64 protein-coding genes and 1 other annotated feature (2 of these 65 running past the window's edge) are annotated in these 57,671 nt (G+C 42.7%); of the genes, 10 read left to right on the forward strand and 54 right to left on the reverse strand.

Annotated elements, in window-relative coordinates; all coding sequences use genetic code 11:
* From CW370_RS07700 to CW370_RS07730, 7 genes are all read right to left on the reverse strand, one after another.
* On the reverse strand, positions 1-92 hold the beginning of the coding sequence (locus tag CW370_RS07700) for a YqgQ family protein (protein ID WP_004399107.1). It extends 124 nt beyond the left edge of the window; the window shows 92 of its 216 coding nt (coding positions 1-92); it begins with the start codon at positions 90-92; the stop codon falls past the left edge of the window.
* 109 nt (positions 93-201) lie between these two features.
* A complete protein-coding gene (gene yqgP / locus CW370_RS07705) occupies positions 202-1,725 on the reverse strand; it encodes a rhomboid protease YqgP (protein WP_029946228.1) in 1,524 nt (507 codons plus the stop codon).
* Between the two features lie 89 nt (positions 1,726-1,814).
* Positions 1,815-1,988: a hypothetical protein gene (locus tag CW370_RS07710; RefSeq protein WP_003230126.1), complete on the reverse strand. Its 174-nt coding sequence runs from the start codon at positions 1,986-1,988 to the stop codon at positions 1,815-1,817.
* Between the two features lie 66 nt (positions 1,989-2,054).
* Positions 2,055-2,618 (reverse strand): 5-formyltetrahydrofolate cyclo-ligase, encoded by a 564-nt coding sequence (locus CW370_RS07715; RefSeq protein ID WP_029946229.1) that lies wholly within the window; start codon positions 2,616-2,618, stop codon positions 2,055-2,057.
* An 85-nt stretch (positions 2,619-2,703) separates the two neighbouring features.
* Positions 2,704-2,853 carry a 50S ribosomal protein L33 gene (gene rpmG, locus CW370_RS07720; protein WP_003153056.1) on the reverse strand — a complete coding sequence of 50 codons (150 nt, stop codon included), beginning with the start codon at positions 2,851-2,853 and terminating at the stop codon, positions 2,704-2,706.
* Between the two features lie 83 nt (positions 2,854-2,936).
* A complete protein-coding gene (locus CW370_RS07725; RefSeq protein WP_024571929.1) occupies positions 2,937-4,016 on the reverse strand; it encodes a glycosyltransferase family 4 protein in 1,080 nt (359 codons plus the stop codon).
* Complete coding sequence (locus tag CW370_RS07730) at positions 4,013-4,483, reverse strand: hypothetical protein (RefSeq protein ID WP_024571928.1); 471 nt, start codon at positions 4,481-4,483, stop codon at positions 4,013-4,015. Before CW370_RS07730 ends, CW370_RS07725 begins: the two co-directional genes overlap by 4 nt.
* Positions 4,484-4,662: 179 nt before the next feature.
* On the opposite strand from CW370_RS07730, the gene CW370_RS07735 reads away from it, so the two are divergent.
* Together CW370_RS07735 and CW370_RS07740 are read left to right on the forward strand one after the other, a co-directional pair.
* On the forward strand, positions 4,663-5,016 hold the full coding sequence (locus CW370_RS07735; RefSeq protein ID WP_014477348.1) for a hypothetical protein: 354 nt from the start codon (positions 4,663-4,665) through the stop codon (positions 5,014-5,016).
* Complete coding sequence (locus CW370_RS07740) at positions 5,013-5,477, forward strand: endolytic transglycosylase MltG (protein ID WP_024571927.1); 465 nt, start codon at positions 5,013-5,015, stop codon at positions 5,475-5,477. Before CW370_RS07735 ends, CW370_RS07740 begins: the two co-directional genes overlap by 4 nt.
* 28 nt (positions 5,478-5,505) lie before the next feature.
* Here the strand turns inward: CW370_RS07740 and pstB (CW370_RS07745) are convergent, their stop codons facing one another.
* The 9 genes from pstB (CW370_RS07745) to CW370_RS07785 form a co-directional block, all read right to left on the reverse strand.
* A complete protein-coding gene (gene pstB / locus CW370_RS07745; protein WP_024571926.1) occupies positions 5,506-6,288 on the reverse strand; it encodes a phosphate ABC transporter ATP-binding protein PstB in 783 nt (260 codons plus the stop codon).
* Between the two features lie 10 nt (positions 6,289-6,298).
* Complete coding sequence (gene pstB, locus CW370_RS07750) at positions 6,299-7,108, reverse strand: phosphate ABC transporter ATP-binding protein PstB (protein WP_015384102.1); 810 nt, start codon at positions 7,106-7,108, stop codon at positions 6,299-6,301.
* A 20-nt stretch (positions 7,109-7,128) separates the two neighbouring features.
* The gene (pstA, locus tag CW370_RS07755; RefSeq protein ID WP_024571925.1) at positions 7,129-8,013 is read right to left on the reverse strand and encodes a phosphate ABC transporter permease PstA; all 885 of its coding nucleotides are present in this window, start codon (positions 8,011-8,013) and stop codon (positions 7,129-7,131) included.
* Complete coding sequence (pstC, locus tag CW370_RS07760) at positions 8,013-8,942, reverse strand: phosphate ABC transporter permease subunit PstC (protein ID WP_015714268.1); 930 nt, start codon at positions 8,940-8,942, stop codon at positions 8,013-8,015. Before pstC ends, pstA begins: the two co-directional genes overlap by 1 nt.
* Positions 8,943-9,010: 68 nt before the next feature.
* Positions 9,011-9,913 carry a phosphate ABC transporter substrate-binding protein gene (locus CW370_RS07765; protein ID WP_004398774.1) on the reverse strand — a complete coding sequence of 301 codons (903 nt, stop codon included), beginning with the start codon at positions 9,911-9,913 and terminating at the stop codon, positions 9,011-9,013.
* 154 nt (positions 9,914-10,067) lie between these two features.
* Positions 10,068-12,221, reverse strand: coding sequence for a penicillin-binding protein 2A (gene pbpA / locus CW370_RS07770; RefSeq protein ID WP_024571924.1), 2,154 nt, complete (start codon positions 12,219-12,221; stop codon positions 10,068-10,070).
* A gap of 113 nt (positions 12,222-12,334) precedes the next feature.
* Entirely contained in the window at positions 12,335-13,627 is a 1,293-nt protein-coding gene (locus CW370_RS07775) for an MFS transporter (RefSeq protein ID WP_003230095.1), read from the reverse strand.
* A gap of 106 nt (positions 13,628-13,733) precedes the next feature.
* Positions 13,734-14,342, reverse strand: coding sequence for a superoxide dismutase SodA (gene sodA / locus CW370_RS07780; RefSeq protein ID WP_004398583.1), 609 nt, complete (start codon positions 14,340-14,342; stop codon positions 13,734-13,736).
* Positions 14,343-14,520: 178 nt separating this feature from the next.
* Positions 14,521-15,003: a DUF456 domain-containing protein gene (locus tag CW370_RS07785; RefSeq protein WP_004398518.1), complete on the reverse strand. Its 483-nt coding sequence runs from the start codon at positions 15,001-15,003 to the stop codon at positions 14,521-14,523.
* A 109-nt stretch (positions 15,004-15,112) separates the two neighbouring features.
* Between CW370_RS07785 and CW370_RS07790 the strand changes: the two genes are divergently transcribed.
* From CW370_RS07790 to ispG, 3 genes are all read left to right on the forward strand, one after another.
* Positions 15,113-15,874: a DUF1189 domain-containing protein gene (locus CW370_RS07790; RefSeq protein ID WP_015384107.1), complete on the forward strand. Its 762-nt coding sequence runs from the start codon at positions 15,113-15,115 to the stop codon at positions 15,872-15,874.
* Between the two features lie 94 nt (positions 15,875-15,968).
* On the forward strand, positions 15,969-16,268 hold the full coding sequence (locus CW370_RS07795; RefSeq protein ID WP_003230087.1) for a LysM peptidoglycan-binding domain-containing protein: 300 nt from the start codon (positions 15,969-15,971) through the stop codon (positions 16,266-16,268).
* 122 nt (positions 16,269-16,390) lie between these two features.
* A complete protein-coding gene (gene ispG / locus CW370_RS07800) occupies positions 16,391-17,524 on the forward strand; it encodes a flavodoxin-dependent (E)-4-hydroxy-3-methylbut-2-enyl-diphosphate synthase (protein ID WP_010886567.1) in 1,134 nt (377 codons plus the stop codon).
* A 25-nt stretch (positions 17,525-17,549) separates the two neighbouring features.
* Here ispG and CW370_RS07805 read toward each other — a convergent pair whose 3' ends face one another.
* Entirely contained in the window at positions 17,550-17,939 is a 390-nt protein-coding gene (locus CW370_RS07805; RefSeq protein ID WP_010886568.1) for a DUF308 domain-containing protein, read from the reverse strand.
* A 132-nt stretch (positions 17,940-18,071) separates the two neighbouring features.
* On the opposite strand from CW370_RS07805, the gene CW370_RS07810 reads away from it, so the two are divergent.
* On the forward strand, positions 18,072-18,653 hold the full coding sequence (locus CW370_RS07810; protein WP_024571923.1) for a nucleotidase: 582 nt from the start codon (positions 18,072-18,074) through the stop codon (positions 18,651-18,653).
* A 42-nt stretch (positions 18,654-18,695) separates the two neighbouring features.
* Here the strand turns inward: CW370_RS07810 and zur are convergent, their stop codons facing one another.
* Together zur and CW370_RS07820 are read right to left on the reverse strand one after the other, a co-directional pair.
* Positions 18,696-19,133, reverse strand: a complete 438-nt coding sequence (zur, locus tag CW370_RS07815; protein WP_024571922.1) for a zinc uptake transcriptional repressor Zur — start codon at positions 19,131-19,133, stop codon at positions 18,696-18,698.
* 137 nt (positions 19,134-19,270) lie between these two features.
* A complete protein-coding gene (locus CW370_RS07820; RefSeq protein WP_003230077.1) occupies positions 19,271-20,152 on the reverse strand; it encodes a YitT family protein in 882 nt (293 codons plus the stop codon).
* Positions 20,153-20,267: 115 nt separating this feature from the next.
* On the opposite strand from CW370_RS07820, the gene CW370_RS07825 reads away from it, so the two are divergent.
* Positions 20,268-20,522, forward strand: a complete 255-nt coding sequence (locus CW370_RS07825) for a DUF2624 domain-containing protein (protein WP_003230076.1) — start codon at positions 20,268-20,270, stop codon at positions 20,520-20,522.
* A 26-nt stretch (positions 20,523-20,548) separates the two neighbouring features.
* Here CW370_RS07825 and CW370_RS07830 read toward each other — a convergent pair whose 3' ends face one another.
* On the reverse strand, positions 20,549-21,442 hold the full coding sequence (locus CW370_RS07830) for a deoxyribonuclease IV (protein WP_009967756.1): 894 nt from the start codon (positions 21,440-21,442) through the stop codon (positions 20,549-20,551).
* A gap of 9 nt (positions 21,443-21,451) precedes the next feature.
* A complete protein-coding gene (gene cshB / locus CW370_RS07835) occupies positions 21,452-22,768 on the reverse strand; it encodes a DEAD-box ATP-dependent RNA helicase CshB (protein ID WP_015483443.1) in 1,317 nt (438 codons plus the stop codon).
* A 168-nt stretch (positions 22,769-22,936) separates the two neighbouring features.
* Here cshB and CW370_RS07840 point away from each other — a divergent pair, with 168 nt between their 5' ends.
* Together CW370_RS07840 and CW370_RS07845 are read left to right on the forward strand one after the other, a co-directional pair.
* A complete protein-coding gene (locus CW370_RS07840; protein ID WP_101169546.1) occupies positions 22,937-23,680 on the forward strand; it encodes a YqfQ family protein in 744 nt (247 codons plus the stop codon).
* A 122-nt stretch (positions 23,681-23,802) separates the two neighbouring features.
* Positions 23,803-24,747: a 4-hydroxy-3-methylbut-2-enyl diphosphate reductase gene (locus tag CW370_RS07845; protein WP_014477361.1), complete on the forward strand. Its 945-nt coding sequence runs from the start codon at positions 23,803-23,805 to the stop codon at positions 24,745-24,747.
* A 22-nt stretch (positions 24,748-24,769) separates the two neighbouring features.
* Here CW370_RS07845 and CW370_RS07850 read toward each other — a convergent pair whose 3' ends face one another.
* From CW370_RS07850 to rpsU, 25 genes are all read right to left on the reverse strand, one after another.
* Positions 24,770-25,891 (reverse strand): Nif3-like dinuclear metal center hexameric protein, encoded by a 1,122-nt coding sequence (locus tag CW370_RS07850; protein ID WP_024572415.1) that lies wholly within the window; start codon positions 25,889-25,891, stop codon positions 24,770-24,772.
* Positions 25,884-26,534 (reverse strand): tRNA (adenine(22)-N(1))-methyltransferase TrmK, encoded by a 651-nt coding sequence (trmK, locus tag CW370_RS07855; protein WP_015714276.1) that lies wholly within the window; start codon positions 26,532-26,534, stop codon positions 25,884-25,886. Before trmK ends, CW370_RS07850 begins: the two co-directional genes overlap by 8 nt.
* Positions 26,535-26,790: 256 nt before the next feature.
* Positions 26,791-27,153 (reverse strand): cytochrome c550, encoded by a 363-nt coding sequence (gene cccA / locus CW370_RS07860; RefSeq protein WP_003230068.1) that lies wholly within the window; start codon positions 27,151-27,153, stop codon positions 26,791-26,793.
* A gap of 327 nt (positions 27,154-27,480) precedes the next feature.
* Positions 27,481-28,596: an RNA polymerase sigma factor RpoD gene (gene rpoD, locus CW370_RS07865; protein ID WP_003226225.1), complete on the reverse strand. Its 1,116-nt coding sequence runs from the start codon at positions 28,594-28,596 to the stop codon at positions 27,481-27,483.
* 198 nt (positions 28,597-28,794) lie between these two features.
* The gene (gene dnaG / locus CW370_RS07870) at positions 28,795-30,606 is read right to left on the reverse strand and encodes a DNA primase (RefSeq protein WP_024572414.1); all 1,812 of its coding nucleotides are present in this window, start codon (positions 30,604-30,606) and stop codon (positions 28,795-28,797) included.
* Positions 30,607-30,639: 33 nt separating this feature from the next.
* Complete coding sequence (locus CW370_RS07875) at positions 30,640-31,134, reverse strand: YaiI/YqxD family protein (RefSeq protein WP_003230065.1); 495 nt, start codon at positions 31,132-31,134, stop codon at positions 30,640-30,642.
* Between the two features lie 253 nt (positions 31,135-31,387).
* Positions 31,388-32,200, reverse strand: coding sequence for a pyruvate, water dikinase regulatory protein (locus tag CW370_RS07880; RefSeq protein ID WP_003230064.1), 813 nt, complete (start codon positions 32,198-32,200; stop codon positions 31,388-31,390).
* A 25-nt stretch (positions 32,201-32,225) separates the two neighbouring features.
* Positions 32,226-32,864, reverse strand: a complete 639-nt coding sequence (ccpN, locus tag CW370_RS07885) for a transcriptional regulator CcpN (RefSeq protein WP_003237058.1) — start codon at positions 32,862-32,864, stop codon at positions 32,226-32,228.
* Positions 32,865-32,996: 132 nt separating this feature from the next.
* Entirely contained in the window at positions 32,997-35,036 is a 2,040-nt protein-coding gene (gene glyS, locus CW370_RS07890) for a glycine--tRNA ligase subunit beta (protein ID WP_024572413.1), read from the reverse strand.
* Positions 35,029-35,916, reverse strand: coding sequence for a glycine--tRNA ligase subunit alpha (gene glyQ, locus CW370_RS07895; protein WP_003226213.1), 888 nt, complete (start codon positions 35,914-35,916; stop codon positions 35,029-35,031). The genes glyS and glyQ overlap by 8 nt, the downstream gene beginning before the upstream one ends.
* Positions 35,917-35,998: 82 nt before the next feature.
* Positions 35,999-36,174, reverse strand: a binding site (T-box leader).
* Between the two features lie 39 nt (positions 36,175-36,213).
* A complete protein-coding gene (recO, locus tag CW370_RS07900; protein ID WP_024572412.1) occupies positions 36,214-36,981 on the reverse strand; it encodes a DNA repair protein RecO in 768 nt (255 codons plus the stop codon).
* Between the two features lie 36 nt (positions 36,982-37,017).
* On the reverse strand, positions 37,018-37,161 hold the full coding sequence (locus tag CW370_RS07905) for a YqzL family protein (RefSeq protein ID WP_003230053.1): 144 nt from the start codon (positions 37,159-37,161) through the stop codon (positions 37,018-37,020).
* A gap of 147 nt (positions 37,162-37,308) precedes the next feature.
* Positions 37,309-38,214: a GTPase Era gene (era, locus tag CW370_RS07910; protein ID WP_024572411.1), complete on the reverse strand. Its 906-nt coding sequence runs from the start codon at positions 38,212-38,214 to the stop codon at positions 37,309-37,311.
* Positions 38,195-38,605, reverse strand: a complete 411-nt coding sequence (locus tag CW370_RS07915; protein WP_003230049.1) for a cytidine deaminase — start codon at positions 38,603-38,605, stop codon at positions 38,195-38,197. Before CW370_RS07915 ends, era begins: the two co-directional genes overlap by 20 nt.
* Positions 38,606-38,723: 118 nt before the next feature.
* On the reverse strand, positions 38,724-39,095 hold the full coding sequence (locus tag CW370_RS07920; protein WP_015384119.1) for a diacylglycerol kinase family protein: 372 nt from the start codon (positions 39,093-39,095) through the stop codon (positions 38,724-38,726).
* Positions 39,076-39,549, reverse strand: coding sequence for an rRNA maturation RNase YbeY (gene ybeY / locus CW370_RS07925; protein WP_024572410.1), 474 nt, complete (start codon positions 39,547-39,549; stop codon positions 39,076-39,078). Before ybeY ends, CW370_RS07920 begins: the two co-directional genes overlap by 20 nt.
* On the reverse strand, positions 39,550-41,685 hold the full coding sequence (gene pgpH, locus CW370_RS07930) for a cyclic-di-AMP phosphodiesterase PgpH (RefSeq protein WP_010886570.1): 2,136 nt from the start codon (positions 41,683-41,685) through the stop codon (positions 39,550-39,552).
* 78 nt (positions 41,686-41,763) lie between these two features.
* Entirely contained in the window at positions 41,764-42,723 is a 960-nt protein-coding gene (locus CW370_RS07935; protein WP_014477373.1) for a PhoH family protein, read from the reverse strand.
* Positions 42,720-43,916 carry a sporulation protein YqfD gene (gene yqfD / locus CW370_RS07940; RefSeq protein ID WP_003230033.1) on the reverse strand — a complete coding sequence of 399 codons (1,197 nt, stop codon included), beginning with the start codon at positions 43,914-43,916 and terminating at the stop codon, positions 42,720-42,722. The genes CW370_RS07935 and yqfD overlap by 4 nt, the downstream gene beginning before the upstream one ends.
* A gap of 18 nt (positions 43,917-43,934) precedes the next feature.
* Positions 43,935-44,216 (reverse strand): sporulation protein YqfC, encoded by a 282-nt coding sequence (yqfC, locus tag CW370_RS07945; RefSeq protein WP_003226191.1) that lies wholly within the window; start codon positions 44,214-44,216, stop codon positions 43,935-43,937.
* A 56-nt stretch (positions 44,217-44,272) separates the two neighbouring features.
* Positions 44,273-44,692, reverse strand: coding sequence for a hypothetical protein (locus CW370_RS07950; protein ID WP_024573276.1), 420 nt, complete (start codon positions 44,690-44,692; stop codon positions 44,273-44,275).
* Between the two features lie 24 nt (positions 44,693-44,716).
* Positions 44,717-45,712, reverse strand: coding sequence for a flotillin-like protein FloA (gene floA, locus CW370_RS07955; protein ID WP_014477375.1), 996 nt, complete (start codon positions 45,710-45,712; stop codon positions 44,717-44,719).
* A gap of 21 nt (positions 45,713-45,733) precedes the next feature.
* Positions 45,734-47,047, reverse strand: coding sequence for an NfeD family protein (locus CW370_RS07960; RefSeq protein WP_029946405.1), 1,314 nt, complete (start codon positions 47,045-47,047; stop codon positions 45,734-45,736).
* Between the two features lie 130 nt (positions 47,048-47,177).
* Positions 47,178-47,624, reverse strand: a complete 447-nt coding sequence (locus tag CW370_RS07965) for a GatB/YqeY domain-containing protein (RefSeq protein ID WP_003230022.1) — start codon at positions 47,622-47,624, stop codon at positions 47,178-47,180.
* 14 nt (positions 47,625-47,638) lie between these two features.
* On the reverse strand, positions 47,639-47,812 hold the full coding sequence (rpsU, locus tag CW370_RS07970) for a 30S ribosomal protein S21 (protein ID WP_003152957.1): 174 nt from the start codon (positions 47,810-47,812) through the stop codon (positions 47,639-47,641).
* A 172-nt stretch (positions 47,813-47,984) separates the two neighbouring features.
* On the opposite strand from rpsU, the gene CW370_RS07975 reads away from it, so the two are divergent.
* Positions 47,985-48,908, forward strand: a complete 924-nt coding sequence (locus tag CW370_RS07975) for a Na/Pi symporter (protein WP_015714282.1) — start codon at positions 47,985-47,987, stop codon at positions 48,906-48,908.
* Positions 48,909-48,944: 36 nt separating this feature from the next.
* Here the strand turns inward: CW370_RS07975 and mtaB are convergent, their stop codons facing one another.
* The 8 genes from mtaB to hemW form a co-directional block, all read right to left on the reverse strand.
* Positions 48,945-50,300, reverse strand: coding sequence for a tRNA (N(6)-L-threonylcarbamoyladenosine(37)-C(2))-methylthiotransferase MtaB (gene mtaB, locus CW370_RS07980; RefSeq protein WP_024572269.1), 1,356 nt, complete (start codon positions 50,298-50,300; stop codon positions 48,945-48,947).
* The gene (locus tag CW370_RS07985) at positions 50,300-51,070 is read right to left on the reverse strand and encodes a 16S rRNA (uracil(1498)-N(3))-methyltransferase (RefSeq protein WP_024572268.1); all 771 of its coding nucleotides are present in this window, start codon (positions 51,068-51,070) and stop codon (positions 50,300-50,302) included. The genes mtaB and CW370_RS07985 overlap by 1 nt, the downstream gene beginning before the upstream one ends.
* A 22-nt stretch (positions 51,071-51,092) precedes the next feature.
* Positions 51,093-52,028 (reverse strand): 50S ribosomal protein L11 methyltransferase, encoded by a 936-nt coding sequence (gene prmA / locus CW370_RS07990; RefSeq protein ID WP_004398884.1) that lies wholly within the window; start codon positions 52,026-52,028, stop codon positions 51,093-51,095.
* Between the two features lie 24 nt (positions 52,029-52,052).
* On the reverse strand, positions 52,053-53,180 hold the full coding sequence (gene dnaJ / locus CW370_RS07995; protein ID WP_003230010.1) for a molecular chaperone DnaJ: 1,128 nt from the start codon (positions 53,178-53,180) through the stop codon (positions 52,053-52,055).
* Between the two features lie 199 nt (positions 53,181-53,379).
* The gene (gene dnaK, locus CW370_RS08000; protein ID WP_014477380.1) at positions 53,380-55,215 is read right to left on the reverse strand and encodes a molecular chaperone DnaK; all 1,836 of its coding nucleotides are present in this window, start codon (positions 55,213-55,215) and stop codon (positions 53,380-53,382) included.
* A 23-nt stretch (positions 55,216-55,238) separates the two neighbouring features.
* Positions 55,239-55,802 carry a nucleotide exchange factor GrpE gene (grpE, locus tag CW370_RS08005; RefSeq protein ID WP_003230005.1) on the reverse strand — a complete coding sequence of 188 codons (564 nt, stop codon included), beginning with the start codon at positions 55,800-55,802 and terminating at the stop codon, positions 55,239-55,241.
* Between the two features lie 71 nt (positions 55,803-55,873).
* Positions 55,874-56,905: a heat-inducible transcriptional repressor HrcA gene (hrcA, locus tag CW370_RS08010; RefSeq protein WP_003246126.1), complete on the reverse strand. Its 1,032-nt coding sequence runs from the start codon at positions 56,903-56,905 to the stop codon at positions 55,874-55,876.
* 80 nt (positions 56,906-56,985) lie between these two features.
* Positions 56,986-57,671, reverse strand: partial view of a radical SAM family heme chaperone HemW gene (gene hemW / locus CW370_RS08015; protein WP_024572267.1) — the 3' portion only. It continues 454 nt past the right edge of the window; the window shows 686 of its 1,140 coding nt (coding positions 455-1,140); its start codon lies off the right edge, out of view — the gene reads right to left on this strand; it ends in the stop codon at positions 56,986-56,988.

The following is a 57,671-nucleotide window of genomic DNA, read 5'->3' on the forward strand; positions in this document are numbered from 1 at the left end:
AGCATAAACTCAATTTCAAGCTCTCTGTCTCCAAAATAAACAATGTGGCCAAACGTTTTTAACAGCTGCTGCACATCATAAAATGTATTCATTTTCCTCACCATTTCTTGAACTTAACTATCATAAGCGTATTCATAAGGAAGCGGTCAGTCAAGAAGAAAACGCTGACAAAAAAGCCAGCTCCCTTTCCATATTCCACCTTTATGATTCTTTATTGTTTTCAATTTGTTGCTGCAGCTCCTTGTAGCGCTGCTCCTTCGGCTCCAATTTTAAAGCCAACCTGATGGCCTTTTCTGCTTGTACAAGCTCATTTTTTTCCGCATACAATAAGGCTAAATAGTAATATGCGGCATGGTCTTTAGGTTCTTTTTTCACTGCTCGTTCCAAATGGAAAACCGCCTGATCATATTCGCCGATTTTAATATCAGATACAGCAAGAATTTTCAAAAGATCGGCAGAGGCATCTTTTTGCGCTGCTTCTCCGTTCAGCAATTCTGTTACTTCTTCATACTTTCCTTCCTGATACAGCTCGCTTGCCTGCTGAATCAGCGCTGACTCCTGGTGTGAAGGTGAATGCAATCCGTAATATAAAAATCCAACAGCCAAGACAATCAGCAAAACCGCTGACAACAATCTTTTTCCAAAGGCTCCGGCTTTAGGCAACCCCAGTGCTGCTGCAGCGAAAAAGCCGCCAATCAAGCCGCCGATATGTCCTGAATTATCAATATTCGAAACCGCAAAACCAAAGCCCAGATTGATGATAATAATGACAATAATATTGGTTCCTATGGTTCTTAAAAACATTTTTCGATTAGACAAAGCAACATACAGTAATGCGCCTAAGCATCCGAATATGGCTCCTGATGCCCCTGCCGAAGGATACGGGCTGAACACAAAACTCGCAATCGAACCCGTAATGCCAGCAGCCAGATAAATCAGCAAAAATCTCCCCGATCCATACATCCGCTCAACCGCTGTACCAACCGACCATAAAGCCAGCGTATTAAAGGCTAAATGCGCTATGCCGATGTGAAGCACAATCGGTGTCAGAAGCCGCCACCATTCTCCTTGTGCAATCAGGCTGTTTTCCTTTGCTCCAAAAGCGACCAGCGTCTCCGTATTAGTGCTGCCTCCGTTTATTTCGAGCAAGAAAAACATCAGGATCTGAAGCGCAATAAATAAATATGTAAAAATCGGTTTTCCGTTTTGAAAAACCGCCGCTTCAGTTTTTCTCTGTTCTTCTTGTTTCAGCACTAGCGAAAGGAAGCGTTCTCGCGCCATTTGCGCGTCTTCAAACGAAGCGTGTTCCTCTGTACAATCTTCTGTACGAAATGATGGAAAAACCGCTTGAAGATCATCTCGAAGCATCGTTCCTCTAACGATCGCCGGCTCAACTGACACAGTTCCCTTCTCAAACATTTTTTTTGCAATCTCTTCCCAGTCATCAACAGGGGCTTCCGTTGAAAAAAACACATTCAGCAGCTTCATCCTTCGTCTGCCCAATTGATGCCTGACTCGTTCTACTCGTTCGGCCTGCTCTTCGATGTCTCTAACCATTTCTTGACGGAAATCAAGATCGTGCTTATAAAGACGAACTAGATCATGAGAGGACTTGTCCGGCGCTTCCAGCCATATTTCATCTGACTCACCGGCTTGTATGACGCCATACCCGCTATTCACCAGGTGCGCCGCAATTTTCCAATATGTATACTCCAGCAAAAACATGTTTACCGCTCCAATAGTTTTTTTTCATTATAACAGCTGGCGCTCCGAAACGCCTACTGAAAGCAAAAAATCCCGTTTTTCACGGGATTTTAGAAAGCTTGTTGTATAAACTTATTGCGGATAAATGGAATTCTTAAAAACAAATGGATAAAAGACCGCCTGATTCCTGGCTGGCTGAGTACAGTATTCATAAGACGGTAGCGATTTTGATAAAACATGACGGCAGAAACAGCGAAAATGGCATATATCAAAAGTTTTTTCATTATATCCCTCCTGCCAATAGGGTTTGTTATTCTGCCTTATTTATTCTCGAATCAGGGACAGGAAAGTTATGAAAAACAAGAAATGATCCGATCCTCTGTTATCAGCTTATGTACCGGGATGTCATGCGGCAGACTGGGTACGTGCGCAAACAACTGGCACTCCAAAAGCAAAGAGACGGTCTTCCCTTCATATGCACTTAAATAGCGATCATAATAGCCGCCTCCAAAGCCGACCCTAAACCCGTTAACATCAAAACAAACACCTGGAACGATCACCAAGTCAATTTGTGATGGGTTTACTTCTTTTGTTTTTTCAATTACCGGCTCGAGCAGTCCGGCGTAAACGGTTTCAAGCTGATCATCAGTCTGATATGTCCGAAATTGCATTTTCTTCGTGTCCGGATGGCATTTTGGGATGCAAACTTGTTTCCCTTCTTCCCAAGCCTGCTCAATGACAGGACGCGTCGGTATCTCTAATCCTCTGGAGATGGTGACCGCAATGGTGCAGGCATTTTGCCACTCCGGCAGAGAAAACAAGTACTTATACATACGTTCCGTTTTTTGAAGCAGATCTTCATTTGATAAAGCAGACAGTGCCTCCAGCGTCTTTTTTCTTAATTGTGATTTCATCTCTCATCCCCCCTCGGAATAGAAAAAAAGCCAGAACCTTTTTCAAAGCTCTGGCTTTTTTCTTACACCTCAAACAGCAAAGCTGTTATTTTGTTTCACGGTGTAACGTAGATTTTTTATCACGTGGGCAATATTTTTTAAATTCAACGCGGTCTGGATTGTTGCGTTTGTTCTTTTTAGAAATATAGTTACGCTCACCACATTCAGTGCAAGCCAAAGTAATATTAACGCGCATTATTTTCCCTCCAAACTAAAATCATTTACTTATTCAGACTTATATATAATACCACTATAATGGACGGAATGCTAGGCTGTTTTTCAATGAATTGCTGAATTATTGAAGATACGCTCATAAAGCTGCAAATATGATGACATAATGAGTCGGGGATGGTGGAGCTTGAACACTTGTTGTCTGCCAGCTTCTTTTATCCGGCGGGCTTTCTCCCAGTCTTTTAAAAAGCTGTCCAGCAGATCAGCCGCTTCCTGTACGAGCGTAAAATCAGCGATGATTGCCGTTTTGTCATGAACGGCATAATCACAAAAACCACCCGACTGAGAAACGACAGTCAGCACACCTTGTTCCATGCTTTCTTGCGCGGCAAGCCCAAACGGTTCATAAGTACTAGGGAAAACAGCCATTTCACAGTGAGACAGTAACGTTCTGATGTCTTTCCTATTGAGAAACGGCAGGAACATGACGCGATCCTTCAGGTTATATGCCGCAGCCAATTTCTCATAGCAGGACAGAGACGGCCCCTCCCCAGCCAGCACTAGATAGAGGTCTGGCTGACGCTGCTTCAAGATGGCAAACACCTTTAACAGCTGCGAAAATCCTTTTTCCGGAACAAACCTTCCATATGAAAAGAGGAATCTTCTATTCATGCTTCTTGGTATTTTCCCCTTCTCTTCCTCCATAGATGCAGGGCTCGGGATAACGGTTAATTTTTTATGTGACGCCTTATCAAGAGACCGCTTCATAAATGTGCTTAATACGATCAAAGCATCAGCGGACTCTATAAGGAGCCGTTCGGTCTTGAGCCTGTAAGGGTGTGGGGCTTCTCGGCACACCTTCTTCCTTTCTCTTTCAAGACCGTGGATTGTCGCAGCAAGCGGAAGGCCAAGCCGTTGTTTCAAATACTGGGCGGCAGGGGCAGTTGTGTCATCATGGGCATGAATCAGATCAAAGCGTTTATTGTGTGATAACACATGGCGAACCATTGTAAAGTTAGCATCAGCTATGTAATCTTCAAACTTCGCATACGAAAACAGCTGCCCGCTCGGAGTACAAACCGTAATGTTGATTTGAGGTTTTAAATAGGAAATGAGGCGGTTTAAATGGACACCGAGCCCGCTTTTCGGCTCATCGGGATGTTCGGGTGAAAGCATGAGAATGTTCACCGTTCTTTTTCCCCTCTCTCATAACAGGTGTATGCAGAAAATTGCGCCTCCCAACTGGTGTGCGCTTCTTCAATCTGAAAACTGTTTATATGACGAATCCCATTTTCATCAAGGTAGATGTCGTCTGTATCGGCAAGCTTGAGAGAGACATTCATTGAATTCACAATTCTGTATTCAGCCCGATATACAGCATCACCAGCCGCCTGTCTAATCGTCCATTCGCCTTTATCATACGTTGTGCGTTTTGTACTGACAGCTTCAATGTCTTTTCTTTTGATGACAATGCGCAATTCTTTTATCATATCCTGCGTTTTTTCGAAAAGGACCGCTTCAGCCAGCCGCATTGTTTCTTCTGAGATTTCCCAGCTTACGGTCAGGGTGTGAGCGTTTTGAATGATCATGTCGAATGTGTCCCTAAAAAAGGAAAGCTTATGTCGTATATTATAGGGAAATGGGTGTTTATCCATGGACTCCTAACATTCTCCTTTCCAATCGTTCACTTCGTGTTCCTATTAAACCATTACATAAAGAAGAAGCAAAGAAAGATTTCTCGACAAAATCTCGTTTTTTTCGCGAATTCCTTTAGAAACTATTGGTTTTATGGTATAAAAAAGAAGGATAAAAAAAGAATAGAAGGTGATGAAACGTGGAAATTGCTATTATTGCGTTGTTTATCGTCAGTATAGCGCTAATTGCATTCTCATATTCTCAAAGAGACCCGATGAAAGATGTAGAACAGGAGCTCGAAACACTGCAGCTTTCTGCGATGCAGGAAATTTACAAGCTCAAAAAGAAAATGACAGTGCTTGAGGAAGAATTACTGGAAACAAACCTTGTCATTCGCAAATCAAAGCAGAGCGACATCAATCAAAAAATCGCTAAACAAATACTTTCTAAATATAATAACGGTATGTCAGCTGAAGCGATTGCTAAAGCTGAGCATGTATCAGTGGAAGACGTGAATACGATTATCAAGGATAATGAGAAGGTGCTCGTATGACAAAACGGGGCATTCAGGCATTTGCTGGCGGCATCATTTTAGCGACAGCCGTTCTTGCAGCTGTTTTTTATCTGACTGACGAAGACCAGGCCGCTGCTGTAAAAGAAAATAAAACAGTAACCGAACAAGACGTGAACAATTATCTTGATTCTAAAAAATTGGTTTCTGTCAACCGTGATGAATATCAAAAACTTCTCGATTCAAAAGAGAAATCCTTAAACAATGACAGCGGCTCAGACACGAAATCAGACAAAGTCAAAACCTACAAGCTCACCATTAAAGACGGCATGAGCACGGCGGATGTATCTGCTATTCTTGAAAAAGAGGGCATTATCTCCTCGGCTCAAGACTTTAATGACTACGTCATTGATGCCGGCTATCACAAAGAAATTCGTGCCGGCGAGTTTAAAGTAAAATCAGACATGAGTTTCAAAAAAATCGTAAAAACGTTAACACGATAAAAAAACAGGCTGACTCAGCCTGTTTTTTTCATCCAAACTTTCCTGAAATGTAATCGAGCGTTCTTTGGTCCTTCGGGTTAGAGAACATTTTATTCGTATTGTCGCATTCAACAAGCTCGCCCATGTAGAAAAAGGCGGTTTGATCAGAAATCCTTGCTGCCTGCTGCATGTTATGCGTGACAATGACAATTGTGTATTTATTTTTCAGCTCTAGAATGAGTTCTTCAATTTTTCTCGTTGAGATTGGATCTAGTGCAGATGTCGGTTCATCCATCAGCAAAATATCAGGATTGGTCGCAAGTGCTCTGGCGATGCAAAGACGCTGCTGCTGGCCCCCTGACAGCGAAAGAGCGGACGTATGCAATCGATCCTTCACCTCATCCCATAACGCCACGTCTTTTAATGACTTTTCCACAATTTCCTGAAGCTTCTTCTTATTTTTGGTGCCGTGGACTCTCGGTCCGTAAGCCACATTATCAAAAATAGATTGCGGAAACGGATTCCCTTTTTGGAATACCATTCCGATATTTTTTCGCAAATCCACGATGTCCACTTTATCCTTTAAAATGTTGCTGCCATTATAGTTCAGCTCACCTGCAAGCTTTACATTCGGCGTCATTTGAATCATTAAATTCAATGTCTTGATAAAGGTCGATTTCCCGCATCCGGATGGCCCGATAATCGCCGTAACCTCATTTTCATAAATGCTCAAATTGATATTTTTTAAAGCATGATGCTGTCCATACCATAAGTTCATTCCATTGACTTGATAGACTTCCTGTTTCATTACAGCTTCGGTAGCAATACTCATTGCCGCCCTCCTATCCGAATTTCCCGTTAATATAATCCTCTGTCTTTTGCTTTTTCGGACTCGTGAAAATCTGTTCGGTCTGTCCGTATTCTACAAGCTCGCCGTTTAAAAAGAATGCCGTCCGGTCAGAAACCCGCAGAGCCTGCTGCATATTGTGCGTGACAATAATAATTGAGTATTCTCTTTTCAATCCTGTAATTAATTCCTCTATTTTTGCATTTGAAATCGGATCAAGCGCTGAAGCTGGTTCATCAAGCAGAAGAACAGCCGGCTTCATCGCAAGCGTTCTCGCGATGCATAAACGCTGCTGCTGGCCGCCGGATAACGAGAGTGCGGATGAATGTAAACGATCCTTCACCTCATCCCAGAGCGCTGCTTTTGTTAAACTTTCTTCCACAATTTCATCCAAAACAGCTTTATTCCGCTCTCCGGCATATTTCAATGCATGTGTGATATTCGCATAGATCGATTTCGGAAATGGATTCGGTTTTTGAAAAACCATTCCGATTTCTCTTCTCAAGCTGACAACGTTAATATTGCCGCCCAATATATTTAATCCTTCATAAAGGATTTCACCTTCCGCTCTTGCAGATGGAATTAAATCATTCATTCGGTTAATATTTCTCAAAAAAGTAGATTTTCCGCATCCCGACGGCCCAATTAAAGCAGTCACCGCATTTTTTTCAATATCCATGTTTACATGATGAACGGCTTGTTTATTTCCGTAAAAAATAGACAGATCTTTGACCTCAAGCACGTGGTTCTGCTTCGGAACAATAACAGCTCGCTCAGGTTTTTCTTTTACCATTTGTTCAGACATGTTTTTCGCCTCTTTCCGTTCTAATTTGCCGTAAGCTTTTTGTATATCATCGTGCCAAGCCATCTCGCTGCGAGATTAAACACAAGAACAGAAATCACCAGCACGGCAGAACCACCGTTTGCAATCGCTTCAGCATCCGGAATCATTCCTTGTGTATTGACGTTCCAAATGTGGACCGCAAGTGTTTCAGCGGGCCTGAAAATATTAAGCGGTGATGTTTCCGAAAACGGGTTCCACTCCGTAAAATTAAGACGCGGTGTTGTCAGGCCTGCCGTAAATAATAATGCGGCCGCTTCCCCGAACACCCTTCCTGACGCTAAAATTGCTCCTGTGATAATAGAAGGAATCGCACTTGGAATTAAAACCGTTTTTACGGTATGCCAGCGTGATACACCTAAAGCGAGAGATGCATCCTTCAGATCTTTAGGGACTGAACGGATCGCGTCTTCTGTCACACGCACCATGACAGGAAGGTTAAAAACAGTTAACGCAAGCGCTCCGCCTATGATCGTATATCCCCAGCCTGTTAAGTTGACAAACATCAATAATCCAAACATTCCAATGACAATAGACGGAAGAGATGAAAGCACCTCTATACATGTTCTGATGAAGTCAGTTACTTTGTTATTAGGCGCGTATTCAGCCATGAAGACCCCGCCGCCCACACCGAGCGGGATTGTAATCAGCATTGTAATAAACAAAATATAAAAGGAGTTAAACAGCTGATCTCGTATGCCTCCTCCAGCTGCAATGGCGCTCGATTTTGTTGTAATAAATTGAAAACTGAGCTGAGAAACACCGTTTATAATAATATAGGAAAACAAACCTACTAAAATGGCAGCGATAATGGCTGCACACAAACCAAACATTCCGGTCGCCAGTTTATCTGTTATTTTGCGGTTCATTACACTTTCCTCCTAGATGACAAGTAGCGAATAAGCAGGATGAACAAGAATGACATCACCAGAAGCACAAGCCCCATTGACCACAGCGTATTGTTTTCAACACTTCCGTATGTGGTGTGGCCCATATTCAGCGTGATGATCGTTGTCAGCGTTCCCGCAGTATCAAACAGGCTTTCCGGCAATACTCTTGTATTTCCAATGACCATCTGAACAGCCAAAGCTTCACCGAACGCCCGAGCCATGCCTAACACAACAGCTGTCATCAATGTTGGAAAAGCTGCAGGCACAAGTACTTTTCTGATCGTCTGCCATCTTGTCGCACCAAGCGCGTAAGAACCCTCTCGTAAACTCTTCGGAAGAGAAGCCATTGCATCAGCAGAAATCGATGTGATCGTCGGCAGAATCATGACGGAAAGGACAATCGTTCCCGCCAATAAACTGTGCCCTGTTCCGCTCGATTTGAACTGGGCGATAAACGGCACCAATACTGTAAGACCTATGAATCCATAAACAACAGATGGAATACCGACTAAAAGCTCAATCACCGGCTGCAGCACTTTCTTTCCCCAATTCGGGGCAATCTCTGTCATAAAAATCGCACCTGCAATGCCAAGCGGCGCAGCGATTAGAGCAGAAAGAATCGTTACTGCAAATGAGCCAAAAATAAATGGCAGCACTCCGTATTTCGGATCAGTATCTGTAGGATTCCAATTTAAGCTCGTTAAGAATTCAATTGGGCTTACACCATTTACAAGAAAAGATTGCAGCCCCTTCACGCCGAGGAAAATGGTGATCGCAACAGATGCCGCAATCATAATCAGCGCACATGCTGTCACAATCATTCTTCCCCGAACTTCATCCAATTGCCGATTTTGCCTTGAGCTGATTAAACGCTCGCTCACAGACATATTTTCTCTATTGTTTATCATTGTTTTACACTCCTATGAATGTGTTAAGAGGAGAAACGGTTGTCCCCGCACTCCTCTTTTTATTAAGATCAGCTTTGCTTCCCGTTGGCATCGCGTGTCACTTTCATATCAGTAACCGGAATGTAGCCTTGGTCAGTAACAATGCTTTTTTGAATGTCTTCACTCTTTAGATAATCAAGAAATTCTTTAGCTAAACCTGTCGCTTCACCTTTTGTATAAGAATGCTGATAAGCCCAGATCGGATACTCGCCAGTTGCTACATTTTTCGCTTCAGGTTTAACACCGTCAATAGATAGAGCAGTTACTTTGTCATCTGTTAAATATGAGAATGCAAGATATCCAATCGCTCCCGGAGTATCAGCAATGATCTTTTTCACCGTGTTGGAGGAATCTTCAGTAATGCCTTCTGCAGGCTCCGCTCCGTCAAGCGCATATTTCACAAATGTAGCACGTGTGCCAGAAGAATCAGGACGGTTTACAAGTGTAATCTTTTGGTCTTTGCCGCCGAGCTCTTTCCAGTTTTTGATTTTGCCAGTGAAGATTTTTTTCAATTCATCTTTTGAAATATCCTTCACACCAGCATCAGGGTTTACAGCTGCTGCCATACCAACTACAGCGACTTGATGATCGACAAGCGCTTTTGCATCGATGCCTTCTTTTTCTTCAGCAAAAACGTCTGAATTCCCGATCTGAACAGCTCCTTCAGAGACTTGAGAAAGCCCTGTTCCAGAACCGCCAGCTTGTACCTGTATATCAGCATCAGGGTTTTCTTCCATAAATTTTTCCGCGGCTGCAAGTACTAGTGGCTGCATAGCCGATGAACCAGAAATGGTTAAAGAACCTGATGCCTTTTCTTCTCCTTTTGCAGAATCGCTATTCGATTTTTTACTTTCTCCTGCATTTCCGCATGCAGCTGCAATCATCATAAAAGCAGCCATCAGAAGCATAAGCACCAATTTGTTTTTTTTCATTTCCTGAATTCCCCCTGCGTATAATGTGTAATTTGTCCTACACGTATAGAGTAAAGGTTCTATGTAAAAAGGGTTTGAACCGAATGTTAAGGTTTTGTAAATCCGTGCGTTTTTTTGTATAAAAAAAACGCCCACATCATGTGAGCGTTTCTTTTTAGTTATCAGAAGACGTTGTGTTTTCTGCATTTTCTTCGATTTTGTTTTTATTCTTTTGCTGAGTATCTTCTTTGTCCTGCTTCGATTTCAGCTCAAAATATTTATCCATTACTTCCCTGCCGATTTCGTTTGTAATGGTATATTTAGCGCTGTAATCAATATAAGCCCAAGGGACTACTACAGAGATCGCAATCTCAGGATTATCAGCCGGTGCATAGGCAACAAGTGTCGTATTATAAGTCGATGTTCCTGTTTTTGATTTATCAGGTCCATCATAGAACGATTGTGCTGTTCCTGTTTTACCGGCAGGCTGATATGACGCTGAAGCAAATTGACTGGCAGCTGTCCCTTTTGTCATCACCCGTCTGAATCCGGCCTGAACCTCTTTAATATATTCACTCTTCATGTCGATTTTATTCAGCACTTCCGGCTGAACGGATTGTACGACAGCACCGATCCCTCTTTTAGCATCAGGTTCTCTGACTTCCTTTACAAGCTGAGGCTTTAAGCGATATCCGCCGTTTGCAATCGTTGATACGTATTGCGCAAGTTCCAGCGGTGTATACGTGTCGTATTGGCCGATCGCATAGTCAAGCAAGAATCCCGTCAATCTGTCTGTTCCTTTATAGCCTGTCATTTCATTCGGAAGATCAATTCCAGTTTTGACACCCAGTCCAAATTGGCTGAAGTAATTACGGAAAGTATCAAAGGCCGTCGTATCAATCGGTAAAGCCTGGTGCGGTTTATATTCACCTTTTCCGAGCGCGATCGCAGTTTTAAACATAAATACGTTGGAAGACTGCTCTAAGGCTCTTTGAATATTGACCGGTCCTAAGTTAGTCCATGACTTTTTACCGCGTTTATCCTGACTGCCGATATACAATGGTTCATCCTGAAAAACTGTATTCAGATTGATGGCTCCGGTTTGAAGGCCTGTCAAGACTGTTGCGCCTTTGACCGCTGAACCCATGGCGTAAGATGACGTCATTGTACCTAAAGCGTAATCATCAATTTTATATTTCCCATTTTCTTGTTTAATCTGCTTGCCCGCCATTGAAAGCACTTCACCGTTTCTTGGGTCCATCATCACAACGAATGCCCGGTCTAACAATTGCGTGCTTGGTCTTGCTTTAGCAGATTTGAGGTTCTTCTCAATGATTTTTTCCACTTCTTTTTGCAAATCAATGTCAATCGTAAGCACGAGATCCTTACCGGCTTTGCCTTCAGATACCGTTTTTGTTCCCGTGACATTGCCGTTTGAATCTGTGATATTTTCGACTTTGGCTTTTTGGCCCTGCAGAAGGCTTTCATATTGGTATTCCAGATAACTTTTTCCGACCCTGTCATTTCGGCTGTAGCCAAGCGACAGGTAATGCTCGAGCAAGTTGGACGGCAATCCTTCATTAGAGCTGGAAACACTTCCGAGCACTGAGCGAAGAAGGTTTTTATACGGATATTCACGTTCCCAATCGGACGTGACATCAACACCTGGCAGTTCGTCTAAATGTTCACTTACCACTGCCATTTCCTTCGCTGATACATCTTCGTTTTTGATATATTGAGGGGTCAATGCATAGCCCGAATCCATCTGTCTTTTGATAGCGAGGATCTGCATATCTTTATCCGTCAATTCATTCAACTGCTTATCAGTAATCCGTTTTAGCTGAAGCTGGTATAAATCGTCATCGGATATTTTTTTGTCTTCAACCTGCTGTCTTTCTTTAGAGCTAATGAGCTTTTTTGCTTCTTTCGGTCTAGTCAAAATCCAATAATCTTTTTTATCCCGTTCTGTTACTTTTTTTGTATCGACTTTGATCATGTCAGACAGCTTTTTTGCGATCTTTAAGCGCTGTTCTTGCGTGGTCGATTTAGATCTCGTGTATGTGATTGCATTTAAAGCCTTATTTGTCACAATGGCATTAAAGTTTCGATCATAAATTTTCCCGCGTGGTACCGCTGAGCTGACTTCACTTTGTTCCTGCTTATTCGCTTGGTTTTTGTAATCATCGCCTTGCACGATCTGCTTGATGCCCAGTTCCACAATAATCCAGGTAAATATAACAAAGGCAGCTAAAAATAAAATATTCAGCCGGATCGGAAGCGACTTCTTTTTCTCTTTATGATTTTGCTTTTTTGGTTTATTTCTCCTCATAACATCACCTTTTCTATTTACAGAAAGAAAAGACACTCAAGTAAGAGTGCCAGTTTTCATTTTAAAGGTTTTTTCGACTTTTTTCTACAGATAACCCCTTTTTGGCAAAAAAATTATCTCTCGCCTTTTAACAGGGTCGGTTCTGTTACCCGTTTTTGGCCGTCTTCTTCCATGGTTTCATTTTCCCCTTCTTTCTCCTTAAAACGGATATCCTTGACAAAGTAATAAATCAAAGGATGTCCTATACCCAATATCGCAAGTGACAAAGGAATTCCCACATCCTCTTTCAGAAGGGCCACGATCAGGAGAAAGCACAAAATGGAAACAATTCTGCCGGCATTCAAGAACATTTCTCTAAGCACGATATATTCAATTCTTGCTTTTCTGGCATGCCTCGCGCGCCCTATCACATCATATGTAAGTGATACATATGGCACAAGCAACAGAGGATAGCCGATGGCAATAAAAACGCCATACGTTAATAATGTCGAAAAGCTCATATGGAACAGAATCAAAAACAGCGCGCCATACAAAATAAGTCCGCCCAGCAAAATCGATTTTTTTCTCGCCTTTTTCTTAATCAGCCTGGATGCAAAGTAGTAGGCAAAGAAGGAAACAGCTGAATTGACAAGACCGAATGTACCGAGAGCAAGTTCGCTGTTTGTCTCAATAAATACAAACACACTGATTAAAAAGACAAAAATCCCTTCTCTCAAACCCTGAAAAAAATGCGCATTCGTAATTCTCCGCCAATTCATATTGCTATGGCGCTCTCCAAATACTTTGCTCAGCATAAAACGGCCCTTTGATTCTCTCCGTTTTAAGAAAAAGCTCATCACGACAGCCAGGGCAAATAAACTGAGGGAGAGACTGAAAATCACTGTATAACCCGTATTATTTTCAAGCCTTGAGATCACGAATCCGGCTACAATCGGGCCGATCATTCCTGCAGAGGAAGACAGAATGCCCATAAACCCGTTGAAAAAGTCTCGCGTATCCGGCTCTGTTATTTCAAAGGTCAGCACGTTAAACGCTAGCCAATAAAAGCCATAGCCCACTCCGAGCACCGCGCCGATTAGCACGAGGCGGCTGGCCGCCGTTTCTCCGGCTAAAAGCACACTTAAATAAAAGGCAGCTAAAAAAATGACGCCGAACCTTAAAATGAATACCCTGTCTATTTTTTTGGCTAACCGTCCAGCCAAATAAAAGGTTATCGGCTGCATTGTCACAATGGATAAATTATATATCGCCAAATCAATAAATTTCCCTGACTGCTTCCAAAGATACACATTAACAAATGTATTGGACAGTGCAATTCCCAGCGAGTAAAGCCCGCCAATGGTCAGCAGAAAGAGTAACCCTTTGTTTACGTCTACATCGCCTATCACTTTTTTTAGTTTGCTCATTACTGACTCCCCTTTACTATCCCTTAGTCTGTCTCACTCAAACCGAGATATGTAAAAAGAAGACATAAAAAAACAAGGCCCCATAATGAGGACCTTGTTTGTGCCATTATTTTGCTTCGCTGTATAGACGAGCCACTTCGTCCCAGTTTACAACATTCCAGAAAGCTGAAATGTAATCAGGGCGGCGGTTTTGATAGTTAAGGTAGTAAGCATGCTCCCAAACGTCAAGACCTAAGATAGGCGTTTTGCCTTCTGAAAGCGGAGAATCTTGGTTTGGCGTGCTTGTGATTTCAAGTTTACCGTTGTTCACAACAAGCCATGCCCAGCCAGAACCGAAGCGTCCAGCTGCTGCTGCTGCGAATTGCTCTTTGAATTTGTCAAAGCTTCCAAATACACTGTTGATCTCTTCAGCAAGCGCGCCAGTCGGTTCGCCTCCGCCGTTCGGAGATAAAAGTGTCCAGAATAATTTGTGGTTTGCGTGTCCGCCGCCGTTGTTGCGGACTGCAGTGCGGATGTTTTCAGGAACAGAATCAAGATCTGCAACAAGCTCTTCAACTGATTTGTTGGCAAGAGCAGTGTTTCCTTCAACCGCTTTGTTTAAATTTGTCACGTATGTGTTGTGGTGTTTCGTATGGTGAATAGTCATAGTTTCCTTGTCGATATGCGGTTCTAAAGCATCGTACGCATAAGGTAATTCTGGAAGTTCGTAAGCCATGATAATTCCTCCTTAGTATATATGTACTGAAATGCCGCTTCACAGCGAGCCTTTCTTCATTCAATGTAACAAAAGAATGCTTTGTAATCAATGAAAAAGCTCACGATTTGGCTCATTTCAGCGGACATATTTCACTTTAACCGATAATCGGCACCATTAAACCTGCCGCCAGCATTTCTTATAGGACCGTCCATAAAAAATATCCGATCATCAAAAGCTGTATGATACCCTTTGCAATAACCCCTGTTAAAAAACCAATGAGTGAGCCGAGGCCAATTTTAAACGCTGACTTTAAGTCCTTCTGATGGACGATAAGTTCTGCGCAAACAGCCCCGATAAACGGACCCAATATGATCCCTGCAACCGGAATGACAAAAGGCCCGATTAATAAACCGATCGTGCTTCCCCATATGGCAGCTTTGCTTCCTCCGAACCTTTTTACTCCAAGCAGATTCGACACGTAATCTGCTGCGAATAATACTGCGGCAAAAACTGCCTCAACAAGCCAGAACATATAAGAATACGGACTGAATGAAAATAAAAATCCGTACAATACAAATCCGGCAACAATAAATACTACGCTCGGAATAACAGGATACACCAGCCCGATAAAGGCAATGATAAAAACCGCTGCAATTAACAGCCAATACAACATATCCATAGCTTCCATCCTCCCATTTTACTCTGTCTTCTTCATGTCTTCCTTGTATTCACACGCATGCAACGATACAATAAGCAACATATATTAGTTTAGCTAGGAAGTGAAGATAGTGAATGTGTTTCAGCTTTTCATTAAAAGTACATACTCTCCCCGTGATATTGCAAAAACAAGATTTCAAGGAATCGGAAAAGCGATTCTTTATGTATTTTTGCTCTCTGTCCTGTTTGCAATCCCTACCGCTTATTATGTAAGTACAGGGACCGTAAAATCAATGAACGGCTTTAAAACTGTTTTAAACAAAGATTTCCCTGATTTCACAATTTCAAACGGCAAACTTCAAACGGATGAGAAAAAAGCCACGGAATCTCAGGCAAATGGTTTCGTCATCGTGTTCGATCCGACAGACTCCTATGGCACTGAACAAATTGAAGCAAAGCAAAACGCGATCGGCATCCTTCAGAACAAATTTGTTTTGGCCATTGACGGACAAGCCCAAGAAATGTCTTACTCAATGATGCCGTCAGAGTTACAGAAAAAAGATGTCATTGCAGGGTTAAACCAAAATAAAGCGATGATTGTAACTGTTCTCTCAGCTCTTATTTTTCTCGTAACAGCAGCGGGAAAATTTATTGAAGTATCGTTTTTAGCGCTTATCGGGTTAATCATTAAGAATTCGCAGAAAAAACATTTATCCTATCATCAGCTCTGGAAGCTTTCTGCTTATTCCATCACCCTTTCAACTGTATTCTTTACAATCATGCGGGCATTAGAAGCAACCGTACCAAGTGAATTTTTGCTGAACTGGTTTGTCAATTTTGTCATCCTGTTTCTCGTTTTAAAAGAGATTCCGTCCAAAAAAGCTGCTGTATAAACCGAGGCTGCATTCGCAGTCTCTTTTCTTTTGTCATGAATCGAAATGGACAAGCATACTATGGTATAAAATTTCGTATACGGGAGGAAAAGCGATGAAGCGTCTCACCTTAGTATGCAGCATTGTTTTTATACTTTTTATTCTTTTTTATGACCTTAAAATTGGAACCATACCCATTCAGGACCTCCCTGTCTATGAAGCATCAGCAAAAACGGCTGTACAAGAACCGGCTTATAAAACGGTGAAGGTAAAGCCGGGTGATACGGTTATGTCGATAGTCGGATCAGCAGGTTCTCCGGATGACATTGTAAAGGATTTTGAAGCACTGAATCCAAATGTGAAAGCTAACGCCATTCAAGCCGGAACAGCGTATAAATTCCCGGTCTACCCTTAATTTAACGTTAATTTCTTGTCAGTTCGGCGAAGACACTGTTACAATGTAATTTGTAAAATAAATTCACATAAACCATACTAGAATTGTTATATCTAGAAGCGGCAACTACAATTAAGGAGCGATTGCAAGTGAGTGAAATCACACATCGTACAAAAACGCGTCCCGTCAAAGTGGGACCTTTAACAATAGGCGGCAACAATGAAGTTGTCATCCAAAGCATGACAACAACAAAAACACATGATGTAGAAGCAACGGTTGCGGAAATTAACCGTTTGGCTGAAGCCGGATGCCAAATCGTTCGGGTAGCATGTCCGGATGAACGGGCGGCAAACGCCATTGCGGATATTAAAAAGCGCATTTCCATTCCTCTCGTTGTTGACATACATTTCGATTATAAACTTGCGTTGAAAGCCATTGAAGGCGGCGCAGATAAAATCCGAATCAACCCCGGCAATATCGGCCGGCGCGAAAAAGTTGAAGCGGTTGTTAAAGCGGCCAAAGACAAAGGCATTCCGATCAGAATCGGAGTAAACGCCGGTTCATTGGAAAAACGGATTTTAGAAAAATACGGTTATCCGACTGCCGATGGAATGGTAGAAAGCGCACTTCATCACATTAAAATTCTTGAGGATCTTGATTTTCACGATATTATTGTCAGCATGAAGGCCTCTGACGTGAACCTTGCAATCGAGGCTTATGAAAAAGCAGCGAAAGCGTTTGACTACCCGCTTCACCTTGGGATCACCGAGTCAGGAACGCTGTTTGCCGGCACAGTAAAGAGCGCAGCAGGACTCGGCGCCATTTTAAGCAAAGGCATCGGGAACACCATGCGCATTTCACTAAGCGCAGACCCTGTAGAAGAGGTAAAAGTAGCAAGGGAGCTTCTGAAATCTTTCGGCTTAGCCTCCAATGCTGCCACGCTCATCTCATGCCCGACTTGCGGCCGTATTGAAATTGATCTAATCAGCATTGCCAATGAAGTGGAAGAGTATATTTCTAAGATAAAAGCGCCGATTAAAGTTGCTGTTCTCGGCTGCGCTGTAAACGGACCTGGTGAAGCGAGAGAAGCTGATATCGGAATCGCCGGCGCACGCGGTGAAGGACTGCTGTTCCGGAAAGGGAAAATTGTCCGTAAGGTTCCAGAGGAAACGATGGTAGAAGAACTCAAAAAAGAAATTGACATTCTTGCTGAGGAACACTACGCAAAACTTGAAGCTGAAAAAGCAAAATTAAAAGAAGAAACACAAAAAGCTTGACGGGAACCCGTCAAGCTTTTTTGTGTTAGAAAAATGGAATAATAAATATTCCAAGCACTAATGAAACGACACCGATACCCATTGCCCAGGCTCCAAGGCCTTGAGCACCTCTTCTTCTTGCGATATAGCCGACAATAATACCGGCAGCTCCCAATAAAACAGGCAGTACAAACAATGAAATGATGGACAAGGCTAAAGCGATGTACCCTATTCCCCGTCCTTCATTGACATTGCCGCCGCTGCGATCATTGTCTTGGTCATTACTGCGGTCAGCAGCACGATAAGGCTCTGCGATTTCAGCAGCTGTTTCCTCAAAAAAACCGTCATTGTCGCGGGTAATATTTGTCCCTTCAGATCCATGATCAACATAGTAACTGTTGTTATCACGCTTTTCGTAATCGTTTGCCACCTTCAATTCCCCCTTCTGTTTTATTAAAGGAGCTTTTATAGTTTGATCCATTTTGCCTGATTCATGTTTGCTAAACTTTTCTGTTAATGTCAATTGTTTATGTTACACTTGAAGGGATGAAACTGAAGGAGTGTGGGCATGTTACGCTTAGGAATAGATATTGACGGCACAATCACGGCTCAGGATACATTCGTCCCTTATTTGAACCGTTCGTTTAATCTTTCCATTTCATTAAACGATATGACGGATTATGATTTAACAAAGCTGTTAAACATTACCCAGGAAGAATTTTGGGATTGGATGAATCAAAATGAAGCGATCATATATAAGGAAGCATTGCTTGCACAGCATGCGAAACAGTCTCTTGATCGTCTCAAAGAGGAGCACAAGCTTATTTATATTACAGCGAGACGGACTCATTTAACTGATATTACCTATGAATGGTTTGACAGACAAAACATTCATTATGACCACATCGAACTTGTTGGGGGTCATCACAAAGTTGAAGCGGTCAAGAATCATAACATCGACCTGTTTTTTGAGGATCATCACGGGAACGCCATGATGATTGCGAAAGAAGCCGGGATACCGGTGATTTTGTTCAATTCCCCTTATAATCAGCTTCCGATTGATTCAAACATCATCAGAGTAAACAACTGGCTAGAAGCCGTTCAATGGATGAACAACAACAAGCATCACTTAATACGCGTCAATAACTGAAAAAGGAGCCCAAACCGGGCCCCTTTTTCATATATACGCATTTTACGCAGTAGTGTATTCTTGGTTTTCCGCTGTACAATCAGGGCATGTGCCATAAATCTCAAATTTATGCCCGCTGACCTGATAGCCATCCAAATCATCACAAAGCTTGTCCATCGGACATGATTCAATTTCCTTTGTTTTGCCGCAGGCAAGACAAATAAAATGATGGTGGTGATGGGTGAATGAACACTTAAATCGGAAGAGCTTTTCACCGGACAGCTCAGTTGTTTCCAAAATCCCAAGTTCTTCATATAAAGAAAGATTTCTGTAGATTGTATCAAAGCTTAAGCCTGGATAATCATCATTCAGTGCAGACAGTACGTTTTTAGCGGTAAGATATCTGTCTGAATCAGCAAAAAGCTGTAGCATATCCTCCCGTTTGTTTGTATATTTATATCCGTTTTCTTTTAATAGGTTCAGCGCTTCTTGGACGTTCATGAAGGGTCCCCCTTTTCGCTTTGCTTAAGAACGTATCACATGTATGAAAAAGAAAATGGCAGCTGTCTGTCCAGCAAGCCATTTTCTTTACCGCAGATAAAATTATACCCATAAAATGAATAAAAGTAAATGAAAGCCTAGTGGATTGCGTTTTTGAATTTTCCGCCTCTCGTTTCATGAGTATTCATAATTGTTATGAATGCATTTTGATCAACTTCAAACACGATCGATTTGAGCTTTGTCACTTCCAGCCTTGTGACAACCGCGTAAATTACGTCTTTTTCTTCGTCCGTATATCCACCTTTCCCCTTCAGCTTCGTTGTGCCCCGACCGAGACGGTGCAAAATCGCGTCGGAAATCTCATCATACTGCTCAGACACAATAATGACAGCTTTTGTTTCATCAAGCCCTTGGATCACAGCATCAATCGTTTTCATCGCAATATAATAAGTCATGAATGAGTACATCGCTTGCTCAGGACCGAACACAAAAACTGCCCAAATGAAGATGAACACATTGATGAACATAACGAACTCACCTACTGAAAACGGGAGTTTTTTGGTCAGCAAAATACCGAGAATTTCTGTACCATCCATTGAACCTCCGTTTCGAATAACAAGCCCGACGCCAAAGCCGAGTAAAAGACCTCCGAACACAGTAGCCAAAATAGGCTGGGTTGTAATGGCTTCTACATGGTGAAGTGAGGATTCAATAACGGCAAGCCCGACAATCCCTATAAACGTAGAGACTAGAAAGGTCTTACCGATATATTTATATCCGAAGATCATAAAAGGAATATTTAATATGACAACGAAAAAAGCGAAATTCAGAAAGGGGTTTGACATAAAGAGGTGGTCTAAAATAAGTGATACACCGATAATCCCGCCATCAATAAAATCATTGGGGATTAAAAATAATTCGATACTTACAGCCGCAGATGCAGCACCTACCAGAATCATAAAGACCCTGAAAATAAAATGGGTAAATGTTTCTTTCTTATGTTGTTTTGTTGGGGTCATAAAATCTCCTTTCCTGCAATAACTATTTTAAATACATTATAAATCTATTTTACCATTAAACACTGACACATTTTACTGATTTGCCCATACATTAAGTCTGGAGGTGGAATGACCGATGATTTTATTTCAAAGAATTATTTTACAGCGGCTTAATCAGGCTACTGCTGATGATTTGCTGAAGTACTCAAAACAATACGGAATCAGCTTAACAAGATCGCAGGCCGTTGAAGTAGCGAACTTGTTATACGGGAAAAATGTAAACATCTTTAATGAGAGTGAACGAATGCGGCTGTTGAAACAAGTAGAGACGATTACATCGAAAGAAACAGCTCAAACAGTTAATGAACTATTCAAACAATTTACAAGCTAAAAAATGGGGGTGTTATCCCCCATTTTTTATTGCTGTAAAATCTTTTCGAGCAATGTATCATCAAATTGTTTTTCTTTCAGCATTTCAATCTCAAAACGGTATGGCGGTTTTTTGTTCTTTTTATCTTCACCGACATATGGTGTTTCAAGAATTTTTGGAATGTCTTTTAACTGCTCATGGTGAACAACATATTGCAGTGCGTCAAAACCTATTTCACCAAAGCCAATATTTTCATGGCGGTCTTTTCTCGCACCTTTGACATTTTTGCTGTCATTGATATGAAGCACTTTAATACGGTCAATGCCAATGATTTTATCGAACTCATTTAGCACTCCGTCAAAGTCTTCGACAATGTTATACCCGGCATCATGTGTATGGCACGTGTCAAAGCACACTGACAGCTGCTCATTGTGTGTAACGCCTTCGATAATCTGTGCAAGCTCCTCAAAGCTTCTGCCGCATTCTGATCCTTTTCCAGCCATTGTTTCTAATGCAATCTGGACATTTTGATTCGGATCAATCACTTCATTTAAGCCTTCAATAATTTTTTTGATGCCGGCTTCAGCTCCTGCCCCTACGTGAGCGCCAGGATGAAGGACAATTTGCTTCGCTCCGATGGCCGCTGTCCGTTCAATTTCAGAACGAAGAAAATCAACACCCAGCTCAAAAGTGGACGGATTTGTCGTGTTGCCAATATTAATAATATAAGGCGCGTGTACGATAATCTCGTCAATGCCGTTTTCTTGCATATGTGCCCGGCCTGCTTCTATATTTAAGTCTTCAATTTTCTTTCGGCGCGTATTTTGCGGTGCGCCTGTATAGATCATAAACGTATTCGCCCCATAAGAGACTGCTTCCTGGCTTGCAGCCAGAAGCATATGTTTTCCGCTCATAGAGACGTGTGAGCCTATTCTCAGCAACAGGTTCCCCTACTTTCTTTTCTTAGATTGGTTTCTTCTCTGTTTTTTCTTGATTTTCTCCATCTCATAGCTCATTTTCTTTTTATACCCAGGCTTAACCTTCTTCGGCTTTTTCACGAGACGATGAGCAATTTCATCCGCTTCATTCGGCGTTTTTTTACGCTTTTTGCGGCGCTGACGGTCATCGCCTTTTTTCCATTCGCCCTTTTCAAGCTCTAAGTAATCAAATTCGATGCCCATTTTTTCAAGTCTTACTAATGCATCCTCATCAGTAAGCTCATAAATGGTCATCGCTTGTCCTGATGAGCCGGCACGAGCCGTTCTGCCCACACGGTGAACATAGAAATCGAGATCATCCGGCAGCTCATAGTTGATAACATGGCTGACACCTTTAATATCAATACCTCTTGCGGCAAGGTCAGTTGCAATGACATAAGTGAATTCCAAATCATTAATCTGCTTCATGACTTTTTTCCGCTCACGTGGTGTTAATCCGCCGTGCAGCAAGCCGATTTTCATGCCTTTGCCAGTCAGATACTGGGCAATATGGTCAGCCGTATTTTTCGTGTTAGCAAACACAATCCCCAGGTATGGATTCAGATGCGACATGATGTCAAAAAGGAGCTTGTCCTTGTCACGATGTTTCGAAGGAATGAGGATATGCTCGATTTTCGCAGCAGTCACCTGTTTTGGCTCCACATGGGCGTATTTCGGATTTTCCATGTATTTCTTCAAAAATGGTTTCAGCTTTTCCGGTATGGTCGCTGAGAACACAAGCATTTGCAGATCCTCAGGCATGCGGGAACCGATGTAATCTACATCTGCAAGGAATCCCATGTCCAGCATTAAATCCGCTTCATCAATAACAAGAGATTCCGCTTTATGAACACTTAACGCCTGTTCTTTGATTAAGTCAGCAATCCGTCCGGGTGTACCAACAACAAGATGCGGCTGTATTTTCAATTTATCAATTGATTTTTGTTTATCAGTGCCTCCGATAAAACATTTCGAGCGAATCTGACTGCCTTCCTCACCCTGTGTGATTTTAAGCGCTTCCTGATAAATCTGGTTGGCAAGCTCTCTTGTCGGAGCCGTAATGACTACCTGAACGACATCCTTAGCAGGATCGATTTTGTTTAATAAAGGCAGTAAATAAGCGTGAGTCTTTCCAGTACCCGTCTGAGACTGGCCGATGACGCTTTCTTTTTTTAACACTGCAGGAATCAGCCTTTTCTGGATATCAGTCGGTTCGTAAAAACCAAGGCGATGTACTGCATCTATAATAAATGGTTTCAATTCATAAAGTTCAAATTTCGTTTCTTTCATTTTTCCCAGCTCCTTAAAGCGGCACATTATGTGTCCATCATCACATTATACCCGATTTTGCTTAAAAACACCACGTTTGCAAGGCGTTTGTTTTATTCAGTTATGTAAAGCAAATACCGCAGCCCATGCATATTCTAATAGCAGAGAGAGCTGAAAGGAGGTACAAGTATGTTTTCACCGCAGCAGCCAATGAGAAATTACCCACAGCCCGGACCGCCCCGCCCCATGCCAAATCAGCGAATGGCGGGCAGAAGACCGCCTAATATGCGAGGACCTTCATTTGGAGCACAGCAGCAAGGTTTTCAGCAAGCCGGACAATTTCTTCCTCAGGCAAATGCCGGAGCGAGAAATGGTGCAGGTGCAGGCGGAGGCTTAAAAGGAATGCTGTCAAGGTTCCTACCCGGCGGAGGAGGCGCTGGCAGCGCCGGAGTTCCTGGAATTCCAGGAGCAGGTGCAGCAGCGAGCGGAGGTGCTGGCCTGCAAGGCATTCAAAATATCGCCAATCCTGCATCATTATCCAGTATGCTTGGAAATGTGCAAAAAGTACTCGGCATGGCGCAGCAAGTCACCCCTATGATCCAGCAGTACGGCCCATTAGTCCGCAATCTGCCAGCAATGATGAAGCTGTACAGCCAATTAAGTAAAAGTGATGATACTGAGACAGAGGCCAATGAGGAAAGTGAAAAACAATCCGTTTCAGAAGAATCATCAGAAAAAGAGAAAGAGACTGAAACAAAAACCTCAGATGGGAACAAAAAATCAAAACCAAAAAGTTCTTCTCTCCCAAAGAAATCTAAAACAACTGACAATAAAGAACAAGAATCAAAAACGTCTGCCCCGAAGAAAAAGGAAGCTGCCTCTCCTGCTCCGAAAAGAACATCAGGCAGTTCAAAACCGAGATTATATATATAACATTCTTTGATATCTGAAGTGAGATTGGCTATAATGAGATCAGAAGAATGCAAGAATAGAGCCGTTTGATTACGGCTTTTTATATTGCCTTTACTCACTTCAGTATTGGAGGACAACCGAAAATGGACGTAATTAAAATTTCACCGCGCGGCTATTGCTATGGTGTTGTTGATGCTATGGTCATTGCCAAAAATGCGTCACTAGATAAAAGCTTGCCAAGACCCATCTATATACTCGGGATGATTGTTCATAATAAACACGTCACTGATGCGTTTGAAGAGGAAGGGATTTTTACATTGGACGGCTCTAACCGTCTGGACATCTTAAAGCAGGTTGACAAAGGAACTGTCATTTTCACTGCGCACGGTGTTTCTCCCGAAGTCAGAAGAATCGCAGAAGAAAAAGGGTTAGTCGCAATTGATGCTACATGTCCGGATGTGACGAAAACTCATAATCTAATCTTAGAGATGAAAGAAAAAGGATATCACGTGATCTATATCGGCAAAAAAGGGCATCCAGAGCCTGAGGGAGCCGTTGGCGTAGCGCCGGAGATCGTTCACTTAGTTGAAACAGAAGAAGATGTAAAGAACCTTGATATCCAAGCAGAGAAGTTAATCGTGACGAATCAAACAACAATGTCTCAATGGGATGTTCACGACATTATGGAGCTTGTCAAAGAAAAATATCCTCATGTCGAATATCACCAAGAGATTTGCCTCGCTACTCAAGTGCGGCAGGAAGCTGTATCAGAGCAGGCAAAAAAAGCGGACTTAACAATCGTTGTCGGAGACCCGAAAAGCAACAATTCAAATAGGCTTGCTCAAGTGTCAGAAGAAATAGCCGGGACAAAAGCATACCGGATCGGTGACTTAAGCGAATTGAAGCTCGAATGGCTGAAAGGCGTTAATACCGTTGCAGTTACAGCGGGAGCTTCAACACCGACGCCGATCACAAAAGAAGTCATTCGCTTTTTAGAGCAGTTTGATCACGAAGATCCATCAACTTGGACAACTGAACATAATATACCGCTCAAAAAAATACTTCCAAAAGTAAAAGCAAAAAACTGAGGCTGTAAAAGCCTCAGTTTTTTTATAGAAATGTAAATGGATTTGTATCTGTTTCAGAAACAAAGATATTCACGCCAAACTTTTTATCATTACACATTGATGTCAGTTTTCTCGTGACGCCTTCTTTCATGATTTTTTCCGCGTAATGGCCCGGATCAACCACATTTAGGCCAAGCATCATCGCATCATGGGCCACATGGAAGTATAAATCTCCTGTGACGTAAACATCGGCTCCCTTTCGTTTTGCATGATGAATATACTTGTTTCCATCTCCGCCAAGAACAGCTACTTTTTTCACCATGCTGTCAGCATCCCCCACCATTCTGACACCATTGACGTCAAGCTTGTCTTTCACAAATAAAGCGAATTCCTTGAGCGTCATCTCATTTTTAAGGGTTCCGACACGGCCGAGCCCTTTTTCGGCGGGAGTCTGTTCGATAGGATAGATATCGTAAGCGACTTCTTCATATGGATGGCTTTTTATCATTGCATTGATAACAGCTTTTTCGACGCTTTTAGGAAATACAGTCTCAAGCCTTACTTCATGAACAAGCTCAAGCTCTCCCACTTCACCGATAAAAGGCTTAGCTCCGTCTAATGGTATAAAACTGCCGATTCCTTCAGATGAAAACGCGCAATGGCTGTATTCACCGATATGGCCAGCCCCCGCATTTCCGAGCGCGGCTCTGACCTGCTCTTCATATTCCTTCGGCACGTATACTGCCAGCTTTTTCAGAGGATCCGTATAAGTAGGCACCAGCACTTCCGTCTCACTCAGCTCTAATGCTTCAGCAAGCAAATCATTCACACCGCCGTCCGCAACGTCTAAATTTGTATGAGCTGCATAAACAGCAATATCATGCTTCAAACACTTTTCAATTAACCTTCCGGCAGGCTGATCTGTTGAAATATGCTTTAGCGGCCGGAAAATTGGTGGATGGTGTGCAATAATCAAGTCAACCTCTTTTTCAATCGCTTCATCGATGACGCTCTCTAACACATCAAGTGTAACCATCACATTTTTAATTGGTTTGTTTAAAGTGCCGATTTGCAGGCCGATTTTATCTCCTTCAACCGCATAGGCTTTCGGGGAAAATTGTTCAAACAGCTGGATGATCTGCTGCCCATTTACACTTTTAGCCATGATCGATTACCTCCTTTAACAGCTCCATTCGATCGGCGAGCTCCTTTAATTTTTGTTTGTTTTGCTCTGTATCCGCCGCTTGGCTGATCTGTTCATAAATGCTTTGAGTGTGCTGAAGCTCTTGTGTCCACTTTTTCAAAAAGACAGCATTTTTTTCTTTTGCCAAGAAAGGGCCGACAAGCATCCCGGCTGATAAAGAAATACCGTCATAAGCCGCATCCCTGTCTCCCGCTTCGGCTACCAGCACCTCATAGCACTTTCCGTCCTCTTCAAGGATTACCTCATCTATCAGCGCATATCCTTCTTTATAAAGCCACTCCCTGATATGAACAGCATGAATATTCGGCTGTAAAATGAACCGTTCTTTCCCCGTTAATTTGTCTTTGCCCGCTTCTAAAATGTGAGCGATCAAAGCCCCGCCCATTCCGGCAATCGTAATGGCATCAGCTTCACCTTTTTTAATCACTTCCAGTCCGTCTCCCTGCCTTACAGAAATGTGCGAGTTTAAGCCTGATTTTTCAACCTGCCGCTTTGCAGACAAAAATGGGCCATCTGTGATTTCTCCGGCAATCGCCCCGCTGGCTTTATGATTCAGCACCGCATAACAAGGAAGGTATGCGTGATCAGAGCCGATATCGGCCATCACCGCTCCATTCGGTATGTACTCCGCTACTGTTTGCAATCGTTTAGATAATTTTAATTCGTTCACTTGTCATCACAACTTTTCTCAATCATTTTTTCCTTTACTATCATATAAAAAATCAGCCCGGAATCCAAGCTGAAGCAAATGATTTTGAGATTATTTCTTTTGATGCGAGTCTGCACGCGGCAGTCAAAAATAAAAGGCTGTCGAGAACATCTCGGCGGCCTGTGAATGTATAAAGAGAAAAATGGTTCTTTTATTTAATTTTTGACACCCACTCTGCCATATCATCCAGCTTATCGGCCGGAACAAGACCGGAAGGCATTCCATTACCGCCTTTTTCGATCTTTGTTTTAATTTCAGCGACATCTTTCTTATCCCCTACACCTTTTAAGCTAGGACCCGAAACACCTTCATAATTTTCACCGTGGCATGCGATGCAGTTTGCCTTGTAAATTTCTTCTGGTGAAGCGTTTGCATCTTTCTTTTCAGCAGATTTGCTTTCTCCTCCGCTTGCAATCTCCCGAGAGTCATCAAGTCCTTTTACTGATAAAAAGAAAGTTAGACCAATTCCTAAAACAGCGATCAGCAAAAATGGAATAAGCGGGTTCCATTTCATTTCCCTTCCCCCTTTTTGATCCTTCCCCCTATGTAAACACTTCTAATTCTAACTTATTTTTACAAAAAGTAAATGGATTGCTATACAAAAGTTTTTTATTCACACTTTATACAAAATTGAATTGAAACATGCCTAAATCTCTAATATCCTTTTTATTCTATTGTATAATGTATTGTATACGCTTACAATAGAAAATATGGAATTAGATTTTGAAATTTTTCATCACAATGTTCATTTGCAAATGACATCATTTTTCAGTAAAATAAAGGCATATTATCCATATATCTTTTTAAAAAAGAAGAACGGATCATCAAGACCCGTTCCATCTTATTCGAGGAAATCTTTCAAACGTTTACTTCTGCTAGGATGTCTTAGTTTCCGCAACGCTTTGGCTTCGATTTGTCGAATACGCTCTCTCGTTACTCCAAATACTTTGCCGACCTCTTCTAATGTTCTTGTACGGCCGTCATCAAGACCGAATCGAAGACGCAATACATTTTCTTCACGATCAGTTAACGTATCAAGCACATCTTCCAGCTGCTCTTTCAATAGCTCGTATGCGGCGTGGTCAGAAGGTGAAGTTGCTTCTTGGTCTTCAATGAAATCACCAAGGTGCGAGTCATCCTCTTCACCGATCGGTGTTTCCAGCGATACCGGCTCTTGAGCAATCTTTAAGATTTCGCGTACTTTTTCAGGCGTTAAATCCATATCTTCCGCAATTTCTTCAGGTGTTGGTTCTCTGCCTAAGTCTTGCAGTAATTGACGCTGCACACGGATTAATTTATTAATGGTTTCAACCATATGAACGGGAATCCGGATCGTTCTCGCCTGATCGGCAATGGCGCGTGTAATCGCCTGTCTGATCCACCACGTAGCATACGTACTGAATTTATAACCTTTGCGATAATCAAATTTTTCAACGGCTTTCATCAGGCCCATGTTTCCTTCCTGGATCAGATCAAGGAACAGCATACCGCGTCCGACATACCGTTTTGCGATACTGACAACAAGCCGCAGGTTCGCTTCAGCCAATCTGCGTTTAGATTCTTCGTCACCTTCTTCAATCTTTTGAGCGTAGGCGATTTCTTCTTTTGCAGAAAGAAGGTTAACCCGACCGATTTCCTTTAAATACATACGAACTGGGTCATTGATTTTAACGCCAGGCGGTACACTTAGGTCATTAAGGTCAAATTCTTCTTCGGCTTTGGCAAGCTGCTGAATATTAGGATCTTCTGTTTCTTCATTCTCACTAATTAATTCAACACCTTGTTCACCTAAAAATTCATAATACTCATCCATTTGGTCTGATTCAATTTCAAAGCTGGACATACGCTCAGCAATTTCTTCATATGTCAAAACGCCACGTTTTTTACCAGACTCTGTTAATTGCTCTTTTACTTGGTCGAATGTTAATTCTGTCTCGTGGGTTTGTTTATCAGCCATTATGGATCCCTCCTTCCAAAGCTTGCAACGAATTCTATAAGCGGTATGATTCTTATTCGGTCCATTCAGGCGTTTTCTATGTGAACTGCCTTTAACAATGTGCGAATAATGAAATGACAATTCATGATGAGGTTAAGCGATCTATTTGCTCCTCCGCAAGGAATCATTGCCAATAAATGCTCCTCATCAGTTCTCCAGTTATTTTAAAGATCGGTTCAATGTAACGATTTCTTGAGCCAGAGAAGCAGCTCTTAAAAAATCTTTTTGCCTTTCGGCTTCGGCTCTTTCCGCCTCTTTTTCTTTTATCATTGACCAATTTCTTTGATTCAACACTTTTTTTACATAATCTGATAACTCGGCTTCGCTAAGCTCTTGACTAACCTGAAGCATTAATATATCAGACAAGAGCTGGCTTATATGATCATCCGTCACCCTGGCCATCAGATGCTGAGGCGTCAGCTCGGCTCCCTCTTCATAAAAAGCATAAAGATAGGCAGCTAATGCCCGGTGCTCATCAATATTAAATTGAAACCCTACCCGGTCAATCACTTTTTTGATGACGCTCCGATCTCGAAGCATGTGAGCGAGTAACAGCCTTTCTGCATTTTCATACGCCGGACGCAAACGTTTTTGCCTTGCTTTTGTCGTCAGATGCGCTCGCCGCGTTTTTGTTTCACCGCTATTGTCAGCAGGTTTGTTTTGCTTGCTGAAAACAGACAGCTGCTCAGTTAAAGACTCCTCTGAAAGCGAAAACTCTGAAGCAAGCTGCTTTACATAGACTTCCTGCTCTAGAGACCCTGAAAGCGTGCTGATTTCTTTCAGTACGTCTTTAATGTAAGCTAGTCGGTCGCCTTCATCGGACAGGTTCTTTCCTTTTCGGAAATATTGCATTTTGAACGCCATTACGGTGACACTGGCGTCAATAATGTCGTTTTTAAATTTTTCCCCGCCGAATTTTTTGATGTAATCATCAGGGTCCAATCCGTCAGGAATCATTGCAACTCTGACTTTGCAGCCTTTTTTTTGCAGAAGCTCCGAAGCTTTTAAGGTGGCTTCATAACCGGCTTTATCAGAGTCATAGCAAAGAATGATTTCTTCGACGTTTCTTCTCAGGATCTTGACATGATCATCTGTAAGCGATGTTCCCATCGTGGCTATGCTTTCTTTTACACCCGAGCTTACGGCCGATATGACATCAGCAAACCCTTCAAATAAGACTGCTCTTTCCTGCTTTCTGATATGAAGGCGGGCCTTATAAAAATTGTAAAGCAGTTTACTTTTATGAAAGAGCGGGGTTTCAGGACTGTTCATATACTTAGGCTGCTGGCTGCCAAGAGCCCTGCCTGAGAAAGCAACAACAGCCCCGTGATGATCATGGATAGGAAACATGACACGGTTTCTGAAGCGGTCGAAATATCCGCTTCCGTCTTCGCGTCTGATCAGGAGACCCGCTTTTTCCATTTGTGCCTCACTAAATCCCCTCTTTACAAGGAATTTCGTGATAAAGTCCCAAGAATCAAGAGCATAGCCAATCTGAAATTCATCAATCAGCTCTTTCGTAAAGCCCCTAGAAAGCAGATAATCCAGTGCCTCTTGACCTTCTTTTGTATTTATTAACAAATGATGGTAAAATTTCTTCAGGAGCTCATGTGCCTCAGCCATTTTTTGTTCTCCAGAAGACTCTGGCCGGGCTCCGGAATGGACTGTTATATCATCTGGAAAATCAATTTGGTATTTGTCAGCAAGGTGAGAAACCGACTCGGCAAATGAGTAGCCTTCCATCTGCCTTAAAAAAGAGAAAACATTGCCGCCCGCTCCGCAGCCAAAGCAATGAAAAATCTGTTTGTCGGGCGATACGGAAAACGAAGGTGTGCTTTCTCCATGAAAAGGACAGAGTCCAAAGTAGTTTCGGCCTTGCTTCTTTAATTGAACATAATCACCTATGACTTCAACGATATCTGCCGACTTTTGCACCTGATCCACAATTTCATCTGGTATCCGATTTCCCATCTTATAACACTCCGTCGTACATTATTCGATGCTTTAGTGCAAAATCCCTTCATCGTTCGACAGGATTTTTTGCAGCAGTGTAATAAATCGTTCTCGATCTTCTTTATTCAATTTTTTAGGCCCTTTGGCATATACGCCTTTTCTTCTTTGTTTGCCGGAAAAATGACGGCCCTCTAGAGCAAAATCAATCGTGTCTTCTTTATAAAGACGACCTCTTTCCGACATAACTGAGACATTTCTGTTCAACAGCAGAGATGCTAATCCGATGTCCTGCGTCACAACAATATCTCCCGGTTTCACGTGATTTGCGATATATAAATCAGCAGCTTCTTTATGAGGATCAACATACTTCCATTTTTCTTCATTGCTTCTGGAAAGCTGATAATGTTCAAATGAAGCGACAAAAAGAACTTGAACTTCATACTCGGATGCTGTTTGTAAAATTTCATCTTTTACCGGACAAGCATCAGCATCGACAAAAATCGTCTTTTCTTGTTCATTAAGAAGAGTAATTCTCCATCCCTCCATTAAACTCCTGCATAAAAGCAAGCAAAATCGCACATCCTTTATTATTGTGGATGTATAGGAATTTGTCGAAAAATTTCCGGGAGAAATTCTTGACATCTTACCCATAATAGTTTATTCGTATCACACGATCCTTAAACCTAAAATTAATCATTTTATCACAATTTTTTATTATAATACAAACTTCACAAAGATGCTATTGTTTTTCATTATTCCCTTTTGGCACAGCCAAAAACCCAGGATAGAGCGTCCTGAGTTATATGTTTTTTGTTTTGAGATGATGGATAATATTTGCTGTTTCCTCAACCGCTTTATTTGAAACATCAACAACCTGGCAGCCGATCCGATCCACAATCTTTTCGAAATACTCGAGTTCCTCTTTGATTCTGTTGATATTTGCATAAATCGCTTTATCATTAAGCCCGAGTGATTTTAAACGTTCTTTTCTGATATGATTCAGTTTATCAGGGCTAATCTTTAAACCGATGCATTTTTTCGGATCAACGTTAAAGAGTTCTTCCGGCGGATCAACCTCCGGTACAATCGGAACATTGGCAACCTTCAGGCGTTTGTGTGCGAGATATTGAGACAGCGGTGTTTTAGACGTTCTTGAAACGCCGATCAAAACGATATCAGCTTTTAAAATCCCTCTTGGATCACGTCCATCATCGTATTTAACTGCAAACTCGATGGCCTCCACTTTTTTGAAATAATCTTCATCAAGCTGGCGCACCCGCCCCGGTTCGTATTTCGCTGTTAAACCGTAGGCTGTTTCCATTTTATCAATCAACGGGCCGATAATATCATAATATAAAACATTTGCTTTTTCCGCTTCGGCTATCAAATATTCTCTGATTTCCGGCACCACGAGTGTAAAACAGATAATGCCGCCGTCTGCCTTTGCAAGTGAAATCACTTCATTGATAGTGCCTATATCTTCAACATAAGGAATTCTTCTTACATGAGTATCATCCGCCGATCCGTTAAATTGGCTGAGTGCTGCTTTTACTACCAATTCAGCCGTTTCACCGACGGAATCCGATACAACATAGATGATGCGGTTATTCATATTATCCCCCCGTTAGTTTGCAATCTTATAGGATTTCATTTTCAGATAAACTGACAAGTATTTTGGTCATATTTGTTTTTGTCACTCTGCCGATCACTTCAAAGCCTTTATCGGTGTCTTTGATGACAGGCAGTGCATCAATTTGTTTTTCTATTAAGTGCTTTGCAATGTCCATCACATAATCCTCGCGTCTGCACACCGTAATGTTCGGCATCCTTGTCATGATGATGTGAACAGGGACCGATGTAAGCTCCTGCTGGCCAATGCTCGCTCTGAGCAAGTCTTTTCGTGAAAGCACCCCGACTAAAACAGCATCGCGGTCCACCACAAACAGAGTACCTACATCTTCTAAAAACATGGTGCAAATCGCATCGTACACAGAAACGTTTTCGTGAATCACTACGGGGATAGATTGAAAGTCTTTCACCTGAAGCTTTTTGAGTTTATCCGCCAAAAGCTGCGTGCCGGTTTTTCCCGTATAGAAATAACCGACTCTCGGGCGCGCCTCGAGGAATCCTGACATGGTGAGTATGGCTAAATCCGGGCGCAATGTCGCCCTGGTTAGGTTCAGCTTTTCTGCAATATGCTCCCCTGTAATCGGCCCGTTTTCTTTTACAATCTGCAAAATATGTTCTTGCCGTTTATTTAGTTCGATCGTACTCACCACCTTTTCACTTCATAGCTATGTAAAGAAATAATAATCCATATTATAACGTAAATATCTTGTAATCAAACAAAAAACATATAAATGGGGAAAAGACGATTACCGATCACACAGCAACCGCCTTTTCTCTCTTTATTTTACAATAAGGGCATTCATATTCGCAAAGGACTTGATCTCATCCGCCAAGCTTACCATTTGCGCTAATCGATTTGCCTTTAATGCCTCATTATCCGCTATAACCATTGTATGATCGAAGTAAGCATCGATCGGTTCTTTTAAGGCTGCAAGTGAAGCAAGCGCCGCCTCATAATCTTTTTTGCTGAAGTTTTCCTGCAGATTTTGCTTCGCTGTTTGGTAGGCATCAAACAGTTTTGCTTCGTATTCATTTTCAAACAGATCAGGCTGAATGTCTCCGCGGACTCCTTTTTTGCTGATAGAGATCACTCGGCCTAACGCTTCGGCTGTTTCCTTAAAGCCAGGTGCACCAAGCTTTTGCTCCAGTACTTGTGCTTTATGCAGCGCAGAGTACGGCTCAAGCTCAGAGCTTTCCAGCACGGCGTCAATGACATCATGTCTGATTTGTTCAGCATTCAAGACATATTTCAAGCGCTGAGTGAAGAAATCCAGCAGTTCATTTTCTTTATCGGTTTGTACGAAAGTAAGCAGCTCTTCAAATGAAATTCCCCAGTTGCGGTCAAGAAGAATCGCAACAATACCGCTTGCTTGGCGGCGCAGTCCGTAAGGGTCCTGGGAACCGGTCGGAATTACGCCGATAGAGAAGAATGAAGCGATTGTGTCAAGCTTATCCGCCATTGCTACAACAGCTCCGGTGAAAGTAGAAGGCGTTTCTCCGCCCGCTGATCTAGGCATATAATGTTCATTGACTGCCGCCGCCACAGCTTCATCTTCGCCAAGCATTCTCGCATACTTTTCGCCCATAATTCCTTGAAGTTCAGGGAATTCATATATCATATGTGTCACAAGGTCGAATTTAGATATTTCAGCAGCCCGCTTCACATGTTTTAATGTATCTTCATCAGCCTGAAGACGAACGGCAAGTTTCTCTGCGATTGATGTGACTCTTCTAACCTTATCAGCAAGAGAACCAAGCTCTTCATGGAAAACGATATTTTCAAGCTTCTTCACATTTGCATCAATGTTTAGTTTCTGATCTTCCTTGTAGAAGAATGACGCATCAGATAAACGTGCGCGCAGCACTTTTTCATTGCCTCGGGCCACATTTTCAATCGCGTGGCTGTTGCCGTTTCGGACTGTGATAAAGTGAGGCAGCAGGTCACCGTTTTTGTCTTTGACAGGGAAGTAGCGCTGATGCTCTTTCATTGTCGTGACAAGCACTTCTTCAGGAATTGACAGAAACTCGGATTCAAATGAACCGTAAAGAGCTGTCGGGTATTCTACTAAATGATTCACTTCATCAAGAAGGTCTTCGTCAACTGGAATGCTCCAATTGTTTTCAGCAGCCATTGTTTCCAGCTGAGATTGAATCATTTGCTTTCGGACGCTAGGATCAGCAATAACATGCTGTTCTTTCAGCTGCTCTTCATAAGCTGAAGGTGATTCAATTGACACTTCATGTCCGAGGAAACGGTGTCCCTGTGTTGTCCGTCCAGACTCAACGTTTGTGATCGAAAATGGAATGACATCCTGTCCAAATAATGCGACAATCCATTTGATCGGTCGGATATAACGCAAATCTTCATTTCCCCAGCGCATGTTTTTCGGGAAATGCAAGCTTGTAATTAAACCGCTCAATTCTGGCAGAAGCGACTTCGTTTCTTGGCCGGCTTGGAATTTTTGCACGAATACATACTCTATGCCTTTTACTTCTTTGATATACAGGTCTTCCACATTCGCGCCTTGGCCTTTTGAAAAGCCGATTGCCGCTTTTGTCCAGTTCCCGTCCGCATCAAGGGCAATTTTTTTCGCAGGCCCTTTTGCTTCTTCTTTTATATCATCCTGCTTTTCTGCGACATCCTTAACGAACACAGCAAGACGTCTCGGTGTATTGAAGAGTTTCACTTCACCGTGAGTAATATTTTTTTCTTTAAGCCAGCCTGTCAGCTTGTCGCCAAGCTGAACCATGCTTTCATTCAAAAAGCGCGCCGGCATTTCCTCTAATCCGATCTCTAAAAGTAAATCCTGTTTACTCATGAGAAGAACCCTCCCCTTTAAGCATTGGGAACCCTAGTTTTTCTCGTTCCTCATAATAGGTTTTTGCTACTTTTCTAGCTAAATTCCGCACTCTTGCGATATAGCCCGTCCGCTCGGTAACAGAGATCGCACCTTTGGCATCAAGCAGATTGAAGGTGTGCGAACATTTCAGCACATAGTCATATGCTGGATGAACAAGTCCGTTATCCATTTGCTTGATCGCTTCTTTTTCGTATGTGCTGAACAATTGGAACAGCATATCGACGTCTGATGTTTCAAACGTATAAACAGAATGCTCATATTCAGCCATCATGAATAAATCTTTTACTGTAAACCCTGACGTCCACTCCAAGTCAAACACGTTTTCTTTATCCTGGATATAAGACGCGAGACGCTCAATTCCATACGTAATCTCTACAGAAACGGGTTTACACTCTAATCCCCCGACCTGCTGGAAATACGTAAATTGTGTTATTTCCATTCCGTCAAGCCAAACTTCCCAGCCTAGACCCGCGCAGCCTAAAGACGGATTCTCCCAGTTGTCTTCAACAAAGCGAATATCGTGCTCAAGCGGATCAATTCCAAGAGCACGCAAGGAATCCAAATACAGCTCTTGAATGTTATCAGGAGACGGTTTAATAATGACCTGGAACTGATGATGCTGATACAGTCTGTTCGGGTTCTCCCCGTAGCGGCCGTCTGCAGGACGTCTGGAAGGCTCTACATAAGCCACTTTCCACGGCTCAGGGCCGATACTGCGCAAAAATGTATACGGGCTCATCGTGCCGGCTCCTTTTTCTACATCGTAAGCCTGCATAAGCACACAGCCCTGACTGGACCAATGCTTTTGCAAGGTTAGAATCATGTCTTGAATATTCATTTCAAGCACCTCCACTTTTCTTTCATAAGTTGACTGCGGCAGCAACCAAAAAACTCCCGTCTCTATGCTTGCCAGCCGCAAACATAGGGACGAGAGTTCTCCCGCGGTTCCACCCTAGTTGCTGAGAACAAAATCCCAGCCTCTTTTTTTAAAATTGCTCAAGAATGCCTTTCGTTGCGTGCTCATCCTTAGCTTACACCGCCCTAAGGTCGCTTTCATGAGGTAAACGCAAGTACTTCTTTCTCTCACTGCAACATATTTTATAATAAATGATCATATAAAAAGATGGACCAAATGTCAACTTTTGTTTTCACCCATAAGATGCTTCATGCTTTCCATTTGATCTAAAAAGCGCTTTGATTTTAAATACAATCCCGAATATTCTTCGTAATATAAATCAATCACTTGCTTTAATTCAGCTTTTGTTTCCTCTTTTAAGGACACATTGCCGAGTCTCGACAGATCAAAATAGTAGAAGAGTCTTAACAGCCTTGCCGTTTGCGGTTTAATCGGTATCCTGTAAGGATCTTTTTCAAAACAGCGGTGGCATATAAAACCATTATCACGAACAGAAAAATGAAAGGTTCCGTCTTGGCTTTTACAATGTACACAATGATTCAGCTCAGGATACAGGCCCATGACACCGAGCATCTTCATTTGAACAATGAAGGTGATAACATCCGGATCTGTTCCTTCATTCAGCTGTTTTAATGATTCTAATATGAATTCAAATAAATAAGGATTTGACTTTTTTTCTTCTGTGCCTCTGTCGACTAACTCAGCAATATAGGCAGCATATGCTGTTAAAAACAAGTCTTCCCTGATGCCTCTCATGCTGAGGATCATTTCCCCCTGCTGAAGCGTTCCGAGGCCCGATGTTTTTTGCATTAAGAAAGAACCATACAAAAAGGGCTGGCTGACTGCTGATAAACGGCTGTTCGGTTTTTTGGCGCCTCGTGCCATAACACCTATTTTTCCGTGTTCTCTTGTCAGTAAAGTTACGATTTTATTCGTCTCTCCGTAATCATTTGTGCGAAGAACGATTCCTTCACATTTTATCAGCATTTCCGCACCTTCCTCAAGCAGGAGCGGCCAAGAGGTTTATAAAATTGGATAATCAAATCGGGCTAGCTCATCTTCTAGTTCTTCGGGTCTTTCCATGTTCTCTTTTTCCAGTTCTTTAAAAAGAAGATACGTATCAACATTTCCTGTTTGAGAAAATACGTTCCAGGTAAAATTCAACACAAGAAACCCACCTTTCTGTAGTTAAACTAGCTTACCTAAACTCCAAATTCTTACCTTTATCTTGACCAGATGTCCTCCATTTCATGTTAAACAAAATTTGCTAATGTATCCCTGTTCCTGTGAGATAATGACACACACAGCAAGAGATTAATATTCGTCCTCTTTAAAGCCAAAATCGCGAAGCTGGGACATTTTATTACGCCAGTCTTTCTGCACTTTCACCCACAATTCAAGGTAGACACGGGAGCCCAACAGTGCTTCAATATCCGCTCTCGCTCTTTTTCCAACCTCTTTTAGAAGGCTTCCTTTTTTACCGATCACGATGCCTTTCTGGGAATCCCGCTCGACCACAATCGTTGCCGCTACGTGCACAGAACCGTTGTCTTGCCCTTTGATGGATTCGATGGCCACCGCAATGCTGTGCGGGATTTCTTCTCTCGTCAAATGCAGCACCTTTTCCCTGATTAATTCAGAAATGATAAATCGTTCAGGGTGGTCAGTTACCTGGTCACTCGGATAGAATTGCGGCCCTTCCGGCAAATACGCTTCAACCTGAGCAAGCAATGTTTCGATGTTATTTCCTTCTAAAGCAGAAATCGGAACAATTTCCTTAAAAGGATAACGTTTGCGGTATTCGTCAATTAGCAGAAGCAATTGGTCGGGATGAATTTTATCAATTTTGTTTACGATTAAGAATACAGGCGTAGACATCTTCTCCAATTTCTCAATGATGAATTCGTCGCCCTTCCCGTAGCCTTCCTCAGCATTGATCATAAACAAGATCAAATCGACTTCTTTTAATGTATTTTGCGCCACTTTCATCATAAAGTCCCCAAGCTTATGCTTAGGTTTATGAATCCCTGGTGTGTCAATAAAAATGGTTTGTGATGTGCCTGTCGTCAGTACTCCTTGCACCTTGTTTCTCGTCGTTTGGGGCTTATCGCTCATGATCGCGATTTTTTGTCCAATGACTCTGTTCAAAAATGTAGATTTTCCTACGTTTGGTCTTCCAATAATGGATACAAATCCTGATTTAAAGCTTTCGTTCGTCATGTAAATCCTCCGATGAAAATGCGCCTGGCAATAATTCTTCCACAGTCATTTCTTTTATTTGTCCTTGTAAATTAGTCAGTACGACAATAACGTCTTTTGTGCAAAGCTCAGAAATCACCTGGCGGCAGGCTCCGCACGGAGATACCGGTCCAGGGGTGTCAGCCGCAACGGCCAGCATCTGAAACTCTGTATCCCCTTCAGAAACAGCTTTAAATAAAGCAGTACGCTCGGCGCAATTGCACATGCTGTATGCCGCGTTCTCAATGTTGCAGCCTCTGTACACTTTTCCATCCTTGGTAAGAAGAGCGGCTCCTACTTGGAATTTGGAATACGGCGCATATGCCATATCACGCGCTTTTAAAGCTTCTGTTATTAATTCTTGTCTGTTCATGTGTACATTCCTCTCTTACCTATAATGGTACCGCTATCACTTTATATTTTACATAATCGCGCGCTTTTTTTCACGCCCATTTCTAAAAATGTAAAATAAATGTAAGAATTTTCAGCCATTACAGCTTTGGCAAAAAAATAAGTAAACCAATGATACACGAAATCACGGCAAAAACGCAAACAGCCCCGGCGGCAGCGTCCTTGGCCGCTTTAGCAAGAGGGTGATGTTTGTCAGTTATTAAATCAACCGTATGTTCAATGGCTGTATTTAAAAGCTCAAGCGAAAACATACCGCCTATCAAAAGGAATATAATCATCCACTCAATCATGCTGAGCTCTACAAGGAAGCCGCAAATGAGAACAGCGCAGGCGGCTGCGGCATGAAATTGGAAATTCCGCTCCGTCCGCGCTGTTTCCCAGATGCCCCGGCCTGCATGCACGAAGCTTTTGAAGAACCGCTTCAGCTCATTTCTATGATCTTTTGAGTCCATAAGCGTCCAGCAATTCCTTTTGCTTAGTAAACATCTCCTCTTCTTCCTCTTTCGTCATATGGTCATATCCTAAAAGGTGCAGAAATCCGTGTACAGCTAGAAATCCGAGCTCTCTTTTAAAAGAATGATTATACTCCTCTGCCTGCTCTCTTGTGCGATCGGCACTGATGATAATATCACCTAAAACCGGAGGCATTTCGGCGCCCACGATTTCGACCTCGCCTTCTCCCTCTTCTTCAAGAGCAAATGAGATGACATCTGTCGGAGCATCCTTTCCCCGGTATTCTTTGTTAATCTGATGTATGTCATCATTGGAAACAATCGTGACAGAAACTTCAGCCTGATCCTGAACGCCTTCACGCTCAGCGGCAAATTGAAGCAGATTTTCTACTTCTTTGAGCATCTCTTCTGAGACGCTTCCTGTTTCATCAACGATATCAATCAGTAAACTCATCTATTTCACCTTCTTAGTAGCCTCCGGATATTCAATCCGGGAGTGGAAAATTCCTTTTAATGTTGCACAGAGCGTTTTTGCGATTGTATCCAGCTCTTTAAATGTCAAATCGCATTCACTGAACTGTCCGTCCTGAAGCTTATCGGATATAATACCCCGGACAAGCTTTTCAATTCGTTCAGGATTTGGATTATGCATGGATCTGACGGCCGCTTCAACACTGTCGGCCACTGATATAATTGCGGCTTCCTTTGACTGCGGCTTCGGCCCCGGATAACGGAACTCTTCCTCTGTAATCTGGTCGCCTTTTTCCTTCGCTTTATAGTAAAAAAACTTTAAAAGCGAGGTTCCATGATGCTGCTCAGCAATATCGACAAGCTCTTTCGGAAATTTATAGCTTCTCAGCATATTCGCACCGTCTGTCGTATGCGAGATAATAATATTTTTACTCAACTGAGGTGACAGCTTGTCATGCGGATTGTCAATATTCATTTGGTTTTCAATAAAATATTGCGGTCGCTTTGTTTTTCCGAGATCGTGATAATATGCGCCGACTCTTGCAAGCAAACCATTAGCCCCAACCGCTTCACAGGCTGCCTCTGATAAATTGGCAACCATTACACTGTGATGATATGTACCTGGTGTTTCTGTCAGTATTTTGCGCAATAGCGGATGGTTAGGATTAGACAGCTCGAGCAGTCTCATGGTGGATAAAATGCCAAAGCCCGTCTCAAAAAACGGCATCAGGCCGATGATTAATACAGATGAAGCAAACCCCGACACAACCCCCATGAGCATTAACGTGCCGATTTCAAGACCCGACAGCGCAGTGTTCTGGATCAATAATAAGGATAGAACGACAACCATATTAATAAACGCCACGAAAAGTCCGGTCTGCAAAATCTTTGATCTTGCATTGTGTTTTCCTAAAAATAATACACCTGAAATGCCGCTGATCAAATAATAAATCCCTATGACATAATTGAATGTTCCTGTCACACCCTGATTAAACATCATACTTCCGCAAATCGCAAGAATGATACTTCCCAAAATGGCAATGCGTTCATTCATCAGCAGTTTGATTAAGATGGCGCCGGCCGCAATGGGGACCAGATAGCCGATATTATTATACTCCATCTTCTGAAACAAACTGACAACCTCCATTATCACAAGCAAAAGTGTTGTGATAATCGAGAATAACAGAATGGATTGGTTTTTAAACTTCAGATTTTGTTTCTGTTTTTCAAAATAATATACAAGTGTTGCAATGAAAAGTCCGATCATAATCAATAGCCCGCTGATCGGTTTAAAGAGATTTGAGTTATTTAATAACCCGGTCAGCTCAAGTTTCCTGTACACTTCCCGATCAATGAGGTCATTTTCTTCCACGAGCACTTGCCCCTGTTTGATTTGAACCTGCTGGACATTGTCTGAAGCTTCCTGCCGTTTTGCCTCTGTTGCTTTCGGATCGAAGACGTAATTCGGAATAATAGCAAAACGCCCGATTTCTGTCGCGGCTCCCAAGTATTTAGACGGAATAGAATTGCTCTTTAGCTCTTTTTCTACCTTATCTTTTGCATCAGATAGTTTATCCGAAGGGATTTCACTGCTCATGACCGTATTTACTGCGGTAATGACCGTATCTCTGACAAAAGAAAAGTCTTCACTGTCTGCTTTCAGCAATGTCTTGATGGAATCCTCCGATATAGAATCATTCACATCTGATGTCAATTTGTCCTTTACAGATTTGACCATTGATTTTTCCGATGGTGATTTACTGCCTTCTTCCGATGATTTTTTCACTTCACTGATACTGTCGAATATTGATGATACAAGGTCAATCCGATTGTCTGTATATTCTTTTTTTAATGTATATTGATCTTCAACCGCGTCCTCAGCGGCTTGCTTTTTTTCCTCTGTGGCTTTTTGATCTTCTACGGTTGCCGGAGCGTAAATGGTCTTGTCGCTGACTGAAAACAGGTCTAAATCAAGTGTTTCCGGCTTAACATGTACAAAGAGCAAAGCAAACATAATGGCAGCCAGCAGAAGATACAGCAGTACATGCATGGAGCGGGCATTTTTAAAACTGCTCCATTTTTTTGAGCTGCTTTTGGTCTTAGCCTTCTTTTTCAACACAAGAACCTCCTCTTGAAACATCAAGCCTATAAGCAATCATAAAAATGACCCGATAACGCGCGATCGGGTCATTCAGCATTAATTTTGCTTATCGTATGCTTCAATTATTTTCGCAACAAGCGGATGTCTGACCACGTCTGTCTGGTCTAGCTCAATCATAGAAATGCCGTCTATTCCTTTCAGCATCTCCTTCGCTACTGCAAGTCCCGATTTGACGCCTTTCGGCAGATCAATTTGGCTAACGTCACCTGTAATGATCATTTTAGAGCCAAAACCCAGTCTCGTCAAAAACATTTTCATTTGAGCAGGCGTGGTATTCTGTGCTTCATCAAGTATAACATAAGCATCATCGAGCGTCCGTCCCCTCATATATGCGAGCGGAGCAATTTCAATGATGCCTCTTTCCATCAAACGTTCTGTATGATCTGCCCCAAGCACATCATGGAGAGCGTCATACAGCGGGCGCAAATAAGGATCTACTTTTTCTTTTAGGTCACCTGGGAGAAAACCAAGGCTTTCACCAGCTTCCACGGCAGGTCTTGTTAAAATGATTTTTTTGATATGTCCGTTTTTTAAAGCATGGACTGCTTTTACGACAGCCAGGTACGTTTTCCCGGTTCCCGCCGGACCAATGCCGAATACAAGGTCATTCCGCTTCATAGCGGCCACGTATTCCCGCTGTCCCATTGTTTTTACACGGATTGATTTGCCTTTTGCGTTTTTTGTAATTTCTTCTTCATACATGCTTTCAAAGTATTCAAGTTCATTCTTCTTTGCCATTTTGATGGCGTAAATCACATCACGTTCAGAGATCTCTATCCCCTTGCGAATTAAAGCGAGGAGCGATCCCAGCAGCCTGTCTGCAATCTGAAACGATTCATCATCGCCTGAAACATAAATCGTCTCGCCGCGCGTAATGATATTTACATTCAGATCTTTCTCCATCAATTTCAAAAAAGAATCTTGGTTCCCGAAGAGTGAAAGCGCCTCGTCCGGGTTTTTCAGTTTTTGATTCATCGCAAGTAAATGTTCTGTCATTCTTCAGTCTCCCTGACAATAGGTGTGGTTTGAACGATATCTTCTATAACTTGGTAGAGAATAATCAACTTTACTTTACCATTCTCAACAGTCTGGTGCAAAACTTTTTCACTTTTCACCTCGCCGTTTTCGCCTATTTTATCCTCTACATCCTGTTTACCCAATTTAATGCCTTCTTGAACTGCTTCTTCTTTCGTATATTTTCGCAAAGCCTCTTCACTTTCTCTCGTTTGCTCTTTGACATAGGATACAGGGAGCTTAAATCCGAGAAAATGAAGCGAATGCTTTTCTTGTTCTGTTTTTGGATGCTTCAATTCCTCTTTTTTAAACGTCATCCCCCAGATCGGGATTGCCAACGAGCCAAAAGAAAGCTTGTGCTTTGTCCTTACTTTGCCCGTATAGACGTTAAATAATGTTTCAAGCGGGACTGTCACTTCTGATCTATACCAGGTTTCTCCGTAAATTTCTGCTTTTGAGGCGACTTCCTGCTGATGGTCTTCGCTGCCGATCAGTCCCGAAACAAGCAGCTGCCCCTTTTCAACATGATCGTGTATGGCAGCCATGGGCTGTCCTTTTTGCACAAACATTCTCGTAATGGTTGCTTTCTTTTTGGCGACAATATTGCGCGGGCTAACATACTTTTCTTTTTCGGGCTCATTTTTCTCCACAACTTTCATGTGAATGGTCGTCCCCTTCAGATCAACTCCGACCCAAGTGATATTGTCTATTCCATTGGTTAATGATTTCTGTATTTTTTCGGGCGACATCATTAAAAACTGCAGACGGCCCTTTTTGACGCCGATTTCATTAAGATGCTGCCTCATTTGATGTTCTGTTTCAGGCTTAGCGCCTGTCACATCAATTTTCCACACCATATTGGACAGCAAAAACAAAAGGATGAAAAAAATCGCAAAACCGATCGTAAACCCTATATTCAGCTTTGATTTCAGCAACAGGAAGGGAAAACCCTTCCGATTGATAAATCGGGCTTTACATTTAAATTTACTTCTCACCCGCCGAAAGGCATGTACATCCTGAAGCTGTATATATAACGATACGGCTTCTTTCTTTTTTTTGACATGAAAGACCGGAATCCCCTGTCTTGTGCATTCATTAAGGAGCCGCTCAATCCCTCTTCCCGTCAATTCAAGCTGGACCTTACCCGAAAAAAAAGACAGCCATTTATTTTTCACAACATTTCCCCCTCGGCTTTATGACTCAACATATCGAACGACATCAATCGTACCCTCCAAAAGTATCTCTTCCGGAAGAATCGCCTTGATGACAAAATTTTTACCAGATATGATGCACTGGCCCTGCTTCAGCATCAGCCTCACTTCATTCTCACTGAAAAGCAAAAGACCTCTGTGGTTTTCTATGTAGATATGAAGTCTGCCAACCATTGTAATCCTCGGCAGATCCATCATAACGTCCGGGGGAATTTCCAATGCTCTTGTCAGCCAAGCTTTCATACGATTCTTTCTTTGCCCCATACAAAAAGAACCCCCTTTCATCTCATATGTATGATTTGAAAGGAGGTTCTAACACTTTAATTTTTACGGGCCGAGCGCATCGTACGGTGAGGTTTTTTCGCCCGTGGAGGCCCGAACACCTCTCCTAGAACGATCCCCTGTACGACGGTGTCTTTATTCACCTGAAGCATTTTTTGTTTTGTGTATACTGTTTTTTGTTTTGCAGCAGCAAGATCTCGTTCCAGCCCTTTCAGGTTTCTTGCTGTTTCCCTGCGTCTTTCTTCCGCTTCCCGTCTTGCCTGTTCCATACGGTTAGGGATAGGTGCAGGGGCATCTTCTTTTGACTGCTTCTTTTGAGGAGAAGCAGATTGCACGTGTTGAGGTTTTTTTCTTTTTTGGCTGTTTTGCTTTTCTTCTTTGCTCTTTTTGCCGAAAATCGCAGAAATGATTCCGATGATCGCTGCAATAATAAGCGGATTGGTCAGTAAATCTTCCATCAGCGTTCTCCCTTCTTAGAGAGATTATGATTTGCGGTCTTCATCCGAAGGGTCTTTCGTCAGCTTCCCGAATGAATCACGCATTTCTGTGTCAGCATCGATGTTCTTGATATTCATGTAATCCATGACGCCAATATTCCCTTCACGCAAAGCTTCTGCCATCGCAAGCGGCACTTCCGCCTCGGCTTCTACCACTTTCGCGCGCATTTCTTCTACGCGGGCACGCATTTCCTGTTCTTGAGCGACAGCCATCGCACGTCGTTCTTCCGCTTTTGCCTGCGCGATGTTTTTATCAGCCTCAGCCTGATCGGTTTGTAAAATTGCACCGATGTTTTTGCCGATATCTACATCTGCAATATCAATTGAGAGAATTTCAAACGCAGTTCCTGAGTCCAATCCTTTTCCAAGGACTGTCTGAGAAATCATGTCAGGGTTTTCAAGCACTTTTTTATGATTGCCAGATGAACCGATTGTAGAAACGATCCCCTCACCTACACGAGCTACAATGGTTTCTTCTCCTGCTCCCCCGACGAGGCGCTCGATATTCGCTCTTACTGTGATTCTCGCTTTCGCTTTCACTTCAATCCCGTCCATTGCGACACCGGCAATGAACGGTGTTTCAATCACCTTAGGATTAACGCTCATTTGAACAGCTTCCAACACGTCCCGGCCTGCAAGATCAATGGCAGCACAGCGCTCGAATGTGAGTTCAATGTTAGCTCGCTGAGCGGCGATAAGCGCGTTGACGACTCTGTCAACATTACCTCCGGCCAGGTAGTGGCTTTCAAGCTGGTTTGTTCCAACATTAAGTCCCGCTTTATGGGCTTTAATCAGCGGGTTAACAACCCGATTCGGAATGACACGGCGAAGCCTCATCCCAACTAGAGTGAAAATGCTGATTTTCACTCCGGCTGCCAAAGCTGAAATCCAAAGCATTACAGGCACAAATGTAAAAAATACTGCCAAAACAATGATCGCTACTGCGACAATTGCCAGAATCATAAGTGTTGACGGATCCATATAACTTCTCCTCGTTTCTATTTAAATTTCTCTCACGACAATGCGTGAGCCTTCTACTTTAATCACTTTTACTTTTTTATCTTTTTCTGTAAACGATCCCTCCGATACAACGTCAAGGCGTTCATCATCAATAATCACGGTTCCGGAAGGACGCAGCGGTGTAAAGGTTATACCCACTTTTCCCATTAAGTCCGTGCGCGTTTGATTTGAAACGTAGCCGCTCTCCGTGTTTGTAGAATCATTTAATATCAATTTCTTAAAGAATTTCATACGCTTTCCCAACACCCTTGTCAGTAAAATAAAAGCTGTAATCGAAACAGCTGAGGCGATCAAGAGAGAAACCGCCATGACAGTGAAGCTCCCCGCGGCTAAAAACAGGCTCGCAATAATCGCTCCCAAGCCCAGTAATCCAATGATTCCTCCGGGAAGAAAAATCTCAAGCAGGATGAGGATCACCCCTGCTATAAAGAGGAGAACCGTCTCATACCCGGCAAGGCCTGCTGCAAGATGCCCGTAAAAGAACAGCAATAACGCAATGAGTCCAGCCGTTCCAGGGAGGCCGACACCCGGGGAAAAAAGCTCCACCGTCAGACCTAAAAATGCGATTGTCAGCAGAATAGGGACAATGACCGGATTCGTCAGCCATCTTGCCGTCTTTTCCGCAAAACTCTCCTTTGCGTAGCTGATCTGCGCTTTTTCGAACCCAAGCTTCTTTACGAGCGTGGATAAATTGTCAGCAGTGCCTTCTGAATAGCCTATCTCAATTGCCTTGTCTGCGTTAAGTGTCAGCAGATCTCCTTTAGGCGCGCCGACTTCCTTAGCATCTATATCCGGGTCAGCCATTGCGAGCGCATATTTTGGATCGCGGTTATTTTTCACTGCGGCATCTTCCATCTCTGCCAGCCAAAGTGATTGAGCTTTTTGGTCAGCGGCATTGCCTTGACCATCAACAATCGCGGCGGCTCCCATTTTTCCGCCAGGCGCCATATAAATGTGATCTGCTTGCAGTGCAATATATGCACCAGCAGACAACGCGCGTTTGTTGACATATGCAGTTACGGGGATCTCGCTTTCGGTTATCAAATCGGCCATATCAATAGCAGATTTGACCAATCCCCCCGGGGTATTGATATCAAGAATAATATGGTCTGCATGTGCATCCTTTGCGTCTTGTAACGAACGGGACAAAAACGAAGCGAGACCCTGTTCGACATTTTTTTCAACCGGAATCACATAAACAGTTTGTTTTTCTGCTTTTGCATTCAGTTGTACGCCTAATAAAGAAAGCAAAAATATACTCAAAAGAGCAGCACGGAATCCTTTGATTTGAAGCAAGGGCGGTGTATCCCTCCTTCCTTTTATAATAAGTGCCTTCTCTTCATACGTAACAAATGTATCAAAGGTTTCATTTTTTTATGTATAAAAAAAGACATCTCTCTTAGAAAGATGTCCTTTTCTTTGCCATTTAAGACAGTTGACTGCTCACAAGCTTATTAATTAAACTTCCGTCAGCTTTACCTTTTACTTTAGGCATAATTGCCCCCATCACTTTGCCCATGTCCGCTTTTGAGCTCGCACCGACCTCCGCGATGGTTTCATTTACGATTGTACGCAGCTCTTCTTCTGACAGCTGCTCAGGTAAATAAACTTCTAAAATGTCCAGCTCTTTTTGAACTTTATCTACTAAATCTAAACGATTAGCGTTTGAAAATTCCTGGAGGGAGTCTTTACGTTGCTTAAGTTCACGAGAAAGGACAGTGAGTTCCTCATCCTCGGTCAAACTGTCTTTCTTAAGCTTAATTGCTTCATTTTGAAGTGAAGCCTTAACCATTCGAACGACAGTCAGTTTGTCTTTCTCACGGTTTTTCATATACAGCTTCATATCCTGGTTGAGACGCTCAAGAAGACTCATAAATCCACCCTCTTTTAGAATTTGCGTTTTCTAGCAGCTTCAGACTTTTTCTTGCGCTTTACGCTAGGTTTTTCATAAAATTCACGCTTTCTTGCTTCTTGCAAAGTACCTGTCTTTGATACACTGCGTTTGAAGCGACGAAGAGCATCTTCAAGCGATTCGTTTTTTCTAACGACCGTTTTTGACATTCTCTTTCCCTCCCTCCGAATACACCAATCGACTACCTTTAAGTTACACATATAAACATGTACTTTGACATTATAATATAAGCCATCAGTCAGGTCAACTAAGTGAGTTCACTTTTCCGTCATGAGTGCGACTGCCTGTCTATATAATGATAGAAAGGGGTTGGTGAATAGGATGTTAATTCTGATTAGCTTTACTGCTCTTATATTATTCTTTCTCGCAGGCATGAACATGCTTCGAAAAGGCTTAATTTCTATGGCGTACTCAAAAATTGAAGAACGTTTGCTTTTATTTACGGACCATCCGTTAAAAGCGTTTCTTATCAGCATTGTATTTACGGGAATACTTCAGAGCAGTTCAGCTTTTATGGTCATTGTCATCGGCTTTGTAAGTGCGGGCGTTCTTTCTTTTAAGCGGACGATACCAATGATTCTGGGGACGAATGTTGGCTCTACTTTTACAACTGAATTTATTGCTATCAAAATGGATATTTTGATTTGGGTTCTTTTAATAGGAGGTTTATTGTTTTTTCTGACTGGCAGGTATCCTTTGAAACAGCTGGGAACAAGCTTCCTTGGACTGGGCATCATCTTCTTTTGCATCAGCGGATTCAGCCATCTTGCCGGGCCGCTGACAAAGCTGAAAACGGGAGCCGACGTTCTATACCATGTTAACGATTCAAACTGGTCCGCTTTGCTCATCGGGATGGTGTTAACTGCCATCATTCACTCCAGTTCTGTCTGTATCGGCATTTTGATGAGTTTTATGAATGAAGGGATTATCGGACTGACACAGGCGATGAGCGTCGTACTCGGATCAAATATCGGGACATGCATTACAGCTGTCATGGCTGCTGTATCCGGGGGATATGCGGCGAAACAGACAGCGTATGCGCATGTGGTATTTAACGTGCTAGGGGTGGCTCTAGTATTGCCTTTTCTGACCGCAGCGACCGGCTTTGTAGAGCAGTTATCACCCGATCCCGCCCAAAGGATTGCTCATTTCAGCCTTTTATTTAATGTAGTAACAGCTCTTTTATTCCTTCCACTTACAAACTTGTTTTACCGATTAATTCACCTTCTTATCCCGGCTAAATAAAAAAACCGGTACATTTTAATGCACCGATTTTTCAGGTTAAGAAGACAAACGCATGTGTTCAGTTATTTCATCCTCAACCACACGGACAAACTGTCCTTCATTGTAAGGATAACCTGCTTTTAGGATTTTGACTTTTACGATTTTGCCGATCATATCTTCCGTACCTTTGAAAACAACCTTCATATAATTGTCTGTGTAACCGACAAACATATTTTCTTCTTCTATTTCCTTAAACGCTTCCTCAGGGATAATCTCAAGCACTTCATTTTCATACTGAGAAGCGTATTCTTTTGCAAGCTGGTCAGAAAGAGCAATCAGGCGGTGCACACGTTCGTTTTTCACGTTTTCATCCACTTGGTCTTCCATTCGCGCAGCTGGTGTTCCTGTACGCTTACTGTAAGGGAAAACATGCAGTTCAGAGAATTTATGTTCTTTAATAAAGTTATAGGTTTCCATAAATTCTTCTTCTGTTTCTCCAGGGAACCCGACGATGACATCAGAAGTAACAGCTAAGCCTGGCAGTGCTTTTTTCAATTTATTTAAACGGTCTGCAAAGAATTCCATTGTATATTTGCGTCTCATCCGTTTAAGCACTGTGTTTGATCCGGATTGGATAGGAATATGCAGATGATTCACTATCTTATCTGAGCGGTCTAAGACCTCGATCACTTCGTCAGTGATTTGGCTGGCTTCGATTGAAGAAATTCTGATCCGTTTCACGCCTTCCACACGGGTGTCTAATTCGCTCAAAAGCTTCGCGAAGTTGTAATCTTTCATATCTTCGCCGTAGCCGCCTGTATGAATACCCGTAAGAACAATTTCCTTATATCCGGCATCAACAAGCTGCTGCGCTTGTTTAATGACTTCTTCAGGATCGCGGGAGCGGAGCAGGCCTCTCGCCCACGGAATGATACAGAATGTGCAGAAATTATTGCAGCCCTCCTGTATTTTCAATGACGCTCTTGTGCGGTCCGTGAAAGCAGGCACATCAAGCTCTTCGTATACTCTTGCTTTCATGATGTTGCTGACGCCATTAATCGGCTGGCGTTCTTCTCGGTATTGGTCAATGTAGCCAAGCATTTTTTCACGGTCCTGTGTTCCGACTACAATGTCGACACCGGGGATCGCCATAATCTCAGCAGGTGAGGTTTGCGCGTAGCAGCCTGTGACACAGATGACACCGTCAGGATTTTGACGAATGGCGCGTCTGATCACTTGGCGGCTTTTTTTATCTCCCGTATTTGTAACCGTACATGTATTAATGACATATACATCAGCTGTTTGTTCAAAGTCTCTTCTTTCATAGCCCGCTTCTTTGAAAAGCTGCCAGATTGCTTCTGTTTCATAATGGTTGACTTTACAGCCAAGCGTATGGAAAGCAACAGTTGCCATTACTGATCACCTCTTAATAACTCTGTTTGATAAGAAATCGCACTCAACGCGTATAGCGGAGCGGTTTCTGTCCTTAAAATTCTCGGTCCAAGGCCGCACGTCACACCGTCTTGCTCTGTGAGCCGTTCAACCTCCGCTTCTGTTAAACCGCCTTCGGGACCAAATACGATCAATAGAGATGATCCTTTCGGAAGGCTGCTTACAATCGCGCTGAATGCGCTTATTTCCCCTTGCTTCGATGACTCCTCGTATGCAACGACACATTTATCGAAATCCTGCATCCTTTGAAGAAGCTGCTGAAAAGAATGGACATCCATCACTCGCGGCACTTCGTTACGGTACGATTGCTCAGCCGCTTCCTTCGCAATTTTCGTCCATCTTTCCCGCTTTTTCTTTGCCTTTTTGTCATCCAGCTTGACAACAGAACGCGCGGCTTGGAAAGGAATAAAGGCATGAGCTCCGAGCTCAGTCCCCTTTTGGATAATCCATTCAAGCTTATCTCCTTTCGGAAGGCCGCTCGCAATATAGACCTTTATCGGAAGCTCTCTGTTTTCATTCGTCCATTCTATCACAAGGCAGGACACTTTATCTTTGGAAACAGATTGAAGTTCACATTTTGCCTCGAAGCCGTCTTGAGAGCAGCAGATAATCTGGTCTCCCTCATTCATTCTCATCACGTTCACAATATGATGAACATCTTCGCCAGTAATCAAAAAAGCCGGCGCTTCCTCTATTTGCTGCTTCGTGAGCTCGATAAAATATCGTTGCATACGCTGTGACACCTACTAACTGTTATTTTTTCGCAATAATGCTGACCCAATCTTCCATTGAAAGGATTTCTACAATGGTAAAGCCAGCTTGTTCCAGTGCTTCTTTTACTTCTTGTTTTTTATGACCGATGATTCCTGACGTAATAAAGTGGCCGCCTTCTTTTAACAGGCTGTACGCTTGTGAAGTAAAGCGAAGAATGACTTCAGCCAAAATGTTGGCCACAATCACATCATGTTCCCCTTCAATCCCGTCTAACAAATTGTTTTGCTTCACTTGAGCAATATCGCTGACTTTGTTCAGCTTGAGATTAAGGCGTGCACTTTCTACAGCCACGGGATCAAGATCGTAGGCATGAACCGATTCAGCCTCAAGCATTGCAGCCGCAATACTTAAAATTCCCGAACCAGTGCCGACATCAATCACCTTATCACCCTTTTGCACAAAGCGTTCAAGCGCCTGAATGCAGAGTACGGTTGTCGGATGTGTCCCTGTGCCGAAAGCCATTCCCGGATCCATTTCAATAATCAGTTCATCAGTATGGACCGGCGTATATTCCTCCCACGTCGGCACAATTGTAAACTTTTCAGAAATTTTCACAGGATGATAATACTTTTTCCAGGCAGTCGCCCACTCTTCTTCATTTACTTCAGAAATAGTGATGTGGTTTCTGCCCAAATCAATATTGTAAAGAAGGAGATTATTAATCGTTTCTTTAATGCCGTCTACAGTTTCGCCCAGAAAACTGTTAACCGGCAGATATGCTTTGACAATGACACCCTCATCTGGGTAATCATTGGGGTCGAGCTGGTAGATTTCCCCGTACACATTCTCACGTTCTTTAATTAAATCAAGCGGGTCCTCTATCACAACCCCACTTGCACCAGCTTCATGCAATATATTTGAGATAGGTTCGACCGCTTCATGTGTTGTGTGAATGCTTAATTCGGACCATTTCAAAACTACCAACTCCTCATCCAATAATTAATCGCCTTTAAACGCGCGTTTTACCTTGTCAAAGAAACTCATTTCCTGTTCGTCAGGCAGGTTTCCGCTGACTTCGGCAAATTCGCGGATAATGTCTTTTTGTTTATCAGTCAGATTTGTCGGCGTAACGACGCGGACGACGATATGCTGGTCACCCTGTCCATAGCCTCTGACATTTTGAACGCCTTTGCCTCTTAATCTGAATTTCGTTCCTGTTTGTGTACCGGCCGGAATTTTCAATTTCACTTTTCCATGCAGCGTCGGCACTTCTACCTCATCTCCAAGAGCAGCCTGAGCAAACGTTAACGGCATTTCACAGTAAATATCATCGCCGTCACGCTCGAAGAACTCGTGTGCGCGTACATGGAACACGACAAATAAATCCCCAGCAGGGCCGCCGTTTATTCCTGGTTCACCCTGTCCCGAGAGACGAAGCTGCTGCCCGTCATCTACACCGGCTGGAATTGTCACATTGATTTTCTTGCGTTTTTTGATTTTTCCTTTGCCGCCGCAGTCCGCACATTTGTTTTTAATGATTTTGCCTGTACCTTCACAGTGGTGGCAGACCCGTCTGTTAACGACTTTTCCAAACGGTGTATTTTGCTCCACGTTTAACTGGCCGGAGCCTCCGCAGTGGGAGCATGTTTCTGGATTTGTTCCAGGTTTCGCACCTGAGCCTTTACATGTTTCGCACGTTTCCTCGCGGGGAATTTCGATGGTTGTTTCTTTACCGAAAGCCGCATCCTCAAACGACAGGGTCATCGTATACTGTAAATCAGCACCCTGGCGCGGAGCATTTGGATCTCTCCGTCTTGTGCCTCCGCCGAAAATACTTGAGAAAATATCATCGAAACCAAAACCGCCGAAATCGCCGCCGCCAAAACCTCCGCCGCCGAAGCCTTGGTTAGGATCAGTGTGACCAAATTGATCGTAATGCGCACGTTTTTGGTCATCTGACAGCGTTTCGTACGCTTCTTTTACCTCTTTAAATTTTTCATCTGATCCGGCTTCTTTGTTAATATCAGGATGATATTTTTTTGACAGCTTCCGATAAGCTTTTTTAATTTCATCCTTTGAAGCGCTCTTACTTACTCCCAGCACTTCATAGTAATCACGCTTACTCATCTCGCTTCACTCTCCCGAATTTCTCACATAAATTAGATTGTATCATTTTGAATTATGATTTTTCAATTCCTTTTATCCCGGGCAAGAAAAAAAGTCAAAGCCAAGAGATGCCTGACTTTGACTTTCTAATCATTGAATCAGATTATGAAATGTGTTCTTTTCGGTCAGCTCCGGAAGCGGGGCTGACACTAAAAAGAACTTATTTTTTGTTTTGGTCGTCGTTTACTTCTTCGTATTCAGCGTCGACAACGTTGTCATCCGCTTTGCCTTCAGCGTTTGCTCCGCCTTGAGCTTGCTGTGCTTTAGCAGCTTCTTCATAAAGCTTCATAGAAAGCTCTTGAACGATTGTTTGAAGCTCATCTTTTTTCGCTTTGATCTCTTCAAATTCGTTTTTCTCAATTGCTGCTTTTAAAGCGTCTTTGGCATCGTTGGCTTTTTTCACTTGTTCTTCATCCACTTTGCCTTCAAGATCTTTTAATGTTTTCTCAGTTTGGAAAACAAGCTGATCTGCTTCGTTGCGGACTTCGATTTCTTCTTTTTTCTTCGCATCAGCGTCAGCATTTTCTTCCGCTTCTTTAACCATGCGTTCGATCTCTTCATCTGAAAGACCTGAAGAAGATTTAATTGTAATGTTTTGTTCTTTCCCTGTGCCTAAGTCTTTTGCTCTTACGTTTACGATACCGTTTTTGTCAATATCGAAAGAAACTTCGATTTGAGGCACGCCGCGCGGTGCTGGCGGGATATCAGTAAGCTGGAAGCGGCCGAGTGTTTTGTTGTCGGCAGACATTGGGCGCTCACCTTGAAGAACATGGATATCAACAGCTGTTTGGTTATCAGCAGCAGTTGAGAACACTTGAGATTTGCTTGTCGGGATCGTCGTGTTGCGGTCGATCAGTTTTGTAAACACGCCGCCCATTGTTTCGATACCGAGAGAAAGCGGTGTAACGTCAAGCAGAACAACATCTTTTACGTCACCTGTGATAACGCCGCCCTGAATCGCAGCACCAAGCGCTACAACTTCATCCGGGTTTACGCCTTTATGCGCTTCTTTTCCAGTTTCTTTTTTGATTGCTTCTTGTACGGCAGGGATACGAGTTGATCCGCCGACAAGGATGACTTTGTCGATTTCACTTGCAGAAAGTCCTGCATCTTGAAGCGCTTGACGGACAGGACCCATTGTGCGCTCTACTAAATGAGAAGAAAGCTCTTCGAATTTAGCACGAGTTAATGTAAGTTCAAGGTGAAGCGGTCCTGCTTCTCCAGCTGTGATAAACGGTAAAGAAATTTGCGTAGAAGATACGCCGGAAAGATCTTTTTTCGCTTTTTCAGCTGCGTCTTTCAAACGCTGAAGCGCCATTTTGTCTTTTGATAAATCAATGCCGTTTTCTTTTTTGAATTCAGACACAAGATGATCGATGATAACTTGGTCAAAATCGTCCCCGCCCAGACGGTTGTCGCCGGCAGTTGAACGAACTTCGAATACACCGTCGCCAAGCTCAAGGATGGAAACATCGAATGTACCGCCGCCAAGGTCGTATACTAGGATCGTTTGATCTTCGTCTGTTTTATCAAGTCCGTATGCAAGCGCTGCTGCAGTCGGCTCGTTGATGATACGTTCTACTTCAAGACCTGCAATTTTACCAGCGTCTTTTGTTGCTTGACGCTCAGCATCGTTAAAGTATGCAGGAACTGTGATAACTGCTTTTGATACTGTTTCGCCAAGATAGCTTTCAGCGTATGATTTAAGGTGTTGAAGGATGATAGCAGACACTTCTTGTGGAGTGTAATCCTTTCCTTCAATTTCAACTTTATAATCAGTACCCATATGACGTTTGACTGACATAATTGTGTTAGGGTTTGTAATAGATTGGCGTTTAGCCACTTCCCCTACTTGACGTTCGCCGTTTTTAAACGCAACAACTGATGGCGTTGTGCGGTTTCCTTCAGCGTTAGCAATAACTTTAGGCTCGCCGCCTTCAAGCACTGCCACACATGAGTTTGTTGTTCCTAAGTCGATTCCGATAACTTTACTCACTTGAATAACCTCCTGCTATGTAATTATTGATTCACTTTGACCATGGAAGGGCGAATGACGCGATCCTTCAGCTTATAGCCTTTTTGCATTTCCTCAACAACAATGTTGGAGCCGTAGTTTTCGTCTTCAGCCTGCATAACAGCTTGGTGCAGATTAGGATCAAATTCCTGCCCTACAGCTTCGATGGCTTCGACGCCTTCTTTTTTCAAGGCTTCTACGAGCTGACGGTGGACCATTTCCATTCCCTGGAGCAAACTTTTCGTCTGTTCATTGTCGGCTTCAACCTGAAGCGCTCGTTCAAAGCTGTCAAGAGCCGGCAGCAAATCAGTCACGATATTTTGAGAACGGTATTTTTGGGACGCTTCCATCTCTAAACGGCTGCGTCGTTTATAGTTTTCAAAGTCTGCTTGAACACGCAAAAGTTTGTTTTCTTTTTCCTCAAGCAAACCTTGCAATTCGTTAATTTGGTTTTGAAGAAGTTCGCTTTCATTTGTTTCTTCCTGCTGTTCATCAGCGGCAGCTTGTTCTTCAATGATTTCTTGCTCTTCTGTTTCGTTTTGTTCAACGGTTTGTTTTTCTTCTGACATTGTGTTCACCTCCCTCAAAGTGTAAGGAGAAGGACAGGTGCTGCCCTTCGATAAAATTTGCCAAAATTCCCTTATTCATCATACAGACTTGTTAATGCTTTTGACAAGTCTGAAGTCACATGCTGAAGCAGGCTGACAACCCTGGAATAATTCATGCGGGTCGGGCCGATAATCGCAATTGAGCCGATCTGCTTCTGGTCTACGGAATAAGAAGCCGTAATCAGACTGCAATTTTCCATCTCTTCATAGTCGTTTTCTTTTCCGATTTTAATCGAAATTCCCGTGTGCGGGGATTGAACCAGCTTTAAAACATCCTGTTCTTTCTCAATTAATGAAAGGAGCGACCGAACTCGGGTGATATCATGGAACTCAGGCTGGTTCAGCATATTGATTTTCCCGCCAAAAAACAACTTTTCAACGTGATTTGTGGAATGAAAGGTTGAACGAAGCGCGTCGAGTATATTGTCATAGTTTTTAATGTGCTGTCTTAGGTACATGACAACTTCTTTAAATATGCGCTCATTCAGTTCATCCATTGGAACGCCGCTTAAACGGTCGTTCAGTATATTTACCAGTTTTTCAATATCAGACAGATCCATTTTGGTCGGAAAGTTAATCGTTTTGTTTTCCACATGCCCCGTATTGGTAACGAGAATCGCTACCGCCATATCAGGCTGAATCGGAATGATTTGAATCTGTTTAAGGTAATTCTCACTCAGCTTCGGCCCGAGTACGATGGATGTGTAATTCGTCAGATCGGACAAAATTTGCGCTGATTTTTGAACTGTCTTCTCCAGCTCGAAAATTTTCTCTTTGAAGATCGAGTGGATTTGGTCCAGGTCGCTTTTCGTCAGTTTGACGGGTGACAGCAAATGGTCAACATAGTACCGATACCCTTTTTCTGACGGAACACGTCCTGAGGATGAATGGGTTTTTTCAATAAAGCCCAATTCCTCCAAGTCAGCCATCTCGTTTCTTATTGTTGCAGAGCTAAATGTGATTTCATCTTTTTTCGAAAGAGTTCTTGATCCCACCGGCTGTGCCGATTTAATAAAATCGTTGATTATAACCTGAAGGATCAGCAGCTGACGATTTGTTAACATCATCATCACCTCTGTTAGCACTCTCAATAAGCGAGTGCTAATTCTATAACAAAAGTATCAAACCACAAGAAAAATGTCAATTATAACTCACCCAAAAAAGCGCCAAAAACTTCATTGCCTAATAATTTCCCTTGATGAGTCAAATAAACGGCAGACTCCGAATTGTGAATCAGCCCTTTTTCAGCGAGGTCTTTTAACACGCTTGGGAAAAGTCCATCCAGGGAACGGCCGTATTTTTCTGCGAATCGTTTTTTGCTGACACCGGCTGTTTTTCTCAAACCTAAAAACATTTCTTCCTCAATCTGTTCTTCTGTTGTCACTTCATGTGTATCTCTGTACGGAAAACCCTTTTCAGCTATCAGGTCAATGTAATGCTTAACAGGTCCGACGTTCACTGTTCGTGTGCCGCCGATATATCCGTGAGCGCCAGCTCCGAAACCGAAATATTGTTCGTTGCTCCAATACGTTAGATTGTGCTTAGATTCCATGCCTGCCTTAGCAAAGTTGCTGATTTCATATTGATGGATGCCGTGAGCTTCCATCTGGCTCATCACCATTTCATACATTTCAGCTTCCTGCTCCTGCGGCGGAAGATGAAGCCGCCCTTTTTGCATCAAATTATAAAATACCGTTTTCGGTTCTACAATAAGGGAGTAAACGGAATAATGCTCGGCACCCAATGATAAAGCAGTGTTTATAGAATGTTCCAGATGCTTGAGGGTTTGCCCCGGAAGCCCGAACATGAGATCAAGACTGATATTCTCAA

It is taken from the genome of Bacillus sp. SN32, assembly GCF_002837495.1.
Taxonomy (GTDB): Bacteria; Bacillota; Bacilli; order Bacillales; family Bacillaceae; genus Bacillus; species Bacillus subtilis.

Bases quoted from the DNA above. Each gene is read 5' to 3' on its own strand.
- CW370_RS07965 (WP_003230022.1), bottom strand. From the start codon at position 47,624: ATGAGTCTTCTTGAGCGTCTCAACCAGGATATGAAGCTGTATATGAAA.
- CW370_RS07785 (WP_004398518.1), bottom strand. From the start codon at position 15,003: ATGGATATGTTGTATTGGCTGTTAATTGCAGCGGTTTTTATCATTGCC.
- CW370_RS07845 (WP_014477361.1), top strand. From the start codon at position 23,803: ATGGACGTAATTAAAATTTCACCGCGCGGCTATTGCTATGGTGTTGTT.
- pbpA (WP_024571924.1), bottom strand. From the start codon at position 12,221: ATGAGGAGAAATAAACCAAAAAAGCAAAATCATAAAGAGAAAAAGAAG.
- rpsU (WP_003152957.1), bottom strand. From the start codon at position 47,812: ATGTCAAAAACGGTCGTTAGAAAAAACGAATCGCTTGAAGATGCTCTT.
- CW370_RS07820 (WP_003230077.1), bottom strand. From the start codon at position 20,152: ATGACCCCAACAAAACAACATAAGAAAGAAACATTTACCCATTTTATT.
- CW370_RS07715 (WP_029946229.1), bottom strand. From the start codon at position 2,618: ATGAAATCACAATTAAGAAAAAAGACGCTGGAGGCACTGTCTGCTTTA.
- CW370_RS07975 (WP_015714282.1), top strand. From the start codon at position 47,985: ATGTTAATTCTGATTAGCTTTACTGCTCTTATATTATTCTTTCTCGCA.
- CW370_RS07810 (WP_024571923.1), top strand. From the start codon at position 18,072: ATGTTACGCTTAGGAATAGATATTGACGGCACAATCACGGCTCAGGAT.
- sodA (WP_004398583.1), bottom strand. From the start codon at position 14,342: ATGGCTTACGAACTTCCAGAATTACCTTATGCGTACGATGCTTTAGAA.
- CW370_RS07915 (WP_003230049.1), bottom strand. From the start codon at position 38,605: ATGAACAGACAAGAATTAATAACAGAAGCTTTAAAAGCGCGTGATATG.
- CW370_RS07710 (WP_003230126.1), bottom strand. From the start codon at position 1,988: ATGAAAAAACTTTTGATATATGCCATTTTCGCTGTTTCTGCCGTCATG.
- CW370_RS07740 (WP_024571927.1), top strand. From the start codon at position 5,013: ATGACAAAACGGGGCATTCAGGCATTTGCTGGCGGCATCATTTTAGCG.
- cccA (WP_003230068.1), bottom strand. From the start codon at position 27,153: ATGAAATGGAACCCGCTTATTCCATTTTTGCTGATCGCTGTTTTAGGA.
- yqfC (WP_003226191.1), bottom strand. From the start codon at position 44,216: ATGGGGCAAAGAAAGAATCGTATGAAAGCTTGGCTGACAAGAGCATTG.
- pstB (WP_015384102.1), bottom strand. From the start codon at position 7,108: ATGTCTGAACAAATGGTAAAAGAAAAACCTGAGCGAGCTGTTATTGTT.
- CW370_RS07875 (WP_003230065.1), bottom strand. From the start codon at position 31,134: ATGGAGGGATGGAGAATTACTCTTCTTAATGAACAAGAAAAGACGATT.
- mtaB (WP_024572269.1), bottom strand. From the start codon at position 50,300: ATGGCAACTGTTGCTTTCCATACGCTTGGCTGTAAAGTCAACCATTAT.
- rpoD (WP_003226225.1), bottom strand. From the start codon at position 28,596: ATGGCTGATAAACAAACCCACGAGACAGAATTAACATTCGACCAAGTA.
- dnaG (WP_024572414.1), bottom strand. From the start codon at position 30,606: ATGGGAAATCGGATACCAGATGAAATTGTGGATCAGGTGCAAAAGTCG.
- CW370_RS07920 (WP_015384119.1), bottom strand. From the start codon at position 39,095: ATGGACTCAAAAGATCATAGAAATGAGCTGAAGCGGTTCTTCAAAAGC.
- CW370_RS07950 (WP_024573276.1), bottom strand. From the start codon at position 44,692: ATGGAAGATTTACTGACCAATCCGCTTATTATTGCAGCGATCATCGGA.
- glyQ (WP_003226213.1), bottom strand. From the start codon at position 35,916: ATGAATATTCAAGACATGATTCTAACCTTGCAAAAGCATTGGTCCAGT.
- dnaJ (WP_003230010.1), bottom strand. From the start codon at position 53,180: ATGAGTAAGCGTGATTACTATGAAGTGCTGGGAGTAAGTAAGAGCGCT.
- glyS (WP_024572413.1), bottom strand. From the start codon at position 35,036: ATGAGTAAACAGGATTTACTTTTAGAGATCGGATTAGAGGAAATGCCG.
- CW370_RS07730 (WP_024571928.1), bottom strand. From the start codon at position 4,483: ATGGATAAACACCCATTTCCCTATAATATACGACATAAGCTTTCCTTT.
- rpmG (WP_003153056.1), bottom strand. From the start codon at position 2,853: ATGCGCGTTAATATTACTTTGGCTTGCACTGAATGTGGTGAGCGTAAC.
- pstB (WP_024571926.1), bottom strand. From the start codon at position 6,288: ATGAGTATTGCTACCGAAGCTGTAATGAAACAGGAAGTCTATCAAGTC.
- CW370_RS07880 (WP_003230064.1), bottom strand. From the start codon at position 32,200: ATGAATAACCGCATCATCTATGTTGTATCGGATTCCGTCGGTGAAACG.
- pstC (WP_015714268.1), bottom strand. From the start codon at position 8,942: ATGATAAACAATAGAGAAAATATGTCTGTGAGCGAGCGTTTAATCAGC.
- CW370_RS07765 (WP_004398774.1), bottom strand. From the start codon at position 9,913: ATGAAAAAAAACAAATTGGTGCTTATGCTTCTGATGGCTGCTTTTATG.
- hrcA (WP_003246126.1), bottom strand. From the start codon at position 56,905: ATGTTAACAAATCGTCAGCTGCTGATCCTTCAGGTTATAATCAACGAT.
- yqgP (WP_029946228.1), bottom strand. From the start codon at position 1,725: ATGTTTTTGCTGGAGTATACATATTGGAAAATTGCGGCGCACCTGGTG.
- CW370_RS07825 (WP_003230076.1), top strand. From the start codon at position 20,268: ATGATTTTATTTCAAAGAATTATTTTACAGCGGCTTAATCAGGCTACT.
- trmK (WP_015714276.1), bottom strand. From the start codon at position 26,534: ATGGCCGATATCGGCTCTGATCACGCATACCTTCCTTGTTATGCGGTG.
- pstA (WP_024571925.1), bottom strand. From the start codon at position 8,013: ATGAACCGCAAAATAACAGATAAACTGGCGACCGGAATGTTTGGTTTG.
- CW370_RS07850 (WP_024572415.1), bottom strand. From the start codon at position 25,891: ATGGCTAAAAGTGTAAATGGGCAGCAGATCATCCAGCTGTTTGAACAA.
- floA (WP_014477375.1), bottom strand. From the start codon at position 45,712: ATGGATCCGTCAACACTTATGATTCTGGCAATTGTCGCAGTAGCGATC.
- CW370_RS07985 (WP_024572268.1), bottom strand. From the start codon at position 51,070: ATGCAACGATATTTTATCGAGCTCACGAAGCAGCAAATAGAGGAAGCG.
- zur (WP_024571922.1), bottom strand. From the start codon at position 19,133: ATGAACGTCCAAGAAGCGCTGAACCTATTAAAAGAAAACGGATATAAA.
- CW370_RS07935 (WP_014477373.1), bottom strand. From the start codon at position 42,723: ATGACAGAACATTTACTTGCGATGAATCAAAAACTGAAAAACCCGGAC.
- grpE (WP_003230005.1), bottom strand. From the start codon at position 55,802: ATGTCAGAAGAAAAACAAACCGTTGAACAAAACGAAACAGAAGAGCAA.
- CW370_RS07775 (WP_003230095.1), bottom strand. From the start codon at position 13,627: ATGAGCAAACTAAAAAAAGTGATAGGCGATGTAGACGTAAACAAAGGG.
- ybeY (WP_024572410.1), bottom strand. From the start codon at position 39,549: ATGAGTTTACTGATTGATATCGTTGATGAAACAGGAAGCGTCTCAGAA.
- CW370_RS07840 (WP_101169546.1), top strand. From the start codon at position 22,937: ATGTTTTCACCGCAGCAGCCAATGAGAAATTACCCACAGCCCGGACCG.
- CW370_RS07795 (WP_003230087.1), top strand. From the start codon at position 15,969: ATGAAGCGTCTCACCTTAGTATGCAGCATTGTTTTTATACTTTTTATT.
- era (WP_024572411.1), bottom strand. From the start codon at position 38,214: ATGACGAACGAAAGCTTTAAATCAGGATTTGTATCCATTATTGGAAGA.
- recO (WP_024572412.1), bottom strand. From the start codon at position 36,981: ATGCTGATAAAATGTGAAGGAATCGTTCTTCGCACAAATGATTACGGA.
- cshB (WP_015483443.1), bottom strand. From the start codon at position 22,768: ATGAAAGAAACGAAATTTGAACTTTATGAATTGAAACCATTTATTATA.